The organism is Arcicella sp. GW821-FHT09D11, from assembly GCF_059416265.1.
In genome coordinates this window covers 1-57,671 of sequence record NZ_JBWKOV010000015.1, presented here as the reverse complement: position 1 = coordinate 57,671, position 57,671 = coordinate 1, and the positions used below count along the sequence as shown (strand labels likewise).

The window sequence follows — 57,671 nt, the reverse complement described above, 5'->3', positions numbered from 1 at the left end:
CAAGCATCGGCACCATATTTGGTCTTCATGTAAGAAGTCATCAAATAACCATTAACATAATGATTTGGAATAAAATTTTTATACGAACCGCCCACTGCTTTTGAATAACTATAAGCTCCTTTGGTCAACAATTGTGTTCGCAAAGCCATGTCAAAAGTGGGGATTTTTCCTCTGCCCGAAGTCGTTAAAGCTGATTCTGTTCCCACGGCATCGCCCTCTGCAAACCAGTTTGGCACGGCCAATGAATTGATGATTCCTAAGCCATTACTTCCAAAAATGGTATAAACTAGCTTGGTAATACCTGTAAGGGCTTTATCGTACTGCACTACGTGTCTGAATTCGTGTACTGCCAATAAATCTAGCCAATTGTTTGTGCCAAGCAGGGTATAGTCTTGCGGAGGAGTAGTATAAAACTCTGAACGACGTGGAAATAACGAAACAAAACCATTGGAAACAGTCGTTTGATTTTGAAGTAGGATAGAAATCGGACGCGGATTATGCCCTAAGCTGTTACTGACGGGCTGATAAACGGTTTCTAACACATTAGCCGTTCGTTGTCCTAGCGACTGAATATTGGTCGGGAAAATTAAGCGAAAGTGCGGTGTTTTTATCTGCGACCATTTTAAGGAGGCAGGATTTTGAGATAGATTAACTGAGTTTTCTTGAGCAAAAATTTGGCATCCACCCAATAGGGTAAATAAAAAAATGAGTACTCTTTTCATAGATTTTACACAGTAAAATGGATTAGGAATGTTGGAATTTATCACGACTTCAAGACATGCCATGAGTATTTTTAGGAAACGTATTGCTGATGCCTAGCTTGTTAGATATAACTTCAACATCGACACCATATTCATTACTATTAGCGGGTGACTTAAGTCACCCGCTAATAGTAATGAATATATAATAGTCTGTTTGTTAATTATTTAAATGATATTGCGAACTTCTCAAAACTCACAACTCATCATTCACACCTACAAATACTCCTCAAACCTTTCATATAAATTTATAATATAAGCTTTGTTCCCGTTAGGATTTTTCAAGCTCTTTGTAAATTCATACCAGAAGCCATCACCAATCGAAAGAAACTTTCCTGCCGTTTTAGGTTCAGCTTTACTTGCCTTATCGGTAATAAAATCCCCGATAAAAATATGCTGTAGCAAATCGCTGGCTTCTTCCCACGAAATCTTTTTATGGTCTACCACGTCCGCAACGCTTGTTGTCGCCTCTACGGTTCTGTTGGTATAATGTAAGTTCAATTCAAAAGCCGAAGTACTTTTATCTTTTTCTATCTTTTTGAACATCAATTTAAAAGGCGCTTCTTTGCCGTAGGTTTCATATACCGCCTGCGTAAGCTCTTGTAATAAATATTCCCAAGCATCGTGATTAATAGGATTACCCTTTGCCTTTTGATTGATGGTAATTTCCAGAAAATTCTGTTCTTCCTCCAACGCCTTGGTGTTGAATTTTTCAGGAGTTTTGCTAAGGAGGTTTAAAATAGGCGCTTCCCATGCTTTAGATAACTCGCCAGCCCATGCCAAATCTTCATTGCCTGTAAATCCTTCTTCCAAAATCTCCTCGTCGCTCAATTCGTCTCGATAAGTATAGGCAATTTCAAATTTGGTATCAATAAAGTTTTCCTTAAAATCTAAAGTCAGGAGAATCTGATGAGAGAAAGGAGGAGGCAAAATATCTGCCGTCTCGAATTTGATTTCTAATTGTGATAATTTATCTACTTTCATGCTTTTTATTAAGTAATTGAGTGATTTAATGAATGAGTGATTAAGCGATTAATATATTTAAAATAAATACACTCCTCTTTTTATTAGGTCGTTTACTATTGCCTCATTACTTCGTCATCAATGTTTTTTACAAATTTAATCTTTTTATGGTGGCTTTTTTATCAATTTTTCCCGTAGGTGTTTCCGAAAAACTAAAAATCGTAAAAATATTTTTAGGAACCTGATAAGTATCTAAATCATTTTTCACTTTTTCAAGCAACGTCCGTTTAATATCGTCGCTCAAGTCATCAGTTTCAACGACTAGAATTAGCTTTTGCCCAAGTCTATCGTCAGGAATACCAAAAGCAAAAAGGCGGTTGATATGCAAGGGCTTTAAATAAGGCTCAAAGATATTTTCTACTTTTTCTAATTGAATTTTTACGCCACCGCTATTAATAATATTATCGTATCTCCCCGTCAGTTTAAACTGATTATCGGGTAAGATTTCCACCAAATCGTTGGTTTGTATCAATTCAAAATTAGTAGCTGCCGCCATGATGTTCAAACAGCTTCGCTCATCGGTACCAATCTTTACACCTTCTAATACACAAAAATGTGCATCCCTATTGCTTCCATTCAGCTTTTTAATGGCAATGTGCGAGACCGTCTCCGTCATGCCATAGGTACTATACACAGGAACTGATAATTGTTGAATTTGTTCAGCCAATTGATTATTCGTAGCGGCTCCGCCCACGATGATAGCCTTCATGTTGTTCAATGTATCTATCTGCTTTTGATGTTGGCTTTCCAAAATGCTTTGTAATTGCAAAGGCACAAAAGCAACAAAATCAATAGCCTCCTTTGGGACAGTACCAAGGGGATTATTACTAGGCGGAACAATAATCAGTTTTAAGCCCAATACCATGCCTCGCACCAACATCATCGTACCTGCAATATAATCGATATTCAAACAAACCAAGGCTACATCGCCTTTTGTTAAACCAAAAGTTTTTCCAGTGAGCACCGCACTCGCCTCCATTTGTGCTCTAGTAAGGGTAATGGGCTTGGGTTCGCCTGTTGAGCCAGATGTCTTTAACATAAATGTTTGCTCTTGGCTCAACCATTTTTTACAAAACGCTATTACTTTTTTGTCATATTCCGAATCGGCGTTCGGTAAATGATTATAATTTTCAATGATCATGGGATGGAAAATAGAAACACTCCTAAAAACGCTAAAGATAGCATTTTTGAGGAGTGTTCTAAGTAAAAACACAATTGATTTTCTAAGAAACCTTTATCGTGTTTTTGGCACTATCAAATACGGCGGCGAATTGTGAGAGAGGGCTGACGGCTGGCCCATTTATTACTTTTCCTGTCAAATCAAAGTTTGATCCATGATTCGGACAATTAAAACGGTTGTTATCTGGTTCAAAACTTACTGTCGTTCCTTCATGCGTACATGCCTTAGCTACAGCAATATACGTGCCAGTTTTTGTACGTGCTACAATTACATCACCGCTCACTAACGCTTTGCCATTTGTCTTTAAATCAGCAAAGTTTGCATTTGTTAAATCTATCGTAAAATCGATTGTTCCATTGGCTTTTAAGTTGTTGCCTGTTATGCCAGTAGTAGTTCCTCCGCCATTATTCCCTCCATTATTAGCAGGAGTAGGGGTCGACTCGTTTTTGCAACTTGTCAAACAGTTTTGTAAAATTATAGCACCGACACTCACTCCGACGAGCGATAAAAATTCTTTACGTTCCATAAGATGATGATTTTTAAAATTAAATTGAGTAAGATTTGGTTATTGCCAATACGCCAAAAACTTTGATAGAGTTGCGTTGGTTATATTAATTAACAAAGTGCATGATTCAGAAAAATCATCCTTTAGTATTCATTATTAGGCTTAATATGTCTTTATTTTGTAGGAAAAATGTCTTTTTGACAATCGTTTTTGTAAAACATTTAATTGAATAATCTGTATTTTTTATATTTTATAGATTTATTATCTGTATTAATAATATACAATAATTATATTATCCATATTTATTAGTTTTGCTAGATAATTTGACAATTTCTTTGATGTAGTAACATTATCAAATTTTATTAAAACAAGTAGAACCGCTTGTTCTGAACAATTATCATTCAATAAATTAATACAAAGTCATGGCAGAATCTGAAGATAAATTTTTAAACCCTATCAATAAAGATAAAGTAGCTGAAAACCCTGGGTTACTTCCTTATGCACACACCACAGGAAGTGCCGTTATCAAACCTGAGGATTTGGGTAAAACTAAAGGGCGGTCGGTGCTGGCGATGCGTCAACAGACTGATAGACAGATGAATCAGTTGTACGAACAGATGGAGACACTGGCACGTCAGGCAAAGCTATTGGCACAACGTAAGGAAATATCCGAACGAATTTATGATGCTGCTATCGGCTTTGAACCAATTATTAACGAAACCTATTATATGTACGAGAAAGAGAATGGAACAGATTTACTATCGTTGATAGCACCCAACGAATGGGGGCGTTCTTTTAAATATAGTCGGTACTTGGCAAAGTGCTTATTACTCGCCGACCATACGTGGGATGTGCATTATAACGAAGAGCTTAACAAAGAATAATTGGAGCTTTGTAAAGGAGTGATTAATTTTGGGTTCATTTACTTTCCAATAGATTAAACATTTTAATATTATAATAATATGCAGTGGGAAACCCTTAAAGAATACAAAGAGATTTTATTTACTTTTCATGAAGGAATCGCCAAAATCTCAATCAATCGTCCGCAAGTGCACAATGCTTTTACGCCCTTAACGGTAAAAGAAATGATTGATGCCATGAACATTTGTCGTGATACAGAAGAAATTGGCGTAATTATTTTGACAGGTGAGGGTGGAAAAGCATTTTGTTCTGGTGGTGACCAATCTGTACGTGGACACGGAGGATATATCGGTGACGATACCGTACCAAGACTAAATGTATTAGATTTACAAAGACAGATTCGTTCTATTCCTAAGCCTGTAGTGGCGATGGTAGCGGGTTGGGCTATCGGTGGCGGACACGTTTTGCACGTAGTATGCGATTTGTCGATTGCCGCTGAGAACGCTCGTTTCGGACAAACAGGGCCTAATGTAGGTTCGTTTGATGGTGGCTTCGGGGCATCTTATTTAGCTAGAGTAGTAGGTCAAAAGAAAGCACGTGAAATTTGGTTTTTGTGCGACCAATACAATGCCCAAGAAGCATTGGATATGGGTCTTGTCAACAAGGTTGTACCATTGGAACAACTAGAAGAAACAACGGTAGCGTGGTGTAAGAAGATTTTAGAAAAAAGTCCATTAGCACTAAGAATGCTGAAATCATCATTCAATGCTGAATTAGACGGACAAGCAGGTATTCAAGAATTAGCAGGCAATGCCACGCTACTTTATTACCTATCGGATGAGGCGAAGGAAGGTAAAAATGCTTTCTTAGAAAAACGCAAACCAGACTTTAGTAAGTTTCCAAAGTTCCCATGATAATAAATTCCGAAAGCCCCTAAGCTTTCGGAATTTTTATTTTAATTTAAAACTTAATTTATAAATTCTTTAGATTAGAGAGGCGTCAGCATTTTCTGAAATTCCGCTGTTTGAGCGGAGCGAGTTTCGGAATTTCTTGATTTTCTTTTGTTACTTTTCTTTCATCAAGGAAAGAAAAGTAAGGTCTTAAATGAAGAAGGTGACATTGTTTTGAGGGGAATAATCTAAATGAATTTATATATATACAGCATAGTAATAATTATTTTAAAAAAGAGTAATTTCAATCAACACAAAAAACCAAAAAAATACCATACAATTATGAATTATTGGCTCGTAAAATCAGAACCTTTCAAATATTCTTGGGATGATTTCGTTAAACAAGGCACAGGGATGTGGGATGGCGTCCGAAATTTTCAAGCACGCAATAATTTAAGAGCGATGCAAGTAAATGACCTCGTGCTTTTCTATCATTCAAATGAAGGAATGGAAGTAGTCGGTATTGCCAAAGTAGTAAAAGAGGCTTATCAAGACCCTACGACCGAAGATAAAAACTGGGTGGTAGTTGACCTTGTCCCTGTTGAAAAACTGCCTAAAACAGTTACATTAAAACAAATGAAATCTGATGAACGACTCAAGGATTTATCACTAATCAAACAATCAAGGCTTTCAGTTACGCATATTAAGCCCGAAGAATTTGACATCATTCTTGGCCTTGCTCATGAGTAAACAAGCTCAAATAATTAATTTAAAAATATGAAAACCGTCTTTTTTAAAAGTGTTGCTTTTTTTGTATTGATGATTACCACTATTCAATTCGCTCAGGCGCAGAGCTTAAAAAGAGTTGAAATTCCGTTACCATCAAGCAATTCTGAGCTTTTTACCATTCCCATCAACGAACAAGGGGTTTTGGTACTATCTCAGGTGAATAAAACTAATTTTGTGCTTTCTAGGTTCGACACCAACTTGGATCAGGTATGGTCTATTAACGGAACAATTGACGGGAACTTAGATTATGTAAAACATTGCTATGACGGCAAAAGCCTATACTTACTTTTTAGCCGCTATAGAAGTAATGTGTACGAGGTAGTAAAAGTAAATATTGGTCCGGGCTTTATCGAAAAGTACCAGATAATGTCGGTAGATAGGATGGAAGTGTCAGATTTTCAGGCTGTAAACTCTTCAATTTTTATTGCAGGAATGGTTAATAACCAACCTGTTATTCTATTCACCAATCTGGTAGAACGCAAAACAAAGGTATTGCCAAGTGCCTTGAAAAGTCAGGCAGAGATACAATCGATGGAATTGGATACTAGCACCGCTATCGTCAATGTAACGTATGCTGTGGGTACTCGTGGAAAAAACTATCAGTTGGTCGTGAAATCATTTGACGAAGACGGCAAGCAAATATCACAAGTAGTGATGAACCCAGATAACGAATTTGCCATGATGAATGGCAAGCTAAACCTTGTCTCTGATTCAACAGAAGTAATGTTCGGAACGTATGGACATAAAAGCTCGATAGGCTCGTCGCGTGGGCCAACCTCGCAAGGTATTTATTTCTCAAAATTGACCGACAGTGAAATCACCGATTTGAAATTCCACAGCTTTACTGAATTTAAAAACTTCTTTAACTTCATGGGCGACCGCCAAAAGGAAAAGCAAGAGAAAAAGATTCAGGACAAGAAAAACAAAGGAGAAGATTTACGCTTAGACTACCGTTTGTTGGTACATGATATTATCAAACAGGATGATAAATACATCATGGTAGCCGAAGCATTTTATGCCGACTATCGTTATAATAATTACAACCCTTTCGGGATGTATAATGGTATGGGTAGCCCGTATAGCTCTTTTTATAACCCTTATCGTTGGGGATATGGCTATTATGGTTTGTATTCACCTTTCAGCTCGTATTATAGCCCGTGGGGATGGGGAAATAGGTATTATGGCAATCAACAAACATTTGATGGCTGGATTTATACCCATGCTATCGTAGCGGCGTTTGATGAAAAAGGTAATTTGCTATGGGATAACAGCATCGAAATGAAAGATGTGAAAGAGCAAAAACTAAGCGAAAAAGTAAAAGCTTCGATAAAAGGAGACGAAATTACGCTTTCGTACAGCAATAAAGGACAAATTTTTACTAAAATCATCAAAGGCGATACCATTCTTGAAGATACCCAAAGCTCGAAAATAGGTACGCAAATGGAAGGAGATAAAGTAAAACAGACTACTTCTGATGCAATCGACTATTGGTATAAAAACTACTTCATTGCCTCTGGTTATCAGCGTATTACGAATGATAGCGAAGGCGGACGAAGAAATGTATTTTATATGAATAAGATTTCATTTTAGTTCAAATAAAGGCTTTTGATTAACTTGCAGCGGTATTTCAAAATAAGAGTCCGCTAGACATTATTAACCTCACCCCCAACCCCTCTCCTTCAGAGAGGGGAGCTTTAAGCACTAAGGTCTGCTCCCCTTCTCTGTAGGAGAAGGGTGGCCCGCACAGGGGCTGGGGGATGAGGTTTTACAGAATAATATCTAGCGACATTCTTATTTGGGATACCGCTTTTTTTGTTGATGACAAAATCAATATAGATTCCATAGACAGCACAATTTATGCAACAAGAGATTATTAAACTTGAAACGCCCCAAAACTGGAAAGAATATCAACTGATTGATTCTGGTGGTTTCGAGAAATTAGAAAAATTTGGGAAATATATCCTTCGTCGACCAGAGCCACAAGCCGCTTGGGATAAGTCTATGCCCGATTCAGAATGGGAGAGGAGCGCACACGCCACTTTTAAAAAAGATAAAGGTTCGCAGGAAAAAGGAGAGTGGATTGTAAAAAAAGGCGTAGAAGAACGTTGGTTTATGCCTTATAAAACCAATGCCTTGGATTTGAATTTTAAATTAGCCCTTTCGTCATTCAAACACGTCGGGATTTTTCCAGAACAAGCCTCCAATTGGGAATTTATCGTGGATAAAGTAAAAAAACTTCCTGTCAAAAATCCTAAAGTATTGAACCTGTTCGCTTATACGGGCGGAGCATCTATTGCTGCCAAACAGGCTGGTGCGGATATCACCCACGTTGATTCTATCAAACAGGTAATTTCATGGTCGAGGGAGAATATGGAAGCGAGCAATCTTGAAAATATTCGTTGGGTAGTAGAAGATGCTTTGAAGTTTGTAAAACGCGAAGCCAAGCGTGGCAACGTTTACCAAGGGATAATACTAGACCCCCCAGCGTATGGCCGTGGCCCCGATGGTGAAAAATGGATTCTGGAAGAGCAAATAAATGAACTACTCAAAACGGTAGCACAAATCCTAGACAAAGAAAATTACTTCTTAATCTTGAATATGTACTCAATGGGCTTCTCTTCGTTAATCGTTGAAAATTTAGTAAAATGTTCTTTCAGCCAAACCCAAAATCATGAGTTCGGAGAGCTTTATTTACTAGATGACTTCAAAAAGAAACTACCTCTTGGAGTATTTTACAGATTTGCGAGTGTTTAGTGGGCCAACACTTCAATAGCTTTTAAGAAAACTAAAAAAAGCACGAAATAGTACACTTTTTTCATGGGTATGTATAAATTATTAGTGGTTAATTGTTTGGTACAAAAGTAGTTACATTATTATCGTTTTTCAAAATTTAATTTGCAGAAAAAACAATAATTTATGAAAAAATAATATTGTACAAACAACTAACCACCAATGATTATGCAAGCCCTGTTATTTATTACGATAGACTCTTTCGTAAAACAGTGGGAAAATGAATAATGTCAGTACCGTAGCACCAACCAACCCACCGATTACGACAATCGCCAATGGTTTTTGTGACTCCGAGCCAATGCCTGACGAAACTGCCGCTGGCAACATCCCGAATATACCCATCAATGCCGTCATCATTACAGGACGCACCCGCGACTGAACTCCCTGTAAAACAGACTCATGCAAGGATAGCTTTCGATGGAGGTTATCTTTGAATACCTCAATCATAATTACTCCATTCTGAATACAAATCCCGAACAATGCAATAAACCCAATACCTGCCGAAATACTAAAGTTCGTCCCCGTTACCAACAGTGCCAACGACCCCCCAATAATGGCAAAAGGCACATTGGTAAACACCAAGCCAGCATCTTTCAAGCTACCAAACATCAGATACAAGATAAAGAAAATGGTAATCATCGAAATCGGCACTACCTGCGCCAAGCGTTTAGACGCTCTTTGTTGGTTTTCAAAATCACCCTTCCATTTCATTTCGTAGCCCTTCGGCAACGCATGAATCACCTTGTTTACCTCTGTTTGAGCTTCTTCAATGGTGCTACCCATGTCACGACCACGTACCGAGAATTTAACGGCGATAAAACGCTTGGTGTCTTCTCTGAAAATCAAACTTGGACCTGTCAAGGTACGAATCACGGCGATTTCCTTGATAGGAATTTTTGTGCCGTTCATCGTCGGAACCATCAAATCTCCAATTTCAGCTTCTGACTTGCGGTATTCTGATTGGAAACGGATACGAATATCAAACTTACGCTCACCTTCAAACAACTGGCTAGCCGTTTGCCCACCAATCGCCATGGATACCACGGCCTCAGCATCTGCCGCCTGTACACCGTATAAGTCCATTTTTTGTTGGTCAAGCTCAATACGAAGCTCTGGCTGTCCCAAGTTTTTGATGATGCCCAAATCTTCTATACCATCAATCTTCTTCAATACATCATTTACTTTCTCAGCTTGTTTTTCTAGAAACTCAAAGTCTTGCCCGTAAATTTTTACTGCAATAGAACCTTTCACCCCCGATACGGCCTCCTCAACGTTATCCATAATGGGTTGTGAGAAACCAAGGCTTACTCCTTGAAACACATCCAATTTCTTTTGCATTTGCTCAATCAATTGTGCCTTGGTTAAATGACTCTTCCATTCTTTTTGCGGATAAATATCAACGTGAAATTCTACGTTATAAAAACCCGTAGGGTCAGTACCATCATTTGGTCGCCCAGCTTGTGACATTACCTGACGCACCTCTGGGAAGCTCTCAAATACCTTTCGCATATCATTGGCATACCGTACCGACTCGTTCAAACTAATACTCCGTGGCATCGTCGCCCTTACATAAATTGAGCCTTCGTTGAGTTGAGGAAGGAATTCTGTACCATGAATTGTCAATGTCCATAATCCAACAACGGTAATGATAGCAGTAGTGATAAAAGTACCTTTCTTATGCGAAAAGCAATAGTTGAACAACATCATCGAATATTTCAAGACACCATCTACAAAGAAATTTGATTTTTCCTTAACGTTCTTATCCATCAAAATACTCACCATCACGGGCACAAGCGTCAGCGTAAATATCAATGCTCCTAACAGGGCTGCACCTAACGTCCAAGCCAAAGGCGTAAACATTTTACCTTCTACTTTCTGGAAAGCGAAAATCGGTAAAAGGGCTACCAAAATGATTACTTTAGACGTAAAGATGGCTTTCCCCATCGACGTACCTGTACGTTTTATCAAAGAAAGCTTGGCTAACTTATTAAAACGCTCCATGCCCACTTCGTGTGCTTTGTGGGAAAGTACCACAATCAACCCTTCGACGACGACCACCGTACCATCAATGATAATCCCGAAATCGACTGCCCCTAATGAAAGCAAGTTTACCGACATACCCATCAACTTCAGACAGGTAAAAGCAAAGAGCAGCGCCAGCGGAATAATCATCGCTACAATCAAAGACGCACGCCAATCGGCTAAGAAAATCAATACCATCAAGGTAACCAATACAATACCTTCTAATAAGTTATGCGAAACCGTTTCGATACAAAAATCTAACAACGTTTGGCGATTATAAAACGCCTTGATATTAATATCAACAGGAAGAATTTTGGTATTCAACTCTTCTACTTTTTCGTTCAAACTCTTGATTACTGCCGAAGGGTCTTCGCCTTTACGCATTACCACGATACCCTCAACGGCGTCGTTGTTGTTGCCTCGACCTACTTGCCCAAGTTTCGGCAAAGCCGATTCGCTAACGGTAGCCACCGTTTTTACATATACGGGAACGCCGTCAATGTTTTCAACCAAGATATTTTCAATGTCTGAAATATTGGCTAATAAACCAATCCCACGCACTACATAAGCCTGATTGTTTTTCGTGATTACATCACCTCCAACGTTGATATTACTTTTCTGTACCGCCTGAAATACATCCAACGGTGTGATATTATACGCCTGTAAAAGATTTGGGTTTACACTGATTTCATACGTTTTTACTTCACCCCCAAAGCTTACAATATCCGCCACACCTGGCACAGACCTCAAGTTTCTATCAACTACCCAATCTTGAATTTCCTTTAATTTTCTGGCACTCAGCGACTTTGAATCAAGCGTGTACCTGAAAATCTCACCCGTTGGGCCATACGGTGGTTGAATTTCTGGTTCAACGTCATCGGGCAAACTTAGTCCCTGCAAGGCATTGTTGATTTGAATACGGGCAAAATTGTTATCTACACCATCATCAAACATCACCACAACCACCGATAAACCAAAGAGGGTAGTAGACCGCACAGTGGTTTTTTTCTGCACCCCATTCATCGAAATCTCAAGCGGGGCAGTCACAAACTTTTCTATTTCTTCCGCACTTCGTCCCGGCCATTGCGTAATAATCGTTACTTGCGTATTGGTAACATCGGGAAAGGCATCAATTGGGGTATTCAAAAAACTAAAAATACCACCAACCACAATGACAGCCGTGAAAAAAAACACGGCAAATTTGAATTTAAGCGATAAAGCCAATAATGTTTTCATGGTATCGTATCCTTAGTTATTTAAGGCGTTATAGATCATTAATTGATTTTTTATAATTACTCTTTCTCCTTCTTTCAATCCGTTGAATACAAAAGTCTTGTTGCCTAATACTTTGGCTACTTGTATCCTACGCGCTTCTACCTCTTTTGAGTTTTTATAAACAATTACAAAATTTCTGTCTTTGTCAAAAATGATTGACTCAGACGGAATCGATACTATTTTCTGATTATCGGCATAACTAATGGTTACTTTCGCAAACATTTCTGGCTTCAACAATTTCTGTGGGTTCGCCAGATTGATGCGCACTTGCATCGTCCTAGTTTGTGGGTCTAGTACGTTATTGATTTTATCTACTTTTCCTTCAAATACTCTTTCAGGATACGCTACTAGTCTGATTGACGCCTTATATCCGTCTTTGATTTTCGCAATATCCGACTCATACACGTTTGCAATTACCTGTACTGTCGAAAGGTCGGCTACTGAAAAGAACGGACCAATGTCGCCTTCGCGATAAGCCATTTTTTCAGAAATGTTTCTGTTTACATCCACGATATAGCCATCTATAGGGGCTTTTACGGTATAGAATGAGTTCTTTACGCCATAAATACCCGAAATCTCGTTGGCTCTTCTTAGTGTTCCTTCTGCTTTCAACAGTTCATTTTGAGCAATGGTGATGTCTTTTTCAGACGCCAAACCCGACTTATACAAGTCTTGTTGTACCTGTAGGTTCTTCTGTGCCGTCAACAAATCAGACTTAGCGCCTACAATCTGGTTTTCTACATCGGCTACTTCCGAACTATGGATAATCGCCATTGTTTGTCCTTTCTTCACGTAATCACCGAGGGTAACCGATATTTTTTCGATGACGCCATCTACCAAAGGCGACACCTTTACTTGTTTTTCTTCAAAGGGCGCTAGTTTACCCGTCAATTGTAATTCACTTGAGATATTTTCAAGCACCGCAGGAGCCAGCACTAATTCCTTACGGACTTTGTCTGATAGCTCAAATTCCTCCGAGCTTTCCTTGTTTGCTTCTTCTTTCTTTGATTGGCAAGCCATGCACGTGGCAACTATCATTAAGCCTGCAATAATGTTATTAGTTTTCATTTTCTTCTTGAATTTTTTAGCAAAAAATAGTGGTTTCTAAAGTACTTTTTTCCCGACAACAAAATTGAGTTCTTCTACTGAGCGCATCCTGTCACTTTTTAAAGAGTTAAGCTCTACAACTGAATTTTTGTAAGATTCTACAAAATCCACAAATTCAATCAATGAAATATTTCTTTTCTGATAGCTCGATACTACTCCTTCAATCAACGTATCGAAACTGCTGATAAATTTGCTGTCAATGCTTTGTTCCAAACGGTTGTTCTCTTGCACTTTCAAGTAAGCGCGTAACACATCGTTTTGTAGGCTAGTTTGTCCTTGTTCAAAGGTCTTTCTAGCCGCCTCTATTCTCGATTCCGAGCTTTTGATGTTCCCTTGGTTTTTATTAAACACAGGTAAATCTATCTGTAAAGTCAGAGCGTGATAATTCGGAATATAGCTACCGTTGCGGTCATAAGAATACCCCAATCGAAGGTCGGGCGTAGCCAAGGCCTTTTGTAAAAGCAGGTTTTCTTGTTCATATCTCATCGAAGCATCCTGCATTTTTAAATCATAGCGATTCTCAAAAGCCGTGGCTGTCAGTTGGTCTAGCTTTAAATTATTGATACCCAAGCTGTCAAGCGTTTTCTCGTTGATGATAGGTGATATAAAGGCTACGTCTCTTGTATTGAGCAACGTTCTTAAGATAGCCTGTTTCTCGATAAGCTGCTGACGCAACTCGTTTTGTTCTTTTTTCAGGGTTAATAAAAATGCTTTTAGCCTGATTACCTCCTTTAGCGGAATATTACCTTTAGCATATTGTTCGTCATAAGCACCTACTAATTTCTGGAAGGTCAGCATTTCTTCGTCATACATCGCAACAGATTTTGTGATAAAGAAGATATCATAAAAATTTGTGCGGAGGTCAACAGCCAACGTTCTGAGCAAATCGTAATAATTGTATTCGCTTGCTTCAGCATTAATTTTTGCCAACTCAATTTGTTTATTACGTTTGCCTGCTAGTAAAAACAGTTGTTGAATCTGAAAAGCCCTTTGTCCCATATTTCCTAGCGGAACAGGCACTTTCGTTTCTTGATTATAGAGTTGTTGTTCCCCGGAAAATGTTGGATTATCCCACAGTTTGGCTTGAATAATTTGGGCTTTAGAGGCCTCAATATTAAACTTTTGGGCTAATAGCAGGGCATTGTTTTTTAGAAAAGTGGCTTCTACATCTGCTAGGGTGAGTCTTAAGGAATCCTGTGAAAAGGAGTTGTAATACACCAAGCACAGCAGGATTAAACATAAACGTTTCATGTTATTGAAGTTTATTATGAGAATTAAAGAAATAATTAAGCAATATGATGATGAACAAGAAACGTGGTATTTCTTGACACAAAGGTATAATAATCAGCATTTTTTATAGCTTTAATCAGCTATTTAAAGTACCGAGTTTTTACGATTTTTTAAAACGAGAAATAAAGGAAGGAAATCACAGGCGCAATACCCTGATTTTTAGATATATTTTTGGAAGGTAATTAAGTACTAATTGATGACTGAATACATAACTTACACTGCTGTGATTGATGTAAACATGGTGTGCATCTTTACTTGTTTTCGAGAACCAAAGGGTGAAAAAATCATCATCATCGCTATCATCAGATTCTTCTGAATTGATATGGCTAGTAACAACGAAATCATCAACGGCATCTGGTGAATCTGAATGCGTACTTCTGGTAGGAAGTTTAAATTTGGTGACTTTTGAATTGTCAATTTGTTTGTACCCCTCAGCACACAAAATTCCCTTTATTCCTAATGTTAGGAAAATAAAGGGAATTAAATATTTGATTAATCTGAGTTTCACAAGATATAAGCAATGCTACGATTAAATAGAGCAAATACGAGACCAAAATTAAGTGAAATCATTAAAATGATTAATTTGTTACTAATAAAAACTATTAATCACTAAATCACCATTCACTAAATCACTCAATTGTTCCAACGTCAATATTATTTTTTCTTTTCTTTCGGAGAAAACATAATTGACATTCTTTTTCCTTCCAAACGTGGAAGTTCGTCTGCTTTACCTACTTCTTCCAAACCTTTTGCAAAGTTTAGTAACAAGATTTCGCCTCTTTCTTTAAATACGATAGAACGTCCCACGAAGTGAACATAGGCTTTCACTTTTGCACCTTCTTTCAAGAAATTAATAGCATGCTTCAATTTGAAATTAAAATCGTGGTCATCCGTATTAGGCGAGAAACGAATCTCTTTTAATACCGTCTTGGCAGCGTTTGCTTTAATTTCTTTTTGTTTTTTCTTTTGTTCGTATTTGAACTTGGCGTAATCGGTAACACGACAAACTGGAGGATCGGCTTTTGGAGAGATTTCTACCAAATCAAGCCCTTGTTGAACAGCGATGGCCATGGCCTGCTTGATGTCCATAATGCCTTGTTCAACGTTTTCACCAACTAAACGTACATTTTGTACTCCTTTGATGAGGCCGTTTATTCTATAAGGCTCTTCTTCTCTACGATTATTTCTAAAATTGTTATTCGGGCGTAACGCCATATTATCTAAATTATTTGTTTTAAAATGATATCAAAAGCAGGTTTGAGAACTCAAAAATTAACTGCTAGTGCTAATTTAACGGAAAATCCGCATAAAAGGTTACAAATTAACGCTTTAATTGCGAATCTTCCGAAAGCTAATTCAAAAAATAAAAATATGCAAGTTTAATTTTTAGTTATTATTCTTTAAATCGTACAACATTTTTATTTATTTCTGTCTGCATTATGCTAATAAACTGGTCGATTGGCATCATTCCTAAATCGCCTTCGCCTTTTTTGCGGACTGAAACCATCCCTTGTTCGGATTCTTTTTCACCCACAATCAGCATGAATGGCAGTTTGTTTACTTCTGCATCACGAATTTTGCGACCAATTTTTTCGTCTCTATGGTCGATGTATCCACGCAAATCACTTTCTTGTAAACGCAAGAAAATCTCGTTGGCATAGTCTTCGTATTTCTCTGAAATCGGCAATACTGCCAATTGTTCTGGCGATAACCAAAGTGGGAAATTACCTGCGGTGTTTTCAATCAGGATAGCCACAAAACGCTCTAACGACCCAAATGGCGCACGGTGAATCATCACAGGGCGGTGTTTTTGGTTATCTGAACCTGTATATTCTAATTCAAAACGCTGTGGCAATTGATAATCTACCTGAATAGTTCCTAACTGCCATTTACGTCCCAAGGCATCTCTCACCATGAAATCTAGCTTAGGACCATAAAATGCCGCTTCGCCTAGTTCCACAACGGTTGGTAAACCTTTCGCTGCCGCCGACTTGATGATGGCTGCTTCGGCTTTGTCCCAATCTTCGTCTTTACCAATGTATTTCTCTTTATTCTCAGGGTCACGTAGGGAGATTTGAGCAGAGTAATTATCAAAGCCTAAGGCCTTGAACACATACAATACCAAATCAATTACTTTCATAAATTCGTCCTCTACTTGGTCTGGGCGACAGAAAATATGGGCATCATCCTGCGTAAAGCCACGTACACGTGTCAATCCGTGCAATTCACCCGACTGTTCGTAGCGATATACCGTTCCGAATTCTGCCAAACGCAAAGGTAAGTCTCTGTAACTACGAGGCTTAGTCTTATAAATTTCGCAGTGGTGCGGGCAGTTCATCGGTTTCAACAAGAACTCCTCATCCTCATCTGGCGTATGGATTGGTTGGAACGAATCTGCACCATATTTCGCATAGTGACCAGACGTTACGTATAATTGCTTTGAGCCAATGTGTGGTGTAATCACAGGAGAATATCCTGCACGCACCTGCGCTCTACGCAAGAAATTCTCAAGGCGTTCACGCAACATGGTGCCTTTCGGTAACCATAAAGGCAAGCCCATGCCTACTTTCTCAGAGAAAGCAAACAATTCTAATTCTTTTCCTAATTTACGGTGGTCACGACGTTTAGCTTCCTCCAACAAAGTTAGGTATTCGTCTAACTCCTTTTGTTTCGGGAAAGTAACGGCATACACACGAGTCATTTGCTTGCGAGAAGTATCTCCACGCCAGTAAGCCCCTGCCACAGACATTAGCTTTACCGCTTTGATAAAACCAGTGTTGGGTATATGTGGCCCACGGCACAAATCTGTAAAGTTTCCTTGTTGATAGAACGTAATAGAACCGTCTTCTAAACCTTCTAATAGTTCAAGTTTATATTCGTCGCCTTTTTCGGTAAAATATTCGATAGCATCAGCCTTCGAAACCTCCGAACGTTGGTATTGGTTTTTCTGGCGAGCCAGTTCCAACATTTTCTCCTCAATCTTCTTAAACTCGTCTGCACTAAGGGTTTTTTCACCCATATCGATATCGTAGTAAAAGCCCGTTTCTATGGCTGGTCCGATACCAAATTTTGTTCCTGGGTGCAATGCCTCGATTGCCTCCGCTAATAAGTGGGCTGAAGAGTGCCAGAAAGTAGCTTTACCGTCGGTATCATTCCATGTTAGCAACTGGAAGTTGCAGTCATCATTGATTGGCAGAGAAGCATCTACTACTTTCCCATTTACTTTAGCCGCTAATACATTTCTGGCTAGGCCTTCTGAAATGCTGAGGGCAATGTCCATCCCAGTTGTTCCCTGAGCATACTCTCTGACATTACCGTCGGGTAATTTAATTTTAATCATGAGGATTTTGTTTGTTTTGAGCCTTGTTTTGGAAGAAAATGTTCTACAAATAACATTTCTTATCAAAACGGAATCTCAAAAAGCTTGTTTTGTTTGTGTTGAGTAATATCTTAAAAAATATTGGGGCAAAAGTATCTGTTTTTATTCAAAATACAAGGTAATGTTTGCTTAGTTGTTCAGAATTCCCTTGGGTTTCAAAGGGCGAATACTTGTAGTATCTACTTTTCGGGCAGGAGCTTCAAAGTTTTGATACGACGTAGTATCGAATTTTGCATCTATACCCGCTGAATAAGCCCCATATTTTTGTTTGTTTTGAGTACGGTATACACCATTCAATGCCCTGTAATCCTGACTATTAGCCGCCAATAGTTCGCTGTAATAAGTCTCAGCCAATTCAAAGTTGCCCGTATATTCCAAGCACTGTGCCACAAAGAATTTGGCTTCTGGATATTGCGGATTGTGCTTGAAGGTACGTTCAAAAAAAGGCAGTGCCAAGCGATACGCCCGCGACTTGAAATATATCAGCCCCGTATTGAAACTGGCTTCTACCAACGAACTATCCAATTGGATGGCTCTATTAAAACACAAAATAGCACTATCTAGTTTCCATGATTTTTGGTAGGTATTGCCTTTTTGCAGATACAAATTGCTGTTTTTAGGATGAAAACTCAGTCCTCTGTTGGCATATAGCAAGGCTACATCATACTCGCGGAGGTTGGTATGAATTTGGGCGAGCTTTAAATAGACAGGCAAAAAGCTAGGTTTTAGGCTCAACGTTTGCTGATAATAACCCAAGGCGGTGGCAGTATCCGCCATTTTGGCTGATATTTCACCTTGCACAAAATAGGTTTCACCATTGTTGGGTGAAATTTGAAGTGCCTTTCTCAGGTACGCCTTGGCTTTGTCATACATATTGAGTTGCTGGTACAAATCCCCCAAGAGGGTGTACAACTCTGGCGACTCGGCATTGAGTACTTCCGCCTTAGAGGCCGCCTCAAGGGCTAGTCGGGGTTGGTTTGAAGCTCTCAGAATCAAAGCCTTTGCTTGAAAATAAGTACCGACGTTGGGTTTGATACTAATAGCGGTATTGACGTCCTCAAGGGCCTCCGTTATTTTCTCGTTTTCTAAATATAATAGCGAACGTTTATAATAGTTTTCTGAACTATTGGGCGATGCATCAATGGCATCCGTCAAAAAAGCGATGGCTGCGTCTCTACGTGCCTTTTCTGTTACCTCTGGCACCGCAGGAATATTGATTCCTTTTTTAGATTCAGAAATACAGGCACTTACCAAACACCCTATTAATAGAAGATAGAGAGATATGTTCCGATTTTTTTTCATTACTCAAAATTACAAACTTAGGGGCTGAAATGATACCTTGAAACCAAAAATCTTTCAAATAAAATAGGCAGACAAAGCATTTTATTTGAATTCGAGGTATTGTCTATCATATTTTTTCGTATCTTTGCAACCTATTTTACAAAATTTATATTTTTCATTTAAAACGTTTAATAAAATGCCAAAAATTAAAACCAAATCTGGAGCGAAAAAACGCTTTAAGGTTACAGGATCAGGCAAAATCAAGCGTAAACACGCTTTTCATAGCCACATTCTTACAAAAAAATCTACTAAACGTAAGCGTAACTTAGTTCACGATACATTAGTAAGTTCAGCTGATATGGACAGAGTAACGTTGATGTTAGTAATGTAATACTCGTTTCTTTAGGATTATCCATTGAAACACATTAAAATTTAGTTATTGTTCAACCAGAAAATTGGCTCAATAAGTGTTAATCATTAACCGCCATTTTTCAAAAAACAACCAAGATTATGCCACGTAGCGTCAATCACGTAGCGTCTAGAGCAAGACGTAAAAAGGTGCTCAAATTAGCTAAAGGTTTTTACGGAAGAGGTAAAAACGTTTGGACGGTAGCGAAGAACAAAATTGAAAAAGGTCTTCAATATGCTTACCGTGACCGTAAGGTTAAGAAAAGAGATTTCCGTGCTTTATGGATTCAGCGTATCAATGCTGCTGCACGTCAAGAAGGTTTATCTTACTCAGCTTTGATGGGTAAATTAAACAAACAAGGTATCGAGTTAAACAGAAAAGTATTAGCTGACTTAGCAATGAACCACCCAGAGGCGTTCAAGGCGGTAGTAGCGAAAGTAAAATAGAAAGATTAGAGCGATTCACTGAATCGCTCTTTTTTTATGCCTAAGTAAGGGAGCAAAATTAATTTTATTCGCTATAAGCTCTAGGCTCTAGGCTATAAGCAATGAGCAAAACACCGATATGTTTTATTGTGAAAAATAAGCCTACAGCCTATTGCCTAAAGCCTAATAGTTTACGTTTCTATAATAATTGTCTTTACACCCGCCCATTTATTTTCTTCATAAATTCCGAATAAATATACGCCAATTTTTACTTCGCCTACTTTTAATACCTGTATGTCTTTTAGGTGCTTGGTCAATAGGGCTTGTAGTTTTAAGGCATCGTCTACATATTTCTTTTCTTCTTCACCAAACCAGTCTTCCACTTTAGTCAATGGTGCAAAGAAATCCTCAACCGTTATGCTATCAATAGATTTGTCGGGTACAATGCCATTAAATAGCTTAAAGTCTTGGATACCAATACTTTCGGAAGTAGTGTACTCCATCTCGAAATACTCAACTGCCTCGTCCGACTCACTAGGGTAGCGTAAATCATCAATTAAAGGCAGTATCTGTTCTTTCAGCGTATTCACTGTGTTATTATCTGAGGTTGTTTCAAGCATTGCTTTGTTTCTTTTAGTATTTAGAAATCTTCCATAATAATGGTTGAAATTAGAAAAATCTGTCTATAATTGCACTCAAAATTATTAAAACTGATAAAAACAATTCCCTATGTTAGAACAATTGATGGGTCTTATCAAAGATCATTCCCAGGAAGCTATCGTTAAAAATCCTGCTATACCTAACGAAAAAAACCAAGATGCCATGCAAACTATCATGACCTCGGTGACGAATGGCTTGAAAAACCAAGCCCTAAGTGGGCAGGGAGGCATGGGTGCTTTAACTAGCCTATTAGGCGGACAAACGGGCTTGAATGCAGGTAGCTTGATGGCTAACCCTATCGTGGCAAATATCGCACAACAAGCCATTGGTAGCTTGATGCAAAAATTTGGCTTAGACAAAACTGCGGCTGCTGGCATTGTTTCGCAGGTATTGCCAAAGGTAATGAATAGTCTGATTACTAAAACAAACGACCCTAATGATACTTCGTTTAACATGAATGATATCACAGGTGCTTTGGCCGACGGCAATTTGGATATGAATGATGTAAAGAATATTGCTGGAAAATTCATGAGCGGGCAATCGGGTAGTGATGCTGGAGGTGGCGGAATTGGTGGAATGCTTGGTGGGCTTTTTGGGAAATAGGGCTATGCCCTTTCTATTAGCAGGTGACTTAAGTCCCTCGCTAGAGATGAGGGTTTCAACGCTCGGTTTGAAAGGCTATTTAAGCCCATTTCAATCAATTTAATCAATAATAACATTTACATTTCAACTTTTTAAAAGATGAGGTTAATCAGTATGACTTAAGTCTCCAGCTAATAGAAAACAATATTGAGGATACAGTTTAAATATTACTCATGGCATGACTTGGTTAGTCTTTAGATAGTCACCAATAAATCGGAAGTCATGCCAGGAGTGACATTTGTTTACCAAACAACTAGTAGGGACGTATGGCATACGTCTGCCCCCTAGGTTAACACGTTGCTGTTGCCTAAAAATCCTTATACATGAAAATAACAAAAATATTTAAAGACTTCTCTGAAAGTGAAAAGTCGGGAGGTTTAACACTTATTGCTTGTACTATTATTTCAATAACGTTAGCCAATACAGCTTTTGGAAATACGTATTCACATTTCTGGCATTCAATGTTAGCTGGACAAAGTGTTGAATTTTGGATTAACGATGGCTTAATGACCATTTTCTTTTTCCTAATAGGTTTAGAATTAAAAAGAGAAATTTATATTGGGGAATTATCAAATATAAAAGATGCCCTATTGCCTATTTTTGGAGCACTAGGAGGAATGATAGTGCCTGCTGGAATATTCCTACTATTTAATTTTGGTACGGCTACTCAATCTGGAGCAGGGATTCCAATGGCTACAGATATTGCTTTTGCCTTGGGTGTTCTATCTTTGTTGGGCAACAAAGTGCCTAATTCTTTAAAAGTATTTCTTACCGCATTAGCTGTCATTGATGATTTAGGCGCAATTATCGTAATTGCTATTTTCTATACAAGCACTATTGTTTGGTTAAATTTATTGATTGCAATGGGTATTTTAGGGGGCTTGTTTATACTGAACCGTTTGCAGGTTAAAAGTTTATTTCCCTACCTAATTGGTGGTATCGTGATGTGGTATTTTATGTTACACTCAGGTGTTCATGCCACCATCACAGGCGTGCTTTTAGCATTTGCCATACCCTTTGAAAATGGCAGTAAAACATCACCATCTTATACCTTACAGCATTTCCTCCATAAACCAGTAGCATTTATCATTCTCCCTTTATTTGCTTTAGCTAATACGGCTATCATGGTAGATACTAACTTGACAGAAATTATTACGCAAAACTATAGTCTGGGAATTTCTTTAGGGCTAGTCTTAGGCAAGCCCATAGGCATCTTTTTAGTGAGTTTCTTAACAGCCATGTTGGGTATTTGTAAGTTACCAAATGACTTGAATTGGAGACTTATCATGAGTGTTGGTTTTCTAGGAGGAATCGGATTTACGATGTCTATTTTTGTTACTTTACTCGCCTTTAATGATGTTCACCTTCAAAACGGTTCAAAAATTACGATTCTTATGGCTTCTCTTATGGCAGCCTTTATTGGTTTTATTGCCATTTATAGTGCTTTGAATACTAAGATAAAGAAAAACTAAGGTTGTGCTACAGACCAAGGATTGATAATATTTTCTTTTTTAGGGAGTCTGCTTTTTGTTATGAAAATATTTAGATAGTTTTATAGTAATCCTTTCATCTTCAACGACTTTACTATGAATAAGCCATTTTTATGCCTACTACTCATTTGTTCTTTTATAAGCCAAGCTCAACAGTTTTCGGTTACTTATGGCGAAAGCCTTAGTAAAACCCCCTTGGATGGCAGGCTGATGTTGTTTATTGCGAACAACGATAAAAAAGAACCCCGCAAACAAATTAGCGATGAAGCCGACAGTCAGTTAATGTTTGGAATAAACGTAGATAACTGGAAGCCCAACCAAGCACAATTGATAGATAGTAAAGCTTTCGGTTATCCTATCAGAAGCATCAAACAAATTCCAGATGGCGTATATTATGCACAGGTTTTGCTACACAAATACGAAACTTTTCACAGAGCCGACGGTCATACTGTAAAGCTACCGATGGAAAGGGGTGAAGGGCAGCAGTTTAATGAAGCCCCAGGGAATATCTATAGTACTCCTGTAAAAATTACCTTGAAAAAAGCCAGTAATCAGGTAATAAAACTAAAAATAGACAAAGAAATTCCGCCCATTCCTGCGCCACAAGACACCAAGTATATCAAGCATATTAAAATGAAAAGCGAACTGCTCAGTAAATTCTGGGGAAGAGATATTTATCTAGGAGCCAACATTTTAATTCCCGATGGCTTTGATACCCATCCCCAAGCACATTATCCTGTAGCCATTCTTCACGGACATTTCACTGCTGATTTCGGTGGTTTTAGCGAAACACCTCCACCTGCCGATATGAAAACGGATGATTATTCAGCCCGATTTAATATTTATGGATACAACAAAATTGTAAAAGAGGAGGAATATAATTTTTATAAGCAATGGACAAGCAAGGATTTTCCAAGAATGTTAATCATTGAAATTCAGCATGCCAATCAATTTTATGATGATTCGTATGCCGTAAATTCTGCCAACCTTGGGCCTTATGGCGATGCCATAACGTATGAGCTGATACCTTATATTGAAAAGCAGTTTCGGGGTATTGGGCAAGGTTGGGCTAGGTTTATGTATGGTGGCTCTACGGGTGGTTGGGAAGCCTTGGCGGCACAAATATTTTATCCTGACGAATACAACGGATGTTTTGCGGCTTGTCCAGACCCCATCTCTTTTGAGGCATACTCTTCGATAGATTTGTATAAGTATCCTAATGCTTATTATTATGAGAGTACTTGGAAAAGAACAGCTATTCCGGGTAAACGTGACTATTTGGGAAAAGTGAAATGCAGTGTCGAGGATATGAATTACCATGAATTAGCCATCGGCGATAAAACGCGTTCGGGTGGGCAATGGGATATTTGGGAAGCTGTTTATTCGCCTGTTGGGAGTGATGGCTATCCACAAAGGATTTTTGATAAGACAACTGGCGTCATTGATAAAAAGGTAGCAGAATACTGGAAAGAGCATTTCGATTTGCTCCATATTTTAAAAAGAGATTGGGGAACACTTGGCCCTAAGTTGCAAGGCAAAATCCATATTTACTGTGGGGACATGGATAACTATTATCTAAACAATGCCGTCTATCTGATGGAAGACTATCTGAAAGGAGTAAAAAATCCTACTTATGACGGTGAGGTAACCTATGGCGACCGTGCCGAACATTGCTGGAATGGTGACCCTAATCAGCCCAACTATATTTCGAGGTTACGGTATAATACCATGTATATTCCCAAAATATTAAAGCGTATCGAGCAATCAGCACCCAAAGGGGCGGATTTGACTAGTTGGAAGTATTGATGGGGAATTTTCACTTAGCTGGTGATTTAAGTCACCAGCTAAGTGAAAATGATATTTGTTTATCTAGTAGGGACGTATTGCATACGTCCACCATACATCGCTAGTTGTGTTCTGTGTGCTACAGACCACGGGTTTAGTTATAAATAATCAATCCAATTGAATTATTTATACTCTTTCTTATTTCTAGTTAGAAGATAATGCACTTTTGAAAACCATTATAATAACATTATTTTATTGTCTCATCATGCTCTACATCGACTTACGTCGATTACCAAATTAAATCATATAAAATTTTCTTGTATTCTTCTGTTGAATCTAAGTAAGGAACTAACAAATTTTAATTGATTTAGTACAATGTTAGTATTTATATGCAATATATTAAAATGAAATAAATTCATATAAATTCTGTGAATTAAACTTATATAGGTAATTAAACGACAATTGAGGAAGAATAAAAATTATAATTTAATTATTAAAAATTAAGGAATTTTTTTAAATTACATCTAAAAATAATATAAAAAATACTATGAAAATCAATATACCGTCTCATCTTTTAAAACAAATTCAACAAGGGAATTGTGTCTTATTCTTAGGTTCTGGAGCAAGTTTCGGTGCACTTGGATCGATTACAGACAAAATTCCACTCGGACAAGAGCTAGCTAACTTAATTGCAAATGAATATTTGGCTCCCGAGTATGTCGGAACACCTCTAACGTATGTCTCTGAAATTGCGATTTCTAATGTTGGGCTTACAGAATTTCAAAAATTTATAGCAACTATTTTCTCGCAATATACTCCCGCTGAATTTCACAATCTTATACCAACTTTTGCTTGGAAAGCAATTTTGACTACAAATTATGACAAAATAATTGAAAGTGTATATAATAAAAATCACCGTATTCAGGAGCTTTCAGTCGTTGTAAAAGACAGTAGACAACAAGATATCTTTACTAAGCCAAATAGCTTACCTTATTACAAATTACATGGTTGTATTAATTACATAGATGATGAAAATATCCCACTAATTTTTACAATAGATCAATATATTACTCATAGGAAGCATCGTGAACGTCTATTTGATAGGTTAAAAGAGTTAGCATTAGATTATACATTTCTTTTTGTCGGTTATGGAATGGCTGATTACAATATTCGTACGATTATAAATGAATTAGACCAGTATCTGGAAAAAAAGCCCAGATCGTATTTAATCTCACCGTTTATTAGAAATGAAGAGATAAATCTATGGGAACAAAGAAAAATAAGCGTCATTAAAACTAATTTTCAAGAATTTCTCGAAGAGCTAAATCAGTTAATTACTCCTCAAAACAGACTTTTGTCAAGTATTCGTGCTAAAGCAGATCATCCGCTTTTTGAGAAGTTTGCAGTTGATAGCTCTAAAGTAAATCCAACCCAAGAATTTTTGAGATTTCTCTATGAAGAAAACGATTATATTCACTCTAACTTTTCTACTGAAAGTACTAGACCCGAAGCATTTTATCGTGGTTATTTTGCTAATTGGGATCCAATTTCACGGAATCTTGATGTGAGAAGAAACCTTACGGATCCAATATTATCAGAAGTTTTTATTGACGATGCATTCCATACAAAATTCCCTCAAAATCTATTTTTAATTCAAGGGCATGCTGGATCTGGTAAAAGCGTATTTATTAAACGACTTGCATGGGATGCGTCTAATATGTTCGAAAAACTTTGTTTTTTTCTTAAACCAGGCTCAAAGCTTAATATTGAAGCAATTCTAGAATTATATAATTATGTTAAAGAAAGAATATTTATTCATATTGATGGAGTATCAGGAAGAGAAGACGATATAAGAATTGTCCTAGAAAAATGTAAAAAAGATTCAGTCGAAATAACTATTATTTGTACTGAGCGGACGAATGTTTGGAATACTGATTGCCAAATCTTAGAAAGTTACTTAACACATCAATACCAACTCAGGTATCTCGATAATCGTGAGATTGAGTCGCTTCTAGACCAATTAGGACGACATAACTCGCTTGGTCTTCTTGAAAAATTAAATAGAGAAGAACAGAGAAATTCTCTCTCTCAACAAGCTAATCGAGAATTGCTTGTAGCATTATATGAAGCCACCCAAGGTAAACCATTTGAAGAAATAATATTTGATGAGTATCAGAAAATCAATAGTGAGTCTGCAAAAGAGATATACCTCACTATTTGTATACTACATCGTCTTGGTGCTTCTGCTAGAGCGAGCCTAGTAGCGAGGGTTCACGGAATTAATTTTGAAGAATTTAAAGAAAGATTATTTAAACCACTGGAATTTATTGTCTTTGATAAACGTGACTACAATATTAACGACTATATTTATCTGTCTCGTCATAAACAAATTGCAGACATGGTTTTTCAAACCGTTCTTACAACTGATCAGGATAGATATGATCAATATGCTAAAATACTAGGATATTTAAATACTGATTTTGAAAGTGATAAAATAGCATGCCTAGCGATGGTGAATGCACGAAAATTAATAAATATATTTAGCGATCCTTTGCTAGTGCGCAATATATATAAATTAGCCGAGTCACGTAATTCTGATAATCCTAAAATTAAGCAACAACGAGCGATTTATGAGATGCAAATTGCTGGAGGTAGTTTGTTCACCGCAGAAAAATTATTAAATAAAGCATTAGAATTATCAATAAATGACCCTGTTCTTCTGCATAGTAAAGCAGAACTAAGTTTAAAAAAGGCTGAGAAGACTGACTATATTGTTGAGCAAAATAAATATTTAAATGAAGGAATTGAAATTTGCAATAAACTAACAAAAAAAGTTACAGATTCCCCATATGCTTACCATACACTTTTAAAGATAATTTTATTTAAGATACGACGTGAACTTACCATAGAAAATAGTGTGATAGAGTTACTTGTTAAAGAATTTGAAAAAAACTTAAGTATTTCGAAACAAAAGTTTCCACTTGATGAGACTCTATTAGCACTTGAAGCAACGCTAAACCAGCTATTTAATGATGTTCCAGCAGCACAAAGCATATTAAAAAAAGCATATCAGTTAAATCCAGGTAGCCCGTTTATTAGTATACGTCTATCTGATATATTTAAAAAAGAGGGAGATATCGAAAAAGCGAGAGAAACTTTAGAAAAAACAGTAAAATTAGTTCCAGGGGATAAGGACTTAAACTTCAAAATCGGGTTGCTTCTCATAGAAAGTGGAACAGAAAATTATTTAGATATTAAGCAGTATTTAAAGCGGTCATTTACACAAGGAGATAATCGATATACTGCACGATTCTGGTTTGCTAGAAACTTATATTTACTTAATGACATTCCCGAATCAATGGAACGATTTTCTGAGCTATATGAAAATAATAAAATAAATTATAAATTAAAGAACTGTGTACAAGGTATTGTGCTATCAAATGGTATTCCGAAGCGTTATAAAGGTACGATTCGTCGAGTAGAAACTAGCTTTGGATTTATCAATAGAGAAGATAACTCAAATAGTATATATTTTAATCCAGAAGAAAACTGGGAAAAATGGCATCTTTTAAAAAAAGATGAGAAAGTAAGCTTTGAAGTTGGATTCACTTACCGTGGTCCGATTGCTATCAATATAGGACCATATCGTTAAATAAATATACTAGTAGTGCTAAATTTGGTAGTTACAAACAAGATATTAAATAATAAAAAGATTGATCTTGAGCTAATTCCTTTCACTTGAAAAAAGAAAATATTCCAGAGATATACTTGTAAATAATTATAGTTAGCACAGAGGTATTTTTTTTAAATACCTCTGTGCTAACAAAGCGTTAATTGTCTTTCACAGTAGTATACCTCCCCAATCTACGGCTTTGATGCCACCTTCTCAGCCAATTTACGGGCATTAGGAATAATAATAAACGCCGCCACATAAGCCACAGGAAGCATGACGCTCCAAGCCTTCAAAAACTTCATAAACCAGTCTTCGCCAAAGCCATAGTTACGCATCAGGCCAACGAATGCCATAATCAAAGTCATAGGAATTACTACAAAAAGGGTATTAATATACTTAAAATGTTTTTGTTTCATGGGTTGAATCGTTTGGATAATAAATAAGGCTCTACGCCCGAATATAATGTTAGGAACTAATTCCCGATAATTCTTTTTCTATGTTCAAGTCCCCAATTAGCAATAACGCTAGTTACCTGTTTTAAGGTAGCGCCATATTCTGTGATTTCATAGACTACGCTGATAGGCTGGGAGTCTATCACTGTGCGGGTAATTAATTGATTTACTTCTAGTTCCTTTAGCTCTCGGCTAAGCATTTTGCCTGAAATACCATTTATTTCCCTTAATAAATCGGTATATCGCTTCTTTTCAAAGCAAAGGCATGCTATGATTGAGACTTTCCATTTGCCACTCAGAATATCCATTACGTCATGAATTGCCATGATTGTCTTGGTGCATTCTTTGATGGTGGGTCTCTCTGCTATTTCCATCATTTGTCAGTTGGTTACTTTTTTGTCACTGTTACTTTTGGTAACAAAGTTACTATTGTTTGTGTTCATAATTAAGTGTTATAACATTGAATTTTTAAAAAGACAAAAAATGGAATTATTAAAAGCTTTAGAGTGGCGTTATGCAACTAAGAAAATGAACGGCAATGTCGTTCCTCAAGAGAAAATAGATTATATCCTTGAAGCTACAAGGTTGGCTCCTTCATCCTCAGGACTACAGCCTTATGAGGTATTCGTAATTACCAACAAAGAGCTTTTAGAGAAAATAAAACAAATAGGGTTCAACCAAACCCAAATAACGGATGCTTCGCACCTATTGGTTTTTGCTGCTTGGGACGGTTATTCATTAGAGAAAATCGACAAGGTTTTTGCCAGAACCATCGCCGAAAGAGGATTGCCTGCTACGCAAATGGATGATTACAAAAAAATGTTGTGGGGAATGTATGAGCCACTAGGTCAGGAATGGCACGCTACACACGCAGCAAAACAAGCTTATATTGCCTTTGGTTTGGCGATTGCGGCGGCCGCAGAACAGCAAGTAGATGCTACACCAATGGAAGGTTTTATCCCTGCCGAACTAGATAAATTATTAGGATTAGAAGCACTAGGCCTTAAAAGTACTGTGATTTTGCCATTAGGTTATCGCGATGAAGCGAACGACTGGCTAACAAATATGAAAAAAGTAAGAACGCCAAAAGAAGCTTTTATTACTGAGATTAAGTAATAGATTACTATTAGATTAGTAAACCTTTAAGTTAGATTGGTCAACTTTTTAAAAGTTGACCAATCTGAAATGCCATAGAATTGCCTCCTTGTTTGATAAAATGAGGAGGCAGTTTTGTTTTGTACGGGGACGAATGCAATTCGTCCCTACTTGTTTTGTTGGGAGTTGAGTTAGATTAGTCAACTTTTAAAAAGTTGACCAATCTTAAACTTATAGACCTAATCTAAATCATTAGAATCAAAACCCCAGTTTCTTAGATGCAGATTAACGGAGGAGGAAATTATATTTTTATGTCCCGAATAATATGTGCTAGTTTTTGTGGGTCGTTTTTAAAGGCTTCTATTTCCCCAATATGCGATGCTGTAAATGCTAACATGGCAGGATTAGATGCTACCATATCATTATATTTTTGAGCTTTCAAGTTTTTATAGATAGCGATAGGTGTTTTGAAAACTCCCGCAGGGATGCCCCACCAACCTAATAATAGCGATGAAAAAATGGCATTATTATTTGTTTTGTCTAAACAACTAGGACAAGCAATAACTGGTTCCGCAGTAGTATAAGTTAAAATAATCATGCTTTTTACTTTATGAGCAAGTGTCCCATTGAGCTTTTCTGTGGTAGAGCCACAAATTGGGCAAGGTAAGCTTCTTAAAATATTTGAATACTTTTCTATCTCTTCTATTGAAAACTGCTGATTCTGAGCTTTGGCAGCAATTAATAAATCAGGGTTAAGATTTCTTTTCTTTATTTCCTTCTCTATGATTTCGTAGACTTCTGGTCTTAATCCGTATGCATCTTTTGAGGCAATCTGCTCAATTTTTTCATCAGACATACTAGCATAGTTTTCTTCAATTCTTTTAAGGTCAATTCCTGACATATATTCTTCGCGTTAAGTTTTGATAGGGAATTTAAAGCAAGTCTTTGCAGATACATAAAAACGTTGCATTAAATCTTTGTCGTACTGATCATCCAGCCCATACAACGTATTTGGATATTTTGCTACAGTATTTTTATCAAAATCCCTTAGCAACGAAATATTAAGTTGATAGGATTTACCCGCAATTTTAGATGGAAATGTATAAACCGTATTGTTATACAATCCGCCTTCCGACTGCTTTTGAGCAACAGCAACACTTGATAAAGTGAGCAAGGATGAAAACAGGAAAATGATAGTAGCGATATAATTTTTCATTGTTTGAAGGTGTGTAGTTGGATTTATTTAACTGTCTGTCCAGATTTTTTAAATATTGATTTTTAGAAAAAACAAGAGGGGCACTAGGTGCGTAAAACTTTCATAAAAGTAGCGATTTTTTTTTGAAAAACAAAATATTACCACCAAATTTTTGGGCCAGCCCCTAGCGTTTATTTCAGCATATATTTTTTAAAAAATCATCTAAGTAAAATATTTTTAACAGCAACAACTTCTTTATTATTGTTGTTGTTATTGTTTTTACTGTTTTAATAGTTTTCTATTGTTTTATTATACTAGCATTGCTTTGGCACTGCTTTAGTAAGCGCTTTGGTATTGCTTTGGTAAAATTTACCAAAGCACGAAGAGGGCAAATTGAGTAAATAAAGTACCTTTTAAACAACATTTCCGTAACCTCAAAAGACGAAATATAAACAAATTTATCCAACAAAATAGTTCTCCAATCTGAGCTTTTTATTAATAAAAAAACACTAAAATTACTACCTATAAAATATTGTTGAAGTGTCTAACGATTATATTATACGTTATTGAATTGAGAGATACTTTTAATCATAATTCTCAAAAAGACTTACCCAAAAACTTTCATAATAGCTAAAAAATGTGTAATTTAGTACCACAGTTACACCTTAATACACCCTCTATAATGAATCCACAATCAGGCTCATCGGCTATAAGTAGAACGAGTTTCCAACTCGTCAAAATCCAACAATGTTTTATCGTATTATTCCACGCCAAACATGGTGTTACTTATCTCTATTAAAACAAGAATAACTTTACACAATCATGAAATCTACCTATACAAAAATCCTATTTTTCTACTTGCCTGTTTTGATACTGCTAATCGCCTGTAATGAAGAAATTACAGTATCATTAAGTCCCAACAAAATCATTACAAAATTTAGCTTTTCGGGCTTAACACCTGCCGTCAATGCCACGATTGATGAAGCCAATAAAAAAATCACTGCTGTGGTTCCTGCTACCGTAGATATTACAAAATTGACTCCTTCAATTATCGTATCGGAGGGAGCGAGGGTGACCCCAAATTCAGGAAAAACTCAAGACTTTTCTAAGGAAGTGGCTTACACGGTTACTGCCGAAGACGGTTCAACGACTACTTACAAAGTACTGATAAGTCGCACTAAATTCACAGGGAAAGATATCCTAAGTTTTTCCTTCAATGATTTGTCGCCAGTAATAACCGCTAGTATTGACCCTATCACCAAAATAATCACTGCAACCGTTCCAGCCACTGCAGACATAACAAAGCTGAAGGTCACCACTACTTTTTCGGAACGAGCCAGCATCGTTCCTACCTCTGGGACAATCTTAGATTTTTCCAAGCCCGTTAGTTTTACCGTTACTGCCGAAGATGGCACAACACAGGTTTATACGGCCAAGATTACGAAGGAAACTCCAGTATCAACCAGTACTTTACCCACCTCTATTACATATATACCTAATGCTTTAAGAGCAAGTGTTAAATCGACGATAAAACTTACATGGGATAAGGGTGTTCTCATAAAAATGGTAGAAAACAATGGCACACTCACTACAGAGCGAACCTTTAAACGTAATAAGGATGGTTTGATTACAGCAATTGAAATCAGTTATAGTGATGGAACAGTGGTATCAGAAACGTATTCTTATAGTGAAGACAAAATGACAATAACCGCTTGGAAAACCAAATGGGCTTACAACGATAATGGTTTATTAACCCAAAAGTTTACTCCTGAAGCAAATTTTGGTTCAGATGCCTTTGTAAATATAAAATGGAATGTTCAAAATAATGCTGCAAAAGAGACATACGATGGGTCTTTAGTGAATATAATTTCTTCTTGGACCAAGATAAAAAATCCACTTTGGGAAATCACTAAACAAACACAGTTTTTATTAATACAAGAATCTAATCCTAATACTACAATATTGTACTTAGGAGAAATATTGCCCGTTGGTTGGTTTTTAAAATACGATTTCTCTTCGACTACCCACCAAGCAGATATTACCCCAACATTGGATTCACAAGGTAGAATTACTAGAATTGTAGTAAATCAAGGACTCGCCCTTGCTCAGGATATGTCTATTAGTTACGAATAAAACAAGTAGGGACGAATTGCATTCGTCCTTTGTATCGTACGGCATTTATCTCTATACAGCATCATATTGTTGTAACTGTATATCAATCATGAATAAAAAACTAATCATTATATTACTAAACATTGTATGTTTTATTGTAATTCGGTATTTAAACTTCTTTCTAATCTTTTTGATGGGAGGCTATGCTAGTAATATGTATAAGGATTCTTATTGTTATTTTTTCCCTTTATATTTATTGCAGGTGCTTATTTTAATATATTTTGCCAATAAAACCCAGCAAAAATTATACTATGTTGTTATCATTATTATTAGTCTTTTATATGTAGGTTCTTACTTGCGACTTATTCCAAGTGTTATTTTGCCATATTAAAAGATTAGTATTAGCGTTTGAACAATGTAAAGCCACTGCTTGACGAATGCTTTGATGTGAGCAACAGTTTCGAGGGACAAACAAACAAATTAAAACGCATGAAAATACTTATCTCTGTAGCCAAAATAATAACTATCTTATTATTAATCTTGGATTTACTTTTTGGATTAATGGCACATGCTAGCGGTCATAAAATTCCATCAGAAACAGATTGGACAATTGGGATTAGTAGTTTGATATTATTAGGGATATTTTTTTTATTAAATTTTATCAGTAAAAAAAATAAACATTAATAATCATTCGAGATAGGAGTCTATGTCAGCTTGATTTTTAGGTTTACTAAGGTAGGTTTAATCGTCTAACAATAGTTGTTCAGACGAATAGGCATAAAAATAGGGAAGATATCGCTAGACATACTTCCCTAAATTCATTGTACAGAGGTTTAGTTGTATTACCATAGTCATTAATGTTTTAAGATTAACGACTAGCTACAACTACGTCACGGTTTGTGATAAGATTTGTTTTGATCTCAAAAGATTTTGATTCAATCACGTTCACATTTTGGCTAATTACTTCGATAGTATATTTACCGTCAGCTAAGCTAGAGAAATCGAAAGTTTTTGCGAATTTACCACCTTTAGTATCAACATATTCACGGTGAATTTCGTTTTTGTCAGCATCAGTAACTACTACTATTACTTTTTTGCTAGCTACGTTATCAACCCAAACGTTGAAGTTTAAAGAGTTATTTACTTGAGATATTTTGCTTCTTACAAGGCTAGCAGATTCATCAAGATTTGAAGCGAATGTATTTACGTTTGATAAGCAAACCATAGTAACTGCTACGATAAATGCTTTAATTGTGTTCTTGTTCATGACTTTATATTTTATTGTTATTAACGATAAATTTATTAAAAGGATAATTTGTATTTATCTAAGATTTTGTTTTCAATATTCAAAAGTATTTTCTATCTGGACGTCACTCAATAAAAGATACTAATTTTAATTTTCAACTCAATTCTTAGAACTTTATTCGTGTCATTTGTTTGACGATGTAAACTTATAAAAGGAATTTGATAACTCAATCATACAATGATAATTATTTTCACTTTTTCAAGAAAGTTCCTATTAAAAAAATCATATTTATTGAAATAATACAATTATTGGAAATGCTAGTCTATAAAATATTAAAATAGTGATATAAAGTTTTTGCTTATAATACACCTTTGATTTTCAGTATATTAAGTGTTAATGGTTGTTATGACACACTAACTATTTATCTAGTGGGCTTATTTTAAAAAAAATATGAATCACGAAAGATTACTCACTGCTTAAAATAAGTCAAATTGATGAAATCGTTTCTCGGACACTTTACAAAGTATTCTTTGTATCATCTAAAACAGTGAGCATTCGAGCAATGAAGATAGGAGTGAGGTAACAAAAACAAAAGTAAGTCAAGTCTGAAATAGTTTGCGAAAGCGGTATTGTAGTATTTGTGAGGGAATTGTACTAAACTAATATTTCTTTTGAGTAGTAGGTAGATGAAAAATCTAATATCCCAGCCGTTTACCTGCAGGGATATTAAAACTATAGGAAGCTATTGTTATTTTCATTTTTAATAGTTTTCCAAAACTGTCTTATTATAATAGATTTTGGATTGTTAATATTTATTAATGCTTTTTTAACAGGACTTCCTTCGTGATCGGATTCAGTTTTAGAAAATTTTGTTATTTCTTTTTCAAGAGTTAATTCACTATTAACAGAGCCAATGAATTTAATCATTTTATTTAAACTTTTATCATTTACATCTGCACAAATAGGTAATTTAACTTGAGATATAAAATCAAAATCTGGATAAACAAAATCTTTAGTTTCTTGAGCAATTAATATTACTATAACACCAATTGATCGTAATTCTCTTAACATATCTTCAATAATTGGTCTGGCAGTTTTTTTTTGAAGAAAATTTTGAGCCTCATCAATTATAATGATATGTCTTAGAGATTTAATATTTTTTTCAATACTAGAATTTCCTGCAGCTTTAAACATAGTAAATAAATATTTTAGTATATTAAAAGTAACAAACTGTTTTATTTGTTTACTTACATCACTAGGCATTGAAATATAAGTACTTTGATTAAAAAAACTATAATTCTGTTTTTCATCATATATTCCTGAACTGATTATTTGTTGTAGAACACTAGTTGTTGTGTTATCTCTATCATTATTATTTTCCAAGATAGAAGACATTAATTCTTCTAATTGAGGAGGTCTATCATTATCAAAAATAAACTCTTGTATAGCTCTTATTAAACTGGCAGATTGAACTTGTTTTATTTCTGGAAAGAATGTTTGAAAATCATTAGCAAAAGATAAAATATTGTTAGGATTTCTAAAATCAATATTTAATAAGGGACTAAAAGGGAATCCTTTATTATGTTCAACTTTTAAAAACACAGATTTAGTTGAATTTAAAAAAGAATTAAGACTTTGTTTACTATCGGTTCCTTTAAAATCAAAAAATGTGAAGGGTAAATTATTATCTGAAGATCTAGATATTTGATAAAGAATGTCAAGAATCAATTGAGATTTGCCTGAGCCATTTTGACCCGCAATCGCAATATTTCTACTACTCCATTGAGTCTCATCATTAATATCAACTATTATATCTTCTTTATTTTCATTTAATCCCAGGGAAAATGAAATGAGTCTCTTATATTCTTTAATTTCATTATTAAAAATAAATGAATTTTCTGACTTTTCAGAAGATAAATGAGGTTGGTTTACTCTTAATACCAATCCTTTTTTTATAGATTTTAATAAAATAAAAATATGCTCTCCTTTTGTAATATCAATTTTATCTAATTCGCTATTCCAAATATCTAACCCATCCTTTAAATGTAGCTTATAAAGTTTTATAAATTCAATTTCAGTTAATTCCTTTTTATAAAATTGATCAAAGATTGATTTATAAATAGGGAAATTATCAATATCACTAATTAAACGCCCAAAAATATTACTTGTTGGAGTATATTCTCTACCATTTTGCGGTAAATGATTATCACTATCATTAAATAATGATCCTTTTTGAATACTTAAAGCTAATGCTATTCGACCAGTTATGGTATCTCTTCTAAAATTATAGATAGATGTTATACGATCGAGTATCTCGGTACTTTCAATATCTAATTTAAATCTAATCATTACTTATATTGTTAAAATAACCATTTTTTAGATTGGTATTTGAGCCATCATTTACTAAAATATATGATTTTGAGATATTCTCTGAAATGTCTTTAAATCGTTTTGGGGTAATTTCACTATTAGTAGAAAATAAAATGACTTGTTCAGATAAGGCTGGATAATATTTTTTTGTAATATTATCTCGATGTTCTTCATCAAGTCTACCCAGAGGAGTATCAATAAATATTGGAAGGCTTATTATTGATTCTTTAATAATAGCTTTAATTAAACAAGAAATATAGATTTGTTTTTCTCCAGAAGAAAGACTCTCTTTTCTGATTTCATTATCATCTTGGTCAGAAAGAGTAATTTTCATGCCTTGGCCTGCTGCTAAAATAGAAACTTTTACATCTTCAATGAATTTACTTTTATTTTCTTCACTATTAAGTTTATGCATTAAAGCTTTTAATTCATTCAATATTGTAAATTCAATACTTTTTTTGTGTTGGTTTTTTTGTTCGTCTAAAAACAAATTTAATGCTTCAATACATTCATTGCTTTTTCTTATTTTGAGTTTATTCTTTTCATTTATATCAACTTTCTTTACTAATGTTATTAACTGTTGATTTAGGCGAACAATATCAGTCTTAAATTTTGAAATTTTCTGATTGTTTTCTCCAATTTTTCTATTTTTTTCAGCTATTTCATAATCAGCAGTTTCTTTTTTTGATGAGTATTCTAAAATTAAATCATCGGCTAAGTCTGAATCGACTTTGGTCAAATCTTTTTGAAGCTTAGAAAGGATAATTTTTGTTTCATTAAATTCTTTAATTGTAGATTCAAATAATTCTTTTGATTGAAAATTAACAACATTAATTGCATCTGAAATTAACTTTTTTTCAGAATTGTTTAAATCATAGTCAAATTCCAAATCGATGTAATCATTTCCATCTTGAAATAACTCGTTACTCAATGAATGAGCTTTGTTATAATAAAACATTTTATCTTTTAAAGACATTGTTGAATCTTCAGGTTCTGGAGGTTTATTGAAAAGTAATTCAATGAAACTTTCGATTTTTCTTAAATTCTCTTTTGAAGAATTTATTATAATATCATTTTTATCTTGAATTTTAAGATGCTCATTAACTTCTTCAAGTTTACTGGTAAGGATAACTAGAGGAATTATTTCACTTAACTCATTAAATTTAATATTTAATTCATTTTCTTTTTGTTCAAATTGTTCAATTTGAAGAATAAGTGCATCGCGATCAAAAAAAGAGCTACCTTGTTTGCTATTTTGAGATATTAAATTATCATATGATCTAATATCTTTTTTTAAATGGTCAATTTTCTTAAGTGCTTCAGCATTTTCTTCTTCTAATTTTTCTATATCAATATTTGATATTTTAATAGCTTTTTCCTGATTAACAATTTGCTCTTGAAGATTTATTGTAGCATTCTCTTTTGTTAAATTAGAAATATATTCGTTAAAATCTTCAATCAAAGTTTCGTAGGTCTCTAATCCTAAAATTTTACTTAAAGCATCATTTATAAAACTTCCTTCGTCTTTGATGGATAAATTTGCAATTTCAGAGATTTTTTCAGCGTCAAAAAAAACAAATTTTGCGGCCTCTACTGGTATAACATAATCGTTAATAAAATCTATTTTATCCGTTTCATCTTCAAATATTTCTTTTCTAGATGAGAAATCTTTGATTGTGAATGTCTCACTCATTGAAGATATATTATATGTTCTCTTCAATATTAGACTATTTGAATTTGAGGAAAATCCATTAAATTTTGGCAACTCAATTTCGGTAACAATTATGCTAACAGAAAAACTGTTTTTATTTTCACGTTTAGCACTCCAGTTTAAAGATTGCTGTAGAAATGAAGGATAATTCTTTTCCTTTTGTATTTCTTTTTTGAAATGATCATCTATTAAGGGTGTTTTATCACCGTATAAACACCAAACAATTGATAATAAAAGATTAGTCTTTCCAAAACCATTTTTCCCTCCAATTACAACGATATTTCTATCTGAGCTTGTTGAAAGATCGATATTTATGGAACCATAATATTGTCTAAAGTTATTTACTTCAATATTTGAAAACTTCATTTTATTGCTTTTTCGATTAAATCATTAATTTTTTGTTGGTGATAATTATTTCTTTTTAATAATTTTTTTGTTTTAACAGATTCAAGTAAGTTATTTAGTAACATATAGTCAATGCCTTGTTTCATACAAATATTCTTAAGATGTTGTGCTTGTAAATGTTTAATTTCTATTATTTTCATATTTGAATATTTAAATTGTTTAGAATATTTAAGGATTCATTATTAGTTAATTGAAAATTATTTTCCAAAAAAATAAGTAGTTCAGTTAACGTATTAACCTTCCTTTGTTTTACAATTTTAATTATTTTTTTTCCTAATTGTATAGGAATATTTTCATATTTTTCTAGATAATAATAAGACCTTTTTTTCTTTAATCCTATAAAATTTTGAGAAAAAAAAATAAATTGATCATTGGGATCTAATTTCAAATTTGTTATTAGGCTTTTTCCATTTGTTTCTTCTCGATATTTCTGTATTTCCTTCAGAATAGCATTAAGATGAAGAGGGTTTTCTGAGTTTTCTAAGAGTTCGATTACAATTCCTTTAATAGTTCCTCCCTTAATATTATTCATTGTACTCTCCCATTTTTTTAAACCATAAGTACTACTTCGTCCAAAATAAATTAAACCATTGTTAGGTTTGTGTAGAATGCCTCTAAGAGCAGAATTACTTTTTAAAATTAGTGGATAATGCTGTTTTATCCATTGAGAAATCTTATCTATTTTAGATGGTTCACCAATATCTTCTAATGCTTCAATTGCGTATTCATGAAGATGCTTAAGCGTATTTCTTTGAAATATAAGATTATCATCAACATCAATAAAAATTTCAAATTCTTTGTTTATAAGATTTTCTGATAAATCACTTATGATATTTAGAACATTAAGGTCATCATTTTTTAATAAAAATTTAGATAAATAACTTTTAAAATTAAAGTGATATGTTTCTTCTATCCTATTATTTATACGATTACTAATATCATTTGCAAAAGAAGTAAAATCAAATACATTAACTATTTCAGTTTTTATCAAATAAAAATTTTGCCAATTATGTCTATTCTTTGATTTGAAATTCTTAGGGAATAAAATGTCTTCATATTCTCCCACAAGTGAAAATGTATTAGAAAAATAAGTATAAAGAATGTAAATTATAAACTCTCTTGAGAATGAAGTATTATTAGATTTATTAATAAGTGATATTAAATTTTCAGCAACATCTAAAATGTTTTGACTATCATCTATATTATATTTTTGAAGAAGGTCATCTTTAAAATTTTTTATAAAAAGTAGTTTATTGAATAATTCACCAAAACAATTTATTCTTATTTGTCTAACTCTTTCACGAGTTAAATTTACATCTATTGCTATTTCATCAAGTGATAAATCGGGTATATCTTGATAAATCTTTAATCCTTTAATGAAAATATTTGTTTGATTTTTATCAAATAGTAAATTTTGTTTAATTAAAAAGTTTGTTAACTTGAAAATAGATTCGGATTCTAGAATGTCATTAGGAATTTTATTTAAAGAAAAAGTTTTTTGTATTAAAAAATTATTCTTTAAAGAGATTAAATATTTTTCATCATTATTTTCGCTAACTTCTTTAATAAAATCTTTAATTATTAGTATGTAGATGTCTAATTCTGGTATTGACTTTGCACCGATATTTTTCAATTTACTTGAATTGAAAGTAAGGTCAAACAATATTTTCTCTGAAAACTTTTTTATTTTCAAGTTACCCTCCAAATACTCGTTTATAACATTCTTACTTCTTACAGAAAGGCTATCGGTGTTTGCTTGAATAAAACTATTAATTACATCTCTTTGAGTTCTTGTTAATTTTAATAAAAAATCAAAATCTTCAAGCTTTTTTGTTGAATAAGTTTGAGATTCAATATTATCATACTTGCTACAAATTTCAATTAACTCATCATTAGATTTGTTGCCACAATTTCTTAAATTAAAAAAAGATTCATTTTGTTGATAATATTTTTTCAAATCTAACACAGTATTGATGTCATTACATCTACAAATATTATAAGAACGAACACTGATTTTATTAAGCTTGTAGATTTCTTCTATACTCATTTATTAATTATTTTTAAATATACTTGTTGAAAAATCCTGAGCAAAACAATATTTTTTAAATATACAAATTAATTATTACTTAACTAACCTATACGTAATTCTCCCACAAAAAAAACACCTCCTTAAAAAGGAGGTGTCCATCAAACTCATTCAACAAAAATCCTACATCTTCCCATTCTCAACCACCTTCACAATCGGAACAACCTTCTTGTCAATTTTTGCCCCAACGCCCGTAGTATGTACAGCAATATAAGGTGCAATTACTAAGGATACGATAGACATTAACTTAATCAGAATGTTCATAGATGGGCCAGAGGTGTCTTTGAATGGGTCGCCAACGGTGTCTCCTGTTACGGATGCTTTGTGTGGCTCTGATTTTTTGTAGTACATTACGCCATCAATCAAGACGCCTTTTTCAAACGATTTTTTGGCATTGTCCCAAGCACCCCCTGCGTTCGACTGGAAGATTCCCATCAATACGCCCGATACTGTTACCCCTGCTAATAAACCGCCTAATACTTCTGGTCCCATAGTGAAGCCAATCAATACAGGTGTAATCAAGGCAATCGCCCCTGGCAAAATCATTTGCTTGATAGATGCTTCGGTAGAAATCGCTACGCATTTTTCATACTCTGGTTCAGCCTTGTATTCCATAATCCCCGGAATTTCACGGAACTGGCGACGTACCTCGTTTACCATCTCCATAGCCGCTTTACCTACTGCCGAGATACATAAGGCACTAAAAATAAATGGAATCATGCCACCCACAAACAAACCTGCTAATACGTCGGCTTTGTAAATATCAATAGCCTTGATGCCTGCGATTCCTACAAAGGCTGCAAACAATGCCAACGACGTAAGCGCTGCCGAAGCAATGGCAAAGCCTTTACCCGTTGCTGCTGTGGTGTTCCCTACGGCATCCAAATTATCGGTGCGTTCACGTACTTCTGGAGGTAATTGCGACATTTCGGCAATACCGCCTGCATTGTCGGCGATTGGTCCGAAGGCATCAATGGCTAATTGCATGGCCGTGGTTGCCATCATCCCTGCCGCCGCTATTGATACGCCGTATAATCCTGCAAATTTGTAAGAGAGAATAATACCCGCTGCCAATACGATAATAGGCAATACCGTTGATTCCATCCCTACTGCCAAACCGCCAATAATGTTGGTCGCATGACCAGTCCCCGATTTTTCGATGATGGATAATACTGGACGCTTGCCCATGGCTGTATAATATTCTGTAATCATCGACATCAATGCGCCTACTACTAAACCAACGACAATGGCATAAAAAACGCCGTTTGGCGTAAATTCAAAACCACGCAAATTAAGGGTTTCGGGCAAGATGTTTTTTACTAAGAAATACGAAGTAATGAAGGTAATGAGGATAGATACCCAGTTGCCTAAGTTAAGGGCATTCTGTACTGATGATGTTTCATTTTTAATTTTCACAAAGAAGGTAGACGCTAAGGATGCCAACAAACCTACGCCTGCAATCAGCATTGGTAATAATACGGGCGAGAAGCCTTCGTAGTTATCGGTTACCTCAATCTCTTGTCCGAGTACCATCGTCGCTAGAATAGTGGCTACATACGAGCCAAACAAATCGGCACCCATACCTGCTACGTCGCCTACGTTATCGCCCACGTTGTCGGCAATGGTGGCAGGGTTACGCACGTCGTCTTCTGGAATACCTGCTTCTACTTTTCCTACTAAATCCGCCCCTACGTCGGCTGCTTTGGTATAGATACCGCCACCTACACGGGCAAAAAGCGCGATTGATTCTGCTCCTAATGAAAATCCTGCTAATACTTCAATAGCGGTTTTCATTTCGTCAGAGGTCAATGCCTGACCTTGTGCAAAAATATTATAAAAGGCTATAAACAAGCCTCCAAGACCTAAAATGGCTAATCCTGCTACGCCCATGCCCATTACTGAACCTCCTGTGAAGGATACGTCGAGGGCTTTTGATAGCGACGTGCGGGCGGCTTCTGCCGTGCGAACGTTGGCTTTGGTAGCAATTTTCATCCCGATATATCCTGCCGTTGCCGATAGCAAAGCACCGATTAAAAACGCGACGGCTATCAAGGGTGACGAATGAATGGGATGTTCGGCTGTGCCTTTGTCAGACCCTAACCAAAATAATAATACTGCTGTTGGAATGGCAAAATAAGCTAACACTTTCCACTCAGCTTTTAAGAAGGCAATAGCCCCGTCTGCTATATAACCAGATAATTTTTGCATTTCGGCATTGCCAGCGGGCTGATTAGAAACCCAACTAAAACGCCAAGCAGTGTAGATTAATCCTACGATTCCAAAGGCTGGTACTAAGTAAATAATGTCATTCATAATGGTAATGGAAGGTTTTTAGTTTAAGATTTACGATTAAAATTCATAGCTACTATTACAAATATACATTTTTAAGTTTCTTATAAAAAAACTATTTCAAGAAAAAATTGGACTTAAAATATCTATCTGACAATAAAATAATGTTTAATTCTAATTAATTTTGTTTTTGAGAAGCGTTTTGGATGCTTTTTTACGACCAATAATTGATAATGGGCTAAAAACGCTATTTTTTGAACTTAATTCGTTAATACTTTATCTATAATTCTTCTCAAATTTGTATCATTGAAAGTATCATCAGAATTTTAATTATTAAATATAATATGCAACCAACAACATTATTCGACAAAGTATGGGATGCCCACGTTGTTCGTAAAATCGAAGACGGCCCAGATGTTTTCTTCATCGACCGTCATTTTATCCATGAAGTTACTAGTCCAGTTGCTTTTTTAGGCTTAGAAACAAGAGGTATCGGTGTGATGTTTTCAAACCGCACTTTTGCTACTGCTGACCATAATACTCCGACGATTAACCAACACCTTCCTGTAGCTGACCCTCTTTCTGCTAACCAGTTGAAAGCATTGGAAACCAACTCGGCGAAATATGGTATTTCTCACTGGGGCTTGAATAATCCTAAAAATGGTATTGTACACGTGGTTGGACCAGAAAATGGTATTACGCTTCCGGGGATGACTATCGTTTGTGGTGACTCGCATACTTCTACGCATGGTGCTTTTGGTGCAATTGCTTTTGGTATTGGTACTTCTGAAGTTGAAATGGTGCTTTCGTCGCAGTGTATTATGCAACCGAAGCCTAAGAAAATGCGTGTAAACGTAAATGGTAAATTGGGTAAGGGTGTTACACCGAAAGACGTTACTTTATACATCATTGCTAAGTTGACTACTGCTGGCGCAACGGGTTACTTTGTAGAATATGCTGGTGATGTATTTGAAAATATGTCGATGGAAGGTCGTATGACGGTTTGTAACATGAGTATCGAAATGGGTGCTCGTGGTGGTATGATTGCTCCAGACCAAACTACTTTCAATTACCTTGAAGGTCGCGAACAAACGCCAAAAGGCGAGGCTTGGGATAAAGCGTTAGCTTACTGGAAAACATTGAAAACGGATGCTGATGCTGTATTCGATAAAGAATACACTTTTGATGCTACCGACATCGAACCGATGATTACTTATGGTACTAACCCAGGTATGGGTATGGGTATCTCTAAAAATATTCCAACGGCTGAATCTGTAGAAGGCGGAAAGGCTACTTATGATAAATCATTAAACTACATGGGTTTTGGCGAGCAAGAAAGTATGCTGGGCAAACAAGTAGATTATGTGTTTATTGGAAGTTGTACAAACGGTCGTATCGAAGATTTCCGTGCTTTTGCTTCTATCGTAAAAGGACGCAAGAAGGCTGATAATATCACTGCTTGGATTGTTCCGGGTTCACACATTGTGGAGGCTCAAATCAGAGAAGAGGGTATTTATGATATCTTGACTGAGGCTGGTTTCCAATTGCGTCAGCCGGGTTGCTCTGCTTGTTTAGCGATGAACGACGACAAGATTCCTGCTGGAAAATATGCGGTAAGTACTTCAAACAGAAACTTTGAAGGTCGCCAAGGACCAGGTTCTCGTACGCTATTGGCTAGTCCATTAGTAGCTGCTGCTGCGGCAGTTACTGGGGTAGTTACTGATCCGAGAGAATTATTGTAGGGGCTGTCGGTCATCGGCTTTCAGCTTTCGGTTTTCAATTTTTAATTTAAGGACATTGGAAAGAATCTAACCAATTAATTGTTAATTTTAGTTTGATTCATACAGCCTTAAAATATCATTGAAACCATATAAACGAAAGCCAGTGGCTTATACCTATGAGAGATTTTCGAAAGTTGCGCGTTTGGGAACAGAGTCATGAATTGACATTATTGCTTTATTCTCAAACAAAAACATTCCCTAGTGACGAGAAATATGGACTTATTTCTCAGATAAGGAGAGCATCCGCTTCCATTCCTACTAACATTGCAGAGGGATGTGGAAAAATTGGAGATAGAGATTTTGCTAGATATTTAAATATTTCATTTGGTTCTGCTTCGGAACTGGAATATTTAATGATTTTGTCAAAAGATTTAGAATATCTTTCAAGTGATGTGTTTTTGTCTATTTCGTCTGAAATTATTGCTATCAAGAAACAATTATATCATCTGATTAAAAAATTAAACGCTGAAAGCTAAAGCCATTTCGCATAAAGGTAAAAAAGCCGAAGTCCGAAATCCGAAAGCTGAAAGCTCTAACAAATGGCATACGATAAATTCACTATATTAAAATCAACAGCCGTTCCAATGCCAATTGAGAACGTTGATACTGACCAAATTATCCCTGCTCGTTTCTTAAAAGCTACGAAACGTGAAGGATTTGGCGATAACTTATTCCGTGACTGGCGTTATAATACCGACGGTTCACCAAAACAAGATTTCGTATTAAACAATCCTACTTACACAGGGAAAATCCTAGTAGGAGGACATAACTTCGGAAGTGGGTCAAGCCGTGAACACGCCGCTTGGGCTATTTATGATTATGGTTTCCGTTGCGTAGTATCAAGCTTCTTTGCTGATATCTTCAAAGGAAATGCTATCAACGTAGGTATTCTGCCAGTACAAGTAAGCCCTGAATTTTTAGATAAAATCTTCTTGGCCATCGAAGCCGATTCAGCTGCCGAATTGGAGGTAGACCTTCCAGCACAAACCATCACCATCGTTGCTACAGGCGAACAAGAAAGCTTTGCTATCAACGGTTATAAGAAAAATAACCTTATCAATGGCTTTGACGATATAGATTATCTTCAAGCAATGAAAGCAGAAATAGGTGGTTTTGCTAGTAAAAGTATTTATTAAGCATTCGGCTATCAGCTATCGGGTGTCGGTTATCGGACTTCGGCGGTCGGATTTCGGATTTCAGCTTTCGATTTAGAAAAGTAAACACTTTTGTAAATCTGATGACTGATAGTCTAAAATCTGATAACCAATGACCGATGACCGACAGCCGACAGCTGAAAGCTGATAGCAAAGAAAATATGCGACACATAGAAATAATGGATACGACACTTCGCGATGGAGAACAAACCAGCGGAGTGTCTTTTTCGGCTACTGAGAAATTAGCAATCGCTCAATTATTATTAAAAGAAGTAAAAGTCGATCGCTTAGAAGTAGCTTCTGCAAGAGTATCCGACGGTGAATTTCAGGCGGTTAAAAAAATTACGAGCTGGGCAAGTGAAAACGGATTGATTGATAAAATCGAGGTGCTGACTTTCGTTGATGGCGAGACGTCGGTAAACTGGATGATTGAAGCAGGAGCGAAGGTGATGAATCTACTCACGAAAGGGTCGATGAATCATTTAGTGCATCAGCTTAAAAAAACGCCTGAGCAACATTTTGCTGAGATTGCGGAGGTATTTACGCTGGCTCGTTCTAAAGACATTAAATGTAATGTTTATTTAGAAGACTGGAGTAATGGCATGCGCAACTCGCCAGAATATGTATATCAGTTTCTGGATTTCCTAAGTACCCAACCCATCGAAAGAGTATTGTTGCCCGATACGCTAGGAGTGCTTACGCCACGTGAATGTTATGATTTCCTGTCGGCGATTGTAAAGCGTTATCCAACTCAACACTTTGATTTTCACGCACATAACGACTATGATTTAAGCATTGCCAACGTCATGGAAGCAGTGCGAGCAGGTGTACATGGGCTTCATCTAACGGTGAATGGTATGGGTGAAAGAGCAGGAAATGCTCCGCTAGCAAGTACTATTGCCGTACTGAAAGACTTTATGTGTGATGTGGAAACGACGGTAGTGGAAGAGTCACTTTATTCGGTTAGTAAACTGGTCGAAACTTTTTCTGGCTTTAGAATCCCTGTGAATAAGCCCGTAGTAGGTGAAAATGTTTTTACACAAACGGCTGGTATTCATGCGGATGGCGATAATAAAAACAACCTGTATTTCAACGATTTGATGCCCGAACGTTTTGGTAGAGAACGTAAATATGCGTTGGGAAAAACGTCTGGTAAAGCGAATATCGAGAAGAACCTTCAGAAGTTGGGTATCAAATTATCGCAAGCGGATTTAAAAAGAGTAACGCAGCGAATCATTGAACTTGGCGACCGCAAGGAGGTAGTTACGCAGGAAGATTTGCCTTATATTATCTCGGATGTGATTGATAGCAATACCATCGAAGAGAAAGTGGAGGTAGTAAATTATGTGTTGACGCATTCTAAAAATCTTCGCCCTTCGGCTACCATCAGGGTAAAAATTGAAGGACATATTTTTGAAGAAAATGCACAGGGTGACGGTCAGTACGATGCCTTTATGAATGCCTTGAAGAAGGTGTACCTAAAGAAAGAGGTAAACCTCCCGATGCTGACAGACTATGCCGTAAGGATTCCTCCAGGGGGAAATACCGATGCACTTTGTGAAACCATCATTACATGGGAACATAAAGGCAAAGAGTTTAAAACCAGAGGATTAGATTCTGACCAAACGGTATCAGCTATTAAGGCGACACAGAAAATGCTTAATCTTATTTAGTTTTGAATGAGTGAGTTTTGAATGAGTTGTGAGTTAGTGAATTGTGATTGAGTGATTAAATGTTTACTCTTCAAATCATCCCTAGCGAGGGACTTAAGTCCCTCGCTAGGGATGGAATAAGAAGAAAGAGGTATTTATTGTATCTTACAAATCACAAAATCCTAAAGTCCAGCGTCTAAAAATCTAATGTCCTAAAATCTTTTTAGTCATAAAGTCCAGCATCCAAAAGTCTTAAATCTAAAAATTTTATAACTTAAAAAAACCTTGAGTCCTCAAGTCCAAAGTCCTCAAGTCCAAAAAAATGAAATTAAATATTGCAGTTTTAGCCGGAGACGGTATCGGTCCAGAAGTAATTGAACAAGCATTAAAAGTAGTTAATGCAATCGGAAAAAAGTATAACCACGAAATTAATCTGACACATGCTTTAACAGGAGCAGTAGCGATTGATGCGACGGGTAATCCATATCCAGACGAAACACACAACATTTGTATGGAAGCAGATGCTGTATTGTTTGGTGCGATAGGTCACCCACGTTTTGACAACGACCCATCAGCCAAAGTTCGTCCAGAGCAAGGTTTGTTGGCGATGCGTAAAAAATTAGGATTATATGCCAACATTCGTCCTACATTAGTATTCCCTTCATTATTGCACAAATCTCCGTTAAGAAGAGAATTGATTGAAAATGCAGACTTCGTTTGTATCCGTGAACTAACAGGCGGTATTTATTTTGGCGACAAAGGAAGAAATGAAACACGCGACAAAGCTTGGGACGTATGTGAATATACGAAGCCAGAAGTAGATAGAATTGTACGTTTAGCGTATGAATATGCGATGAAGCGTCGTAAGAAAGTATGTATCGTTGACAAAGCGAACGTATTAGAAACTTCAAGACTTTGGAGAGAAGTAGCACAAGGTATCGAAAAAGAATATCCAGAAGTAGAAACAGAATATTTATTCGTTGATGCGGCAGCAATGCGTATTATCCAATGGCCAGAAGGATTTGACGTAATGGTTACAGAAAATATGTTCGGTGATATTTTAACAGACGAAGCTTCGGTAATTTCTGGTTCAATGGGCTTGATGCCTTCGGCTTCTATCGGTACACATACATCAGTATTCGAGCCAATCCATGGAAGTTACCCACAGGCGGCAGGCAAAAACATTGCTAACCCACTAGGAACAGTACTTTCGGCTGCGATGATGTTTGAATATGCGTTCAAATTGATGGACGAGGCAAACGAAATCAAAGACATAGTGAATAAATCTTTGGCAGAAGGCGTAGTAACCGTTGATATTGCTGATGGCGGAAAAGCATTCTCTACTTCAGAAGTAGGAGATTGGTTGGCTGCTCAGATTGGGTAAAATTTTTATGTTATTATAATTTCTTCATTCCTGTTTAGGGCGAGATTTATCTATCGCCCTAAACAGGAATGATTTTTTTGTGCCCTTTGGAATCTAAATCTAGTGCAGTATAATCAAAATACCTCAATCCTGAAAGGATGATATGATTATAGAAAATATAATTATCAATACGCACCTGACTCACAAAAGGGTGATACACTAGTAGGAAGAATCTGTCACTCCTTCGGAGTTTATATACCTGGCTTTATCTGATATTTCTATAATCATACCATCCCTTCGGGATTTAACGCTTATTCCCCCTCATTGTAATATCCTTTGACCATGCCGTATAATCAAAGTATCTAAATCCCGAAGGGATGGTATGATTATAGGGAAAAATAATTGTCAATACCCACTTAACCCCGAAGGGGTGATATAGCAGTAAGATGCCCTACGGAACATCTCAAAGAATGTTTGAAAAATATAAATTAAATAATATGAAGTATCATTTTAATAATTAAACCTTTTCATCCGTTCTTACTCTAAGAGGTATCTTATTTTAAACTCGATGATATTATGAATAAGGAAAAATCCATCCAGCACCTTATATGGCGAGCAGGCTTTGGCGAAAGGCCTGAAGTGATTACTCAGCTTGGCCATAAGTCTATCAAGAAGAATGTTAAACAGTTATTGAAAGACGCTGAAAGCTTTGAACCCATTTATACAGTTGATAAAATGGATATTTATTCAGAGCTACAGATGATAAAAAAAGATACTACCCTTACCACGCAAGAGCGTATAAAGCAGTTGAACAAGATGGTAAAGGAGGAGGAAGGACTACTGAATACTACTTGGATAGATAAAATGGCGAATTCAAAGGGCGTCTTGCGAGAAAAAATGGCGTTGTTTTGGCACGGACATTTTGCCTGTAGAACGCCCAATCCGCTATTTGCCCAAAGCTACTTAAATACCATCCGCCAACATTCATTAGGGAAGTTTAGCGACTTGCTAATGGCGGTCTCCAAAGAGGCGGCTATGCTCCAGTTTTTGAATAATCAGCAGAATAAGAAACGCAGCCCGAACGAAAACTTTGCCCGTGAAGTAATGGAATTGTTTACGCTCGGCAGGGGGAATTATACTGAACACGACGTGAAAGAAGCTGCCAGAGCGTTTACGGGCTGGGAATTTGATAGAAAAATAACGGGGTTTTATTTCAACACTAAACAACATGATGATGATACGAAGGTGGTCTTTGGAAAAACGGGCAACTTTACGGGGGAAGATATCATCAAAATGATTTTGGAACGAAAAGAAACCGCCAATTTTGTTGTTACCAAAATCTACAAAAACTTTGTGAATGAGCAGGTGGATACTAACCGTGTCAGTCAATTGGCGGAGGAGTTCTATAAAAACGAGTATAATATTGCCGATTTGATGGAGACTATCTTCAATAGTTCATGGTTCTACGAAGAGCGTAATGTTGGCACACACATTAAATCTCCTGTCGAGCTTATTGTGGGTTTACAGCGAACTACGGGCTCTAACTTGGTCGAAAAACAATCTTTACTTTTTGTGCAACGTGTATTGGGGCAAGTATTATTGTATCCGCCCAATGTGGCAGGCTGGGCTGGGGGCAAAAGTTGGATAGATAGCTCGAGTTTGTTATTTAGGATGCAGTTGCCCTATTTGATGTTTAATAATACGGTGATAAAAACCGTTGCGAAGTCGGACGGAGATGTAAATACAGATTTCCAAACTCGTAAGGGAAATAAGAATACCCTTGAAACCGATATGAACTGGGAAGTATTTTCAACATATTTTACCCAACAAAATCGTGAAATGTTGTTAGATACCCTCGAGGCATACATTTTGCAAGTGCCTATTAATGAGGATGTGAAAAAAGGATTAATCGCTAAAATGGGGAAAGAGAGTCAGGCAGAGACTATCAAGAAAATGATGATAGCCTTAATGACTCTCCCCGAATATCAGTTGTGTTAAAATGGCAATCAATCACGAGTCAAACAACGATATTGTCTATAAGGCTTAGTATTAAAGCCTTGAAGATTTAAATACTAAACTCACAATTCATCACTTACAATATTATGGTCAACCGCAGAGAATTTATCACACGTTCGGCATTGGCAACAGTAGGGGGCTTAATGATTCCGAATTTTCTAAAAGCTTTTGAACAGCAATCTTTAGGGAGTGTAAAGGGTGCTCCTGATAAAATATTAGTCATTATTCAGTTGTCTGGAGGGAACGATGGACTTAATACGATTGTGCCTTACCAAAATGATATTTACTATCGCGAACGTCCGACGATTGCGATTGAGCGAAATAAGGTACTGAACCTCAATGACGAAATAGGACTGAACCCTGCCTTGGAAAAGCTAAGACCTTGGTATGACGAAGGTTTTATGCGAATCATCAACAATGTAGGTTATCCAAATCCCGATAGGTCGCATTTCCGTTCGATGGATATTTGGCAAACGGCTTCTAATCCGAATGAATATTTACAAACGGGTTGGTTAGGGCGTTATTTAGATGCCAATTGTTCGGGCGATTGTGCCTCGTACAACGTCCTTGAAATAGATGATACCCTAAGTTTGTCTATGAAAGGCGAGAAATTAAAAGGTTTGGCGGTATTAGACCCTGAAAAACTATACCGACAAGTGCATGGTGATTTTATCGCTAAAATCGCTAAAACACAACCTGCCGACCATTCAGATAATGTAAGTTACCTCTATAAAACATTGGCAGAAACCTCCTCTTCGGCAGAATATCTTCATACCAAATCGAAAATCTATCAAACAAAAGCCAGTTTCCCGAATGGCGAATTGGGGCAACGGTTAAAGACTATCTCCGAACTGATACTCTCGGGGATGCCGACCAATATCTATTACGTCAGCATTTCAGGGTTTGATACCCACGTCAATCAGCTCAATCAGCAAGAACGTTTGTTAAGAAACTATGCCGAAACGATGGACGTGTTTTTAAATGAACTCAAACAAAACAACAAGCTAGACGATGTGGTGATGATGACGTTCTCTGAATTTGGGAGAAGGGTAAAACAAAATGCTAGCGGAGGCACAGACCACGGAACGGCGAATAATGTATTCTTGATGGGTGGAAAATTGAAAGCTGATAAAATACTCAACGAAGCGCCTAATCTAACGAATTTAGACGAAGGTGATTTGAAGTATTCTGTAGATTTTAGAAAGATTTATGCTACCCTGCTCCGTAATTGGTTATTAGTCAACGATGAAGAAATACTAGGAAAACGCTTTGATGTGCTGGATTTTGTTTAAAAGGAATCGTTGTCTGAGGAAAATGCTTGAATGTTTATAAGTGGTTAATTATTAATAATTTATGAAAAATTAATTAAAATCTAAATCTAAAAGATGGCCTCTAAAAACCTTGATAACACTACAACTGATAATTCATCAACTAAGAAAGTTCATAATTATCCTATTAAAGATGTGGTTTCGATTCCCCTTGAAGAAATTGTCAATACGCTTCAAGGGGATTTAACAAACGGACTGGCGGAGGGGAGTATCAATAAAAGAATAAAGACTTACGGGTTGAATCGCTATGAAGAGCAAAAACAAAAGAGTATTTTTTTACTCTTGCTAGAGCAATTCAAGAGTCCCATTATTTTGTTATTAGTCTTTGCCAGTGGGGCATCACTCTATTTTAAAGATTGGCTCGAAGGCTTTGCTATCATTGGCGTAATATTTATTACGGCGGCTTTGGGTTTCTTCATGGAACTTCAAGCTCGAAAATCAATGAATCAGCTTAAAAGCATGGATGTCAGTCTGTCGAAAGTCTGGCGAGATAATGCTTTAAATGAAGTCCCCTCTGAGAGGCTAGTGCCAGGAGATATTTTAGTGCTAGAAGCGGGCGATATGGTATTAGCAGATGCCCGATTAGTAGAAATCAACCAATTTGAAGTAGATGAATCACCCTTAACGGGGGAATCAATGCCCATCACCAAAACCCTTGAACCCCTCGATAAAGATACCAGTCTAGCCGACCAAACCAATATGATATTCAAAGGCACGTCGGTCATTAAAGGAAATGCCAAAGCTATCATTGTAGGAACAGCCTTGCATACAGAATTAGGGAAAATTACGGCATTGGTTGACAATGCCAAGCAAGTAACGACGCCACTCGAAAAAAAACTACAAGGGCTTACCACCAAATTGATGTGGCTCACCGCTATATTTGCCACCATATTTATCATCACAGGCTTTTTACAAGGCAAAGAGCTTTATTTGATTATTGAAACCGCCATTGCCTTAGCCGTGGCCGCCATTCCCGAAGGACTGCCCGTGGTGTCTACCATTGCCCTTACGTATGGTATGTTACGTATGGCAGAAAAAAAGGTATTGATTAAAAAATTAGCGTCTGTAGAGACCCTCGGGGGAATAAATACCATTTTTACTGATAAAACAGGGACACTGACAGAAAACAAAATTCAGGTAAATAATATCTCGTTTTTTGATAATACCTTCAAGGTAGAAAATAATACCGTTGACGAAGCAGACGCCAAAGCCAATCAAGCAAGTTTAGAGAAACTCTTGTTGGTTTCGCTCCTCTGTAATAATGCCGTAGTTGAAAAAAAGGAGAAGAAAAAAGACAAGCAACTCGGCGACCCAATCGAAATATCGCTATTAAATTTTGTTGGACTAAACAACGTAAATATCCCGCAAATACAACAAGAATATCCACGAATTGCCGAAGAAGCCTTTAGTTCGGAAACAAAGCTGATGGGGACATTGCATAAAAAAGGAGATACCAATTTTGTAGCAGTAAAGGGAGCGATAGAGGCCATTTTACAGCAATGTAAATCCTTTTATAAACAAGGTGAAATAGTACCTTTGACGGAAGAAGAGAAGAATCAATTCCTACAAAAAGCAGAAGAAATTCAGGCACAAGGTACACGTGTCTTGGGCTTTGCGTTTAATGAAGCCAACAATATTCCGAATGATAACATGGTGAAAGAGTTGACCTTTGTAGGTTTTATCGGATTTTTAGACCCACCACGTTTAGACATATCAGGAGCTTTGCAATCGTGCAGAAATGCAGGCATCAAGGTAATCATGATAACAGGCGACCACCCCGCCACAGCCTTGAATATTGCTCAGACAATACAACTTTCGGATACGGAGAACGTAGTCATTACGGGGAAAGACTTAGAAGGTAAGCCTGATAAAAAGCAGTTGTTTGCTGCCACGATATTTGCAAGGGTAACACCTCAGCAAAAATTGGATATGGTAACGCTTTATCAAAAAAGAGGCGACATTGTGGCGATGACGGGTGACGGCATCAACGATGCCCCTGCCTTAAAGAAAGCAGAAATAGGCATTGCGATGGGTAGGAGAGGAACGCAAGTAGCAATTGAAACGGCGGAGATGGTCTTGAAAAATGATTCTTTCAAATCGATTGTTGTTGCCATAGAACAAGGCAGGGTGATTTTCCAGAATATTAAACGCTTTTTGGTGTATTTACTTTCGTGTAATTTAAGCGAAATCGTTATTGTGTTTTTGTATGGCTTGCTTAACTTTCCGTTTTCAGTGTTGCCCCTACAAATCCTATTTCTTAATCTGGTGACCGATATTTTCCCTGCCTTGGCATTGGGCATGGGCAAAGGTAATAAGTTGATAATGAGCAATCCTCCGCGTAATCCGAAGGAACCTATTGCCGTTAAACAAGACTGGATAAATATCGTTGTATATGCCAGTTTGTTGGCACTTCCTATCATCACCGTTACGTGGTACTGTAGTGTTTACTTGCAGATGGATGCCAAAATTTGTAATAACATTACCTTCTTTAGCCTTGCCTTTTCACAGTTGTGGCACGTGTTCAATTTGTCGTCTCGCAAGATATCTTTTTTCAAAAATGAGATTACCGAGAACAAGTTTGTGTGGGCAGCCTTGGGAGTATGTATCGTCATTATGCTTACGTTTTACTGGGTAAGTCCCCTCAATAAAATCATTGGACTTCAAAAGCTGGATTTTACTATCTGGTCAATCATCCTCATTACTAGCTGGATGCCAGTAGTGCTTGTTCAATTGTTAAAACGGGTTTTTAAAGTGATTAGTTAAATTTGTGGGCGTATGCCATACGCCCACAAATTTACGATTGATAGGAGGGAATAGGACGAATACAATTCCTCCCTACATTTACCTGTGTTAGGTCTTATTTACACGAAAAATATTCATAGGTAGTAGTACTGATAGTTTTTGAGCCATCTAAAGTTTTTTCTGTAAGTAAATATCCTTTGCTATCAAAAGTGTATGAATAAGTATATTCAGATATTGTATCTCCCAAAGTATTATAGTTTGATCTTTTAACAGGATAATTTTTTTGGTAATCAGAATAACTAGTACCACCGAAGGTATATAAATAGACTCTTTTTGTTTTTCTTTGCTCGGTCGTCCAAGCGGTTATTGCAAACGAAAGATATCTTAAGGTATTACCAGTAGTAGGATAATACTTAACGAGATTGCCATTCAGGTATTCATATTCACTAAGGGAAAAGAAACTATATTTTACACCTGTATCACGGTCATAATAAAAAGTATTCGCTTTAGTATGATTATTATTACCATCATACTCTAGCGTGCCTATATAACTGGCGTATTTATCTGTAGGAAAGTCAAAGCCCTCTATACGATTTATTCTTCCATTTTTATCACAATAATAGTTAGCAGAAAATATATTGTTGGTAAATGCTTTTATGTAAGGTTTAGTATCTGACCCCAAATTTGATCTATCTTCTTCATACCTATAATTACTTCCTCCTATAAAATTGGTGATTAAATTGGTGTTCCTATAAGTGTATGCTATTATTTTGTTTTCGTCATTATATGTATATTCATATACTGTTTTATTGTCGCCCTCTAGGGTAGTAATTGTTTTTACCAAACAGCTAGGTGTTCCATTAGTACTCAGAATATCTTTTAATGATTTGTAGCTTTGGGTCCTATTATAATTGCTGACTGTATTACTGGTCGGTAAAAGCGCATTATAATCATCGATAATACTTTTTATGCCAGTTTCCGTTTCGGTGATGTCTAGCTGGTTATTCTTGATTGTAAAGTTTAAGGTAAATATCTTATTAGCTTTAGTGATGGTTATCGTATTATCTACAATTTTGTAGGTAAAGGCGACGCCATCTTGTGTACCTGTGCCATTTTCATTAAATATCCAAGCTACTGTTTTTTTGATAGTCTGGGCATTTCCAGTTTTATCGGTCAGTTCTAAATCACTTGTTAAATCTATTTTTTTGTTGGCAACGGTTGCGGTACCTATGGCACTCTGGAATTTCCACGTGCCTATAATTAACTGGCTAAGTGTGGGAGAAGGATTAGGGTCATCGATAGCTTGTGAGCAAGAAAGGGTTATCAGCAATGCGATAAATACTGAGGCGTTTATTAGTTTTGAGAACATGATAGATGGTTTGATATGATATGGTAAAACAATTAATTAGGCACAAAAATACAATAATAAAATGGAAAATAAAACGTAGGGGCGTATGGCATATACCCACTAGCATACGATTAATGGCAGGGAACAGGACGAATGCAATTCGTCCCTACCTAGGTTGCCTAATCCCTAGTCGTAGGTTATCCTACGACTCCAAACGATTAAGAGCGTCACGCTCGCATTTTTTTGTCTGCAATGTTTTCCAATCGTTTACTTCGTATCAAGGGAATTTTTACTAAAATGTTATTAACTTAGAAACCACAACCACATTTGATAATAATTGTTCAACATTAGATTTAGACGTTGCTGAAAGACTTAATTTAATAGCATGAAAATTAACACCAACCCTGATATTTTTAAAAGAACGAATATTATTGGTTCAGAAATAGACAAAGACAATTCTATTGCTGAAAGGTTACTTCTTTTTGAAGGTTTTATAAGAATATATGAAGTAAATGTTAAAATCAATGATATGCTTCATGAGGAAATATATTCATTGGGCACAATTAATTAGACTTATCCCCGAAGATATACTTGAAAAAAAAGTGAAATCATCTTTAATAATAATAAGGATAAAAATGCTTGGACTGGTGTATTAGGCTATTCATTTATAAATATGTATTTAACTTGGGAGATGTTTAGTGAAAATGATTTTTTAAGTGAGTTGTATCCCATGAATCCATACCATTTCTTCGTAAGAATCTTAGAACGAGGTATAGGAATAAATAGAGAACACGGTGGTACATTGAGGATGACTATTTTTAGCGGATTTAGTTTGGGCAAATTTCTATCAAAAGAAAATTATCAAGAAACACCTTATTTAGTATCAACAGATGACGAATATTTAGATAAAATAAATACTTTTTACGCTGAGCATAAGGTATTACCGCCTTGGCTTGAAGAAGATAATAAAAGAGGGTTTGTACTTTAAGTCAAGCTGTTCCTATCCTTAGCGAGGGACTTATTAAGATTCATAAAATAATCGTTCTTTTAAATTTGGGTAAAAATGATTAATTTTTGTCAAAAGACTCAAAG

The 57,671-nt window shown here is 36.1% G+C and carries 48 protein-coding genes (1 of these 48 running past the window's edge); 25 read left to right on the top strand and 23 right to left on the bottom strand.

Annotated elements, in window-relative coordinates; all coding sequences use genetic code 11:
• The 4 genes from AC07N0_RS22550 to AC07N0_RS22535 form a co-directional block, all read right to left on the bottom strand.
• Positions 1-722 carry the beginning of a hypothetical protein gene (locus AC07N0_RS22550; protein WP_494591101.1) on the bottom strand. It extends 2,203 nt beyond the left edge of the window, so the window shows 722 of its 2,925 coding nt (coding positions 1-722); the start codon lies at positions 720-722; the stop codon falls past the left edge of the window.
• Between the two features lie 252 nt (positions 723-974).
• Complete coding sequence (locus tag AC07N0_RS22545) at positions 975-1,742, bottom strand: hypothetical protein (RefSeq protein WP_494591100.1); 768 nt, start codon at positions 1,740-1,742, stop codon at positions 975-977.
• Positions 1,743-1,869: 127 nt separating this feature from the next.
• Positions 1,870-2,922 carry an AMP-binding protein gene (locus AC07N0_RS22540; protein WP_494591099.1) on the bottom strand — a complete coding sequence of 351 codons (1,053 nt, stop codon included), beginning with the start codon at positions 2,920-2,922 and terminating at the stop codon, positions 1,870-1,872.
• Positions 2,923-3,004: 82 nt separating this feature from the next.
• Entirely contained in the window at positions 3,005-3,487 is a 483-nt protein-coding gene (locus AC07N0_RS22535) for a QcrA and Rieske domain-containing protein (RefSeq protein WP_492799557.1), read from the bottom strand.
• A 401-nt stretch (positions 3,488-3,888) separates the two neighbouring features.
• On the opposite strand from AC07N0_RS22535, the gene AC07N0_RS22530 reads away from it, so the two are divergent.
• From AC07N0_RS22530 to AC07N0_RS22510, 5 genes are all read left to right on the top strand, one after another.
• Entirely contained in the window at positions 3,889-4,350 is a 462-nt protein-coding gene (locus tag AC07N0_RS22530; protein WP_309922736.1) for a DUF2452 domain-containing protein, read from the top strand.
• Between the two features lie 78 nt (positions 4,351-4,428).
• Positions 4,429-5,241, top strand: coding sequence for a 1,4-dihydroxy-2-naphthoyl-CoA synthase (gene menB / locus AC07N0_RS22525; RefSeq protein WP_323250144.1), 813 nt, complete (start codon positions 4,429-4,431; stop codon positions 5,239-5,241).
• Between the two features lie 318 nt (positions 5,242-5,559).
• Positions 5,560-5,967, top strand: a complete 408-nt coding sequence (locus tag AC07N0_RS22520; RefSeq protein ID WP_309922730.1) for an EVE domain-containing protein — start codon at positions 5,560-5,562, stop codon at positions 5,965-5,967.
• 27 nt (positions 5,968-5,994) lie between these two features.
• Positions 5,995-7,596: a hypothetical protein gene (locus AC07N0_RS22515; RefSeq protein WP_492799555.1), complete on the top strand. Its 1,602-nt coding sequence runs from the start codon at positions 5,995-5,997 to the stop codon at positions 7,594-7,596.
• Positions 7,597-7,863: 267 nt separating this feature from the next.
• Positions 7,864-8,760, top strand: coding sequence for an RsmD family RNA methyltransferase (locus AC07N0_RS22510; RefSeq protein ID WP_494591098.1), 897 nt, complete (start codon positions 7,864-7,866; stop codon positions 8,758-8,760).
• A gap of 216 nt (positions 8,761-8,976) precedes the next feature.
• On the opposite strand, the gene AC07N0_RS22505 is transcribed toward AC07N0_RS22510, so the two are convergent.
• The 5 genes from AC07N0_RS22505 to infC all read right to left on the bottom strand — a co-directional run bounded on the left by AC07N0_RS22505 (position 8,977) and on the right by infC (position 15,705).
• The gene (locus AC07N0_RS22505) at positions 8,977-12,054 is read right to left on the bottom strand and encodes an efflux RND transporter permease subunit (RefSeq protein ID WP_494591097.1); all 3,078 of its coding nucleotides are present in this window, start codon (positions 12,052-12,054) and stop codon (positions 8,977-8,979) included.
• A gap of 12 nt (positions 12,055-12,066) precedes the next feature.
• Positions 12,067-13,161 carry an efflux RND transporter periplasmic adaptor subunit gene (locus AC07N0_RS22500; RefSeq protein WP_494591096.1) on the bottom strand — a complete coding sequence of 365 codons (1,095 nt, stop codon included), beginning with the start codon at positions 13,159-13,161 and terminating at the stop codon, positions 12,067-12,069.
• 36 nt (positions 13,162-13,197) lie between these two features.
• Positions 13,198-14,451, bottom strand: coding sequence for a TolC family protein (locus AC07N0_RS22495; protein ID WP_494591095.1), 1,254 nt, complete (start codon positions 14,449-14,451; stop codon positions 13,198-13,200).
• Positions 14,452-14,626: 175 nt separating this feature from the next.
• A complete protein-coding gene (locus AC07N0_RS22490; protein ID WP_492799550.1) occupies positions 14,627-14,998 on the bottom strand; it encodes a hypothetical protein in 372 nt (123 codons plus the stop codon).
• 146 nt (positions 14,999-15,144) lie between these two features.
• A complete protein-coding gene (gene infC, locus AC07N0_RS22485) occupies positions 15,145-15,705 on the bottom strand; it encodes a translation initiation factor IF-3 (RefSeq protein WP_309922705.1) in 561 nt (186 codons plus the stop codon).
• A gap of 24 nt (positions 15,706-15,729) precedes the next feature.
• Between infC and AC07N0_RS22480 the strand changes: the two genes are divergently transcribed.
• Positions 15,730-15,873, top strand: coding sequence for a hypothetical protein (locus AC07N0_RS22480; protein ID WP_309922702.1), 144 nt, complete (start codon positions 15,730-15,732; stop codon positions 15,871-15,873).
• 10 nt (positions 15,874-15,883) lie between these two features.
• Here the strand turns inward: AC07N0_RS22480 and thrS are convergent, their stop codons facing one another.
• Together thrS and AC07N0_RS22470 are read right to left on the bottom strand one after the other, a co-directional pair.
• Entirely contained in the window at positions 15,884-17,830 is a 1,947-nt protein-coding gene (thrS, locus tag AC07N0_RS22475; RefSeq protein WP_494591093.1) for a threonine--tRNA ligase, read from the bottom strand.
• A gap of 168 nt (positions 17,831-17,998) precedes the next feature.
• Positions 17,999-19,171 carry a tetratricopeptide repeat protein gene (locus AC07N0_RS22470; RefSeq protein WP_494591092.1) on the bottom strand — a complete coding sequence of 391 codons (1,173 nt, stop codon included), beginning with the start codon at positions 19,169-19,171 and terminating at the stop codon, positions 17,999-18,001.
• A gap of 175 nt (positions 19,172-19,346) precedes the next feature.
• Here AC07N0_RS22470 and rpmI point away from each other — a divergent pair, with 175 nt between their 5' ends.
• On the top strand, positions 19,347-19,541 hold the full coding sequence (gene rpmI / locus AC07N0_RS22465) for a 50S ribosomal protein L35 (RefSeq protein WP_323253921.1): 195 nt from the start codon (positions 19,347-19,349) through the stop codon (positions 19,539-19,541).
• Between the two features lie 119 nt (positions 19,542-19,660).
• Positions 19,661-20,005: a 50S ribosomal protein L20 gene (rplT, locus tag AC07N0_RS22460; RefSeq protein WP_184136617.1), complete on the top strand. Its 345-nt coding sequence runs from the start codon at positions 19,661-19,663 to the stop codon at positions 20,003-20,005.
• 170 nt (positions 20,006-20,175) lie between these two features.
• On the opposite strand, the gene AC07N0_RS22455 is transcribed toward rplT, so the two are convergent.
• The gene (locus AC07N0_RS22455; RefSeq protein ID WP_494591091.1) at positions 20,176-20,604 is read right to left on the bottom strand and encodes a nuclease A inhibitor family protein; all 429 of its coding nucleotides are present in this window, start codon (positions 20,602-20,604) and stop codon (positions 20,176-20,178) included.
• A 109-nt stretch (positions 20,605-20,713) separates the two neighbouring features.
• Between AC07N0_RS22455 and AC07N0_RS22450 the strand changes: the two genes are divergently transcribed.
• From AC07N0_RS22450 to AC07N0_RS22435, 4 genes are all read left to right on the top strand, one after another.
• Positions 20,714-21,247, top strand: coding sequence for a DUF937 domain-containing protein (locus AC07N0_RS22450; RefSeq protein WP_494591090.1), 534 nt, complete (start codon positions 20,714-20,716; stop codon positions 21,245-21,247).
• Positions 21,248-21,609: 362 nt separating this feature from the next.
• Positions 21,610-22,758 (top strand): Na+/H+ antiporter NhaA, encoded by a 1,149-nt coding sequence (gene nhaA, locus AC07N0_RS22445; protein WP_494591089.1) that lies wholly within the window; start codon positions 21,610-21,612, stop codon positions 22,756-22,758.
• A gap of 114 nt (positions 22,759-22,872) precedes the next feature.
• Positions 22,873-24,582, top strand: a complete 1,710-nt coding sequence (locus AC07N0_RS22440) for an alpha/beta hydrolase-fold protein (protein WP_494591088.1) — start codon at positions 22,873-22,875, stop codon at positions 24,580-24,582.
• 526 nt (positions 24,583-25,108) lie between these two features.
• Positions 25,109-28,213, top strand: a complete 3,105-nt coding sequence (locus AC07N0_RS22435; protein ID WP_494591087.1) for an SIR2 family protein — start codon at positions 25,109-25,111, stop codon at positions 28,211-28,213.
• A gap of 212 nt (positions 28,214-28,425) precedes the next feature.
• Here the strand turns inward: AC07N0_RS22435 and AC07N0_RS22430 are convergent, their stop codons facing one another.
• Both AC07N0_RS22430 and AC07N0_RS22425 read right to left on the bottom strand, forming a co-directional pair.
• The gene (locus AC07N0_RS22430) at positions 28,426-28,650 is read right to left on the bottom strand and encodes a DUF2798 domain-containing protein (RefSeq protein ID WP_323253955.1); all 225 of its coding nucleotides are present in this window, start codon (positions 28,648-28,650) and stop codon (positions 28,426-28,428) included.
• A 56-nt stretch (positions 28,651-28,706) separates the two neighbouring features.
• Positions 28,707-29,063 (bottom strand): winged helix-turn-helix transcriptional regulator, encoded by a 357-nt coding sequence (locus AC07N0_RS22425; RefSeq protein WP_492799542.1) that lies wholly within the window; start codon positions 29,061-29,063, stop codon positions 28,707-28,709.
• A gap of 106 nt (positions 29,064-29,169) precedes the next feature.
• Between AC07N0_RS22425 and AC07N0_RS22420 the strand changes: the two genes are divergently transcribed.
• A complete protein-coding gene (locus tag AC07N0_RS22420; RefSeq protein ID WP_494591086.1) occupies positions 29,170-29,802 on the top strand; it encodes a nitroreductase family protein in 633 nt (210 codons plus the stop codon).
• A 280-nt stretch (positions 29,803-30,082) separates the two neighbouring features.
• Here AC07N0_RS22420 and AC07N0_RS22415 read toward each other — a convergent pair whose 3' ends face one another.
• Together AC07N0_RS22415 and AC07N0_RS22410 are read right to left on the bottom strand one after the other, a co-directional pair.
• Positions 30,083-30,682 (bottom strand): hypothetical protein, encoded by a 600-nt coding sequence (locus AC07N0_RS22415; protein ID WP_494591085.1) that lies wholly within the window; start codon positions 30,680-30,682, stop codon positions 30,083-30,085.
• Positions 30,683-30,694: 12 nt separating this feature from the next.
• Positions 30,695-30,997 (bottom strand): hypothetical protein, encoded by a 303-nt coding sequence (locus AC07N0_RS22410; RefSeq protein ID WP_494591084.1) that lies wholly within the window; start codon positions 30,995-30,997, stop codon positions 30,695-30,697.
• Between the two features lie 801 nt (positions 30,998-31,798).
• Between AC07N0_RS22410 and AC07N0_RS22405 the strand changes: the two genes are divergently transcribed.
• Together AC07N0_RS22405 and AC07N0_RS22400 are read left to right on the top strand one after the other, a co-directional pair.
• Complete coding sequence (locus AC07N0_RS22405; RefSeq protein ID WP_494591083.1) at positions 31,799-33,109, top strand: SGBP N-terminal domain-containing protein; 1,311 nt, start codon at positions 31,799-31,801, stop codon at positions 33,107-33,109.
• A gap of 468 nt (positions 33,110-33,577) precedes the next feature.
• Complete coding sequence (locus AC07N0_RS22400) at positions 33,578-33,772, top strand: hypothetical protein (RefSeq protein WP_494591082.1); 195 nt, start codon at positions 33,578-33,580, stop codon at positions 33,770-33,772.
• Between the two features lie 184 nt (positions 33,773-33,956).
• On the opposite strand, the gene AC07N0_RS22395 is transcribed toward AC07N0_RS22400, so the two are convergent.
• The 6 genes from AC07N0_RS22395 to AC07N0_RS22370 form a co-directional block, all read right to left on the bottom strand.
• Positions 33,957-34,355 (bottom strand): hypothetical protein, encoded by a 399-nt coding sequence (locus tag AC07N0_RS22395; protein WP_494591081.1) that lies wholly within the window; start codon positions 34,353-34,355, stop codon positions 33,957-33,959.
• A gap of 711 nt (positions 34,356-35,066) precedes the next feature.
• Positions 35,067-36,683, bottom strand: a complete 1,617-nt coding sequence (locus tag AC07N0_RS22390) for an ATP-binding protein (RefSeq protein WP_494591080.1) — start codon at positions 36,681-36,683, stop codon at positions 35,067-35,069.
• On the bottom strand, positions 36,676-38,781 hold the full coding sequence (dndD, locus tag AC07N0_RS22385; RefSeq protein WP_494591079.1) for a DNA sulfur modification protein DndD: 2,106 nt from the start codon (positions 38,779-38,781) through the stop codon (positions 36,676-36,678). Before dndD ends, AC07N0_RS22390 begins: the two co-directional genes overlap by 8 nt.
• Positions 38,778-38,960 (bottom strand): DNA modification system-associated small protein, encoded by a 183-nt coding sequence (locus tag AC07N0_RS22380; protein ID WP_494591078.1) that lies wholly within the window; start codon positions 38,958-38,960, stop codon positions 38,778-38,780. Before AC07N0_RS22380 ends, dndD begins: the two co-directional genes overlap by 4 nt.
• Positions 38,957-40,867, bottom strand: a complete 1,911-nt coding sequence (locus tag AC07N0_RS22375) for a hypothetical protein (RefSeq protein WP_494591077.1) — start codon at positions 40,865-40,867, stop codon at positions 38,957-38,959. The genes AC07N0_RS22380 and AC07N0_RS22375 overlap by 4 nt, the downstream gene beginning before the upstream one ends.
• Positions 40,868-41,029: 162 nt before the next feature.
• Positions 41,030-43,219: a sodium-translocating pyrophosphatase gene (locus AC07N0_RS22370; RefSeq protein WP_494591076.1), complete on the bottom strand. Its 2,190-nt coding sequence runs from the start codon at positions 43,217-43,219 to the stop codon at positions 41,030-41,032.
• 320 nt (positions 43,220-43,539) lie between these two features.
• On the opposite strand from AC07N0_RS22370, the gene leuC reads away from it, so the two are divergent.
• From leuC to AC07N0_RS22330, 8 genes are all read left to right on the top strand, one after another.
• Complete coding sequence (gene leuC, locus AC07N0_RS22365) at positions 43,540-44,937, top strand: 3-isopropylmalate dehydratase large subunit (protein WP_494591075.1); 1,398 nt, start codon at positions 43,540-43,542, stop codon at positions 44,935-44,937.
• A gap of 155 nt (positions 44,938-45,092) precedes the next feature.
• Positions 45,093-45,452, top strand: coding sequence for a four helix bundle protein (locus tag AC07N0_RS22360; protein WP_494591074.1), 360 nt, complete (start codon positions 45,093-45,095; stop codon positions 45,450-45,452).
• 63 nt (positions 45,453-45,515) lie between these two features.
• Entirely contained in the window at positions 45,516-46,112 is a 597-nt protein-coding gene (gene leuD / locus AC07N0_RS22355; protein WP_492799531.1) for a 3-isopropylmalate dehydratase small subunit, read from the top strand.
• Between the two features lie 137 nt (positions 46,113-46,249).
• Positions 46,250-47,803, top strand: coding sequence for a hydroxymethylglutaryl-CoA lyase-like TIM-barrel protein (locus AC07N0_RS22350; protein ID WP_494591073.1), 1,554 nt, complete (start codon positions 46,250-46,252; stop codon positions 47,801-47,803).
• A gap of 301 nt (positions 47,804-48,104) precedes the next feature.
• Positions 48,105-49,166, top strand: coding sequence for a 3-isopropylmalate dehydrogenase (leuB, locus tag AC07N0_RS22345; protein ID WP_494591072.1), 1,062 nt, complete (start codon positions 48,105-48,107; stop codon positions 49,164-49,166).
• A gap of 555 nt (positions 49,167-49,721) precedes the next feature.
• Positions 49,722-51,143 (top strand): DUF1800 domain-containing protein, encoded by a 1,422-nt coding sequence (locus AC07N0_RS22340; protein WP_494591070.1) that lies wholly within the window; start codon positions 49,722-49,724, stop codon positions 51,141-51,143.
• Positions 51,144-51,247: 104 nt separating this feature from the next.
• Positions 51,248-52,453 carry a DUF1501 domain-containing protein gene (locus AC07N0_RS22335; RefSeq protein ID WP_494591069.1) on the top strand — a complete coding sequence of 402 codons (1,206 nt, stop codon included), beginning with the start codon at positions 51,248-51,250 and terminating at the stop codon, positions 52,451-52,453.
• A 93-nt stretch (positions 52,454-52,546) separates the two neighbouring features.
• The gene (locus AC07N0_RS22330) at positions 52,547-55,252 is read left to right on the top strand and encodes a cation-translocating P-type ATPase (RefSeq protein ID WP_494591068.1); all 2,706 of its coding nucleotides are present in this window, start codon (positions 52,547-52,549) and stop codon (positions 55,250-55,252) included.
• A gap of 94 nt (positions 55,253-55,346) precedes the next feature.
• Here the strand turns inward: AC07N0_RS22330 and AC07N0_RS22325 are convergent, their stop codons facing one another.
• On the bottom strand, positions 55,347-56,600 hold the full coding sequence (locus tag AC07N0_RS22325) for a hypothetical protein (protein WP_494591067.1): 1,254 nt from the start codon (positions 56,598-56,600) through the stop codon (positions 55,347-55,349).
• A 364-nt stretch (positions 56,601-56,964) separates the two neighbouring features.
• Here AC07N0_RS22325 and AC07N0_RS22320 point away from each other — a divergent pair, with 364 nt between their 5' ends.
• Together AC07N0_RS22320 and AC07N0_RS22315 are read left to right on the top strand one after the other, a co-directional pair.
• Complete coding sequence (locus AC07N0_RS22320; RefSeq protein ID WP_494591066.1) at positions 56,965-57,150, top strand: hypothetical protein; 186 nt, start codon at positions 56,965-56,967, stop codon at positions 57,148-57,150.
• 159 nt (positions 57,151-57,309) lie between these two features.
• Positions 57,310-57,567 (top strand): hypothetical protein, encoded by a 258-nt coding sequence (locus AC07N0_RS22315; RefSeq protein WP_494591065.1) that lies wholly within the window; start codon positions 57,310-57,312, stop codon positions 57,565-57,567.
• Positions 57,568-57,671 lie beyond the last annotated feature (104 nt).

What these genes read in the sequence shown, in the direction of transcription:
- AC07N0_RS22370 (WP_494591076.1), bottom strand. Translation starts at nt 43,219, where the DNA reads ATGAATGACATTATTTACTTAGTACCAGCCTTTGGAATCGTAGGATTA.
- AC07N0_RS22470 (WP_494591092.1), bottom strand. Translation starts at nt 19,171, where the DNA reads ATGAAAAAAAATCGGAACATATCTCTCTATCTTCTATTAATAGGGTGT.
- nhaA (WP_494591089.1), top strand. Translation starts at nt 21,610, where the DNA reads ATGAAAATAACAAAAATATTTAAAGACTTCTCTGAAAGTGAAAAGTCG.
- AC07N0_RS22410 (WP_494591084.1), bottom strand. Translation starts at nt 30,997, where the DNA reads ATGAAAAATTATATCGCTACTATCATTTTCCTGTTTTCATCCTTGCTC.
- AC07N0_RS22380 (WP_494591078.1), bottom strand. Translation starts at nt 38,960, where the DNA reads ATGAAAATAATAGAAATTAAACATTTACAAGCACAACATCTTAAGAAT.
- leuD (WP_492799531.1), top strand. Translation starts at nt 45,516, where the DNA reads ATGGCATACGATAAATTCACTATATTAAAATCAACAGCCGTTCCAATG.
- AC07N0_RS22375 (WP_494591077.1), bottom strand. Translation starts at nt 40,867, where the DNA reads ATGAGTATAGAAGAAATCTACAAGCTTAATAAAATCAGTGTTCGTTCT.
- AC07N0_RS22510 (WP_494591098.1), top strand. Translation starts at nt 7,864, where the DNA reads ATGCAACAAGAGATTATTAAACTTGAAACGCCCCAAAACTGGAAAGAA.
- AC07N0_RS22495 (WP_494591095.1), bottom strand. Translation starts at nt 14,451, where the DNA reads ATGAAACGTTTATGTTTAATCCTGCTGTGCTTGGTGTATTACAACTCC.
- AC07N0_RS22325 (WP_494591067.1), bottom strand. Translation starts at nt 56,600, where the DNA reads ATGTTCTCAAAACTAATAAACGCCTCAGTATTTATCGCATTGCTGATA.
- AC07N0_RS22435 (WP_494591087.1), top strand. Translation starts at nt 25,109, where the DNA reads ATGAAAATCAATATACCGTCTCATCTTTTAAAACAAATTCAACAAGGG.
- AC07N0_RS22350 (WP_494591073.1), top strand. Translation starts at nt 46,250, where the DNA reads ATGACCGACAGCCGACAGCTGAAAGCTGATAGCAAAGAAAATATGCGA.
- AC07N0_RS22430 (WP_323253955.1), bottom strand. Translation starts at nt 28,650, where the DNA reads ATGAAACAAAAACATTTTAAGTATATTAATACCCTTTTTGTAGTAATT.
- AC07N0_RS22425 (WP_492799542.1), bottom strand. Translation starts at nt 29,063, where the DNA reads ATGATGGAAATAGCAGAGAGACCCACCATCAAAGAATGCACCAAGACA.
- AC07N0_RS22405 (WP_494591083.1), top strand. Translation starts at nt 31,799, where the DNA reads ATGAAATCTACCTATACAAAAATCCTATTTTTCTACTTGCCTGTTTTG.
- AC07N0_RS22505 (WP_494591097.1), bottom strand. Translation starts at nt 12,054, where the DNA reads ATGAAAACATTATTGGCTTTATCGCTTAAATTCAAATTTGCCGTGTTT.
- AC07N0_RS22390 (WP_494591080.1), bottom strand. Translation starts at nt 36,683, where the DNA reads ATGATTAGATTTAAATTAGATATTGAAAGTACCGAGATACTCGATCGT.
- thrS (WP_494591093.1), bottom strand. Translation starts at nt 17,830, where the DNA reads ATGATTAAAATTAAATTACCCGACGGTAATGTCAGAGAGTATGCTCAG.
- AC07N0_RS22330 (WP_494591068.1), top strand. Translation starts at nt 52,547, where the DNA reads ATGGCCTCTAAAAACCTTGATAACACTACAACTGATAATTCATCAACT.
- AC07N0_RS22545 (WP_494591100.1), bottom strand. Translation starts at nt 1,742, where the DNA reads ATGAAAGTAGATAAATTATCACAATTAGAAATCAAATTCGAGACGGCA.
- AC07N0_RS22440 (WP_494591088.1), top strand. Translation starts at nt 22,873, where the DNA reads ATGAATAAGCCATTTTTATGCCTACTACTCATTTGTTCTTTTATAAGC.
- AC07N0_RS22360 (WP_494591074.1), top strand. Translation starts at nt 45,093, where the DNA reads ATGAGAGATTTTCGAAAGTTGCGCGTTTGGGAACAGAGTCATGAATTG.
- AC07N0_RS22400 (WP_494591082.1), top strand. Translation starts at nt 33,578, where the DNA reads ATGAAAATACTTATCTCTGTAGCCAAAATAATAACTATCTTATTATTA.
- AC07N0_RS22320 (WP_494591066.1), top strand. Translation starts at nt 56,965, where the DNA reads ATGAAAATTAACACCAACCCTGATATTTTTAAAAGAACGAATATTATT.
- leuC (WP_494591075.1), top strand. Translation starts at nt 43,540, where the DNA reads ATGCAACCAACAACATTATTCGACAAAGTATGGGATGCCCACGTTGTT.
- leuB (WP_494591072.1), top strand. Translation starts at nt 48,105, where the DNA reads ATGAAATTAAATATTGCAGTTTTAGCCGGAGACGGTATCGGTCCAGAA.
- AC07N0_RS22455 (WP_494591091.1), bottom strand. Translation starts at nt 20,604, where the DNA reads ATGCTTGAAACAACCTCAGATAATAACACAGTGAATACGCTGAAAGAA.
- rpmI (WP_323253921.1), top strand. Translation starts at nt 19,347, where the DNA reads ATGCCAAAAATTAAAACCAAATCTGGAGCGAAAAAACGCTTTAAGGTT.
- AC07N0_RS22395 (WP_494591081.1), bottom strand. Translation starts at nt 34,355, where the DNA reads ATGAACAAGAACACAATTAAAGCATTTATCGTAGCAGTTACTATGGTT.
- AC07N0_RS22515 (WP_492799555.1), top strand. Translation starts at nt 5,995, where the DNA reads ATGAAAACCGTCTTTTTTAAAAGTGTTGCTTTTTTTGTATTGATGATT.
- AC07N0_RS22420 (WP_494591086.1), top strand. Translation starts at nt 29,170, where the DNA reads ATGGAATTATTAAAAGCTTTAGAGTGGCGTTATGCAACTAAGAAAATG.
- AC07N0_RS22480 (WP_309922702.1), top strand. Translation starts at nt 15,730, where the DNA reads ATGATATCAAAAGCAGGTTTGAGAACTCAAAAATTAACTGCTAGTGCT.
- AC07N0_RS22450 (WP_494591090.1), top strand. Translation starts at nt 20,714, where the DNA reads ATGTTAGAACAATTGATGGGTCTTATCAAAGATCATTCCCAGGAAGCT.
- rplT (WP_184136617.1), top strand. Translation starts at nt 19,661, where the DNA reads ATGCCACGTAGCGTCAATCACGTAGCGTCTAGAGCAAGACGTAAAAAG.
- AC07N0_RS22535 (WP_492799557.1), bottom strand. Translation starts at nt 3,487, where the DNA reads ATGGAACGTAAAGAATTTTTATCGCTCGTCGGAGTGAGTGTCGGTGCT.
- AC07N0_RS22540 (WP_494591099.1), bottom strand. Translation starts at nt 2,922, where the DNA reads ATGATCATTGAAAATTATAATCATTTACCGAACGCCGATTCGGAATAT.
- AC07N0_RS22335 (WP_494591069.1), top strand. Translation starts at nt 51,248, where the DNA reads ATGGTCAACCGCAGAGAATTTATCACACGTTCGGCATTGGCAACAGTA.
- menB (WP_323250144.1), top strand. Translation starts at nt 4,429, where the DNA reads ATGCAGTGGGAAACCCTTAAAGAATACAAAGAGATTTTATTTACTTTT.
- AC07N0_RS22530 (WP_309922736.1), top strand. Translation starts at nt 3,889, where the DNA reads ATGGCAGAATCTGAAGATAAATTTTTAAACCCTATCAATAAAGATAAA.
- dndD (WP_494591079.1), bottom strand. Translation starts at nt 38,781, where the DNA reads ATGAAGTTTTCAAATATTGAAGTAAATAACTTTAGACAATATTATGGT.
- AC07N0_RS22500 (WP_494591096.1), bottom strand. Translation starts at nt 13,161, where the DNA reads ATGAAAACTAATAACATTATTGCAGGCTTAATGATAGTTGCCACGTGC.
- AC07N0_RS22520 (WP_309922730.1), top strand. Translation starts at nt 5,560, where the DNA reads ATGAATTATTGGCTCGTAAAATCAGAACCTTTCAAATATTCTTGGGAT.
- AC07N0_RS22340 (WP_494591070.1), top strand. Translation starts at nt 49,722, where the DNA reads ATGAATAAGGAAAAATCCATCCAGCACCTTATATGGCGAGCAGGCTTT.
- AC07N0_RS22315 (WP_494591065.1), top strand. Translation starts at nt 57,310, where the DNA reads ATGAATCCATACCATTTCTTCGTAAGAATCTTAGAACGAGGTATAGGA.
- infC (WP_309922705.1), bottom strand. Translation starts at nt 15,705, where the DNA reads ATGGCGTTACGCCCGAATAACAATTTTAGAAATAATCGTAGAGAAGAA.
- AC07N0_RS22415 (WP_494591085.1), bottom strand. Translation starts at nt 30,682, where the DNA reads ATGTCAGGAATTGACCTTAAAAGAATTGAAGAAAACTATGCTAGTATG.